This window comes from Micromonospora sp. NBC_01638 (assembly GCF_045209745.1).
GTDB lineage: Bacteria > Actinomycetota > Actinomycetes > Mycobacteriales > Micromonosporaceae > Micromonospora.
The window spans coordinates 747,088-804,208 of the sequence record NZ_CP109273.1 but is presented as its reverse complement, the minus strand read 5'-3'; the positions used below and the strand labels follow the sequence as shown (position 1 = coordinate 804,208).

Sequence of the window (57,121 nt, the reverse complement as noted above, 5' to 3'; positions counted from 1 at the left end):
GGCCGAGCCCACCGCGATCACCCGGCTCTTCCCTGCCGCCGGCCGGCGCTGCGGTCGGGCCGCGTTGCCCGACGCCCCCGCCTGGACCGCCGACGACGCGGCCCGGGTGCTGCTGCTCACCAGCCTGCCCGGCGACCACGCGACGTACGCCGAAAGCCTCTACCAGCACGGCGACGCGGCCGAGCGCCGAGCCGTGCTGCGGGCACTGCCGCTGCTGCCGATCGGCGTCGCCGGGGTGCCGTTGCTGCACGACGCGATCCGGACCAACGACACCCGGCTGGTCGCCGCGGCCCTCGGCCCGTACGCCCGGCACCTCGACCCGGCGGCCTGGCGGCAGGCGGTGCTCAAGTGCGTGTTCAGCGGCGTCCCCCTCGCCGCGGTGGCCGACCTGGACGCTCGGGCCGACGGGGAGTTGGCCGCGATGCTGGCCGCGCTCGCCGCCGAGCGGCACGCCGCTGGCCGGGAATTGCCCGCCGACGCCACCGACCTGCTCGACCGGCTCACCGCCGCACTGCCCCGGGAGGCGTGAATGCGCATCTTCGACCCACACATCCACATGACCTCACGCACCACCGACGACTACGAACGGATGGCCGCCGCCGGAGTACGCGCGGTGGTGGAGCCGGCGTTCTGGCTGGGTCAGCCGCGCACCAGCGCCGCCTCGTTCACCGACTACTTCGACTCGCTGATCGGCTGGGAGCCGTTCCGGGCCGGGCAGTTCGGGGTGCGGCACTTCGCCACCGTGGCGCTGAACCCCAAGGAGGCCAACGACCCGCGCTGCCGCCCGGTCCTCGACCTGCTGCCCCGCTACCTGGACAAGGACGCGGTGGTGGCGGTCGGCGAGATCGGGTACGACTCGATGACGCCCGAGGAGGACGAGGCGTTCGCGGCGCAGCTGGCCCTCGCGGTGGCGTACGACCTGCCGGCGCTGGTGCACACCCCGCACCGGGACAAGGCACGCGGCTGCGAGCGAACCCTCGCGGTGGTCGCCGAATCCGGCATCGACGCGGGTCGGGTGGTGGTCGACCACCTCAACGAGGTGACCGTCAAACTGGTCCGGGACAGCGGCTGCTGGCTGGGCTTCTCCATCTACCCGGACACCAAGATGACCCCGCAGCGGATGGTGGAGCTGCTGCGGGAGTACGGCACCGATCGGATGCTGGTCAACTCGGCCGCCGACTGGGGGCGCTCCGACCCGCTGCTGACCCGGGCCACCGGCGAGGCGATGCTGCAGGCCGGGTTCAGCGACGACGACGTCGACAAGGTGCTGTGGCGAAACCCGGTGGAGTTCTACGGGCAGTCCGGGCGGCTCGACCTCAGCGACCTGGACGTCGCCGCCGCCGTGGACCCGCAGACCGGCAACTCGATCCTGCGCGGCGGCAGCTGATGCGGCTGCGACATGCCGGCGGCGACACCGTCCACCTCGGCTACTGCACCAACGTGCACCCTGCCGAGGACCTCGCCGGCATCCTCGAACAACTGGACACCTACGCCGTGCCGGTCCGCGAGGCGCTCGGCAGTGACCTGCTCGGGCTCGGGCTGTGGCTGGCCGCCCCGGTCGCCGCCGAGCTGGCCGCCGACCCGACGCTGCGTCGCCGGTTGCGCTCCGAGCTGGACGCGCGCGGGCTGGAGGTGGTCACCCTCAACGGCTTCCCGTACGCGGCCTTCCAGGCACCGGTGGTCAAGCACGACGTGTACCACCCCGACTGGACCACCGAGCAGCGATTGACGTACACCCTGGATCTGGCCCGGGTGCTCGCCGACCTGCTGCCCGACAACGCCGCCCGGGGCTCGATCTCCACGCTGCCGCTGGCCTGGCGGCAGCCGTGGGACACCGATCGGGCCGACGCGGCCCGACGTCGGCTGGACCAGCTGGCCGCCGGTCTGGCCGCCGTGCAGCGGGACACCGGCCGTGTGGTGCGGGTCGGCTTCGAACCGGAGCCCGGCTGCGTGGTGGAGAGCACCGGCCAGGCGGCGGCGCTGCTGTCCGGCATGGACACCGAGCGGTTGGGTGTCTGTCTCGACCTGGCCCACCTGGCCTGTGCCTGGGAGGAGCCGGCCGAGGCACTGGAACGACTGCGGGTGGCCGGGCTGCCCGTGGTGAAGGTGCAGGTCTCCGCCGCCGTCGAGGCGGCCGACCCGGAGGGCGGGGCCGACGCGTTGCGCCGCTGGGTCGAGCCACGCTTCCTGCACCAGACCCGGGGCGCCGGTTGCGCCGGCCTGGCCGACCCGGCCGACCCGGCGTACGCGGCCGACGACCTGGACGCGGCACTGGATCGGGAGCTGCCGGGCCCGTGGCGGGTGCACTATCACGTGCCCCTGCACGCCCCACCCGAGGAGCCGCTCGGCTCCACCCTGCCGGTGCTGCGCGCCGCGCTGGCCGCGCTCTTCGCCGGTCCGGCGGCCGGCTGTGACCATCTCGACGTGGAGACGTACACCTGGGGGGTGCTGCCGGCCGCACGGCGGCCCGGCACCGACGCGGAGTTGGCCGCCGGCATCGCCGCCGAGCTGGCCTTCGCCCGCGACGAACTTGTCGGCCTGGGGCTGACTCCGGAGCGAACCGTGACCGTGGGAGTGACGCGATGAGCCGGCAACTGGTGGTGCTCGATGTGGTGGGGCTGACCCCGCGACTGCTGGCGCACATGCCCCGGCTGCGCGGCGTCGCCGACGGCGGCTTCCGGGCCGAGCTGGGCACCGTGCTGCCCGCGGTGACCTGCTCGGTGCAGTCCACCTTCCTCACCGGCGAGCCGCCCAGCGGGCACGGCATCGTCGGCAACGGGTGGTATTTCCGGGAGCTGGGTGAGGTGCTGCTGTGGCGGCAGCACAACGCGCTGGTCGGCGGGGAGAAGCTCTGGCAGGCGGCCCGCCGGGCCGAGCCGGGCTACACCGTCGCGAACGTCTGCTGGTGGTACGCGATGGGCGCCGACGTCGACTGGACGGTCACCCCACGCCCCGTCTACTACGCGGACGGCCGCAAGGAGCCGGACTGCTACACCGACCCGCCGGAGCTGCACGACGCGCTGACCGGGCGGCTGGGCACCTTCCCGCTGTTCACCTACTGGGGGCCGACGGCGGGGCTGCCGTCGTCGCGGTGGATCTGCCAGGCGGCCGAGCAGATCCTGGCCGATGTGTCACCCGACCTGACCTTGGTCTACGTGCCGCACCTGGACTACGACCTGCAACGGTACGGCCCGTCGTCGGCCCAGGCCGCCGCCGCGGCGGCCGAGCTGGACGCGGTGCTCGGGCCGCTGCTGGACGCGGCTCGAGCACGGGACGCCACAGTGGTGGTGCTGTCGGAGTACGGCATCACCGACGTGTCCCGGCCGGTGGACGTCAACCGGTTGCTGCGCGCCGAGGGGCTGCTGCGGGTGCACACCCAGGCGGGCATGGAATACCTCGACCCGTGGACGTCGAGGGCGTTCGCGGTCGCCGACCATCAGGTCGCCCACGTCTATGTCAAGGACCCGGCGGACGTGCCGGCGGTGGCGAAGCTCTGCGCCAGCCTGCCCGGGGTGGCCGAGGTGCTCGACGCCGATGGCAAGGCCGCGCACGGGCTGGACCATCCACGTGCCGGTGAGTTGGTGTTGGTGGCTGAGCCGGACGCCTGGTTCACGTACTACTACTGGCTGGACGACGCTGTTGCGCCGGACTTCGCCCGGCTCGTGGAAATTCATCGGAAGCCAGGTTATGACCCGGCCGAGTTGTTCTTCGACCCGGCGGCGCCGGGTGCGGCGAAGCGCCGGGCCGGGGTGGCGCTGGCCCGCAAGAAGCTCGGTATGCGCTACCTCATGAGCGCGGTCGGCCTGGACGCCGGTGCGCAGGCCGTGCGGGGCTCGCACGGGCGGCTGCCGGACGACCCGGCGGACGCCCCGGTGCTGCTCTGCTCCGACCCGACGGCTGCCCGGGACAAGATCGCGGCCACCGAGGTCAAGGCGCTGCTGCTGGAGTTGGCCGGGCTGGGCGCCGGCGGTTCGGACGGTTCGGGGGAGAGGACATGACGGTCACCGTCGCGCCCACCGACGCGAGCGGGCTGCGGGCGCGCTTCGACGCCGAGCTGGCCGGGTTCCTCGACCGGCAGGGCCCGGACTGGCCGGACGGCGCGCCGCGCGGCGTGTTCACCGCGCTGCACCGGTTCGTGCTGGCCGGTGGGAAGCGGTTACGCCCGCTCTTCTGCTACTGGGGCTGGCGCGGGACGGGGGCGGCCGACTGCACCCCGGTCGTGGTGGCCGCGGCGGCCCTGGAGCTGTTCCACGCGTTCGCGCTGATCCACGACGACATCCTGGACGGCAGCGACCGCCGTCGGGGTGAGCCGTCGGTGCACCGGCTCTTCGCCGATCTGCACGCCCGCTCGTCGTGGCGCGGTGACCCGGAGGCGTACGGCCGCAACACCGCGCTGCTCTGCGGGGATCTCTGCGCCGCCTGGTCGGATCAGATGTTCCACGAGTGTGGGCTGAGCACCGAACAGGTGCACCGGGGATACGGCGTGTTCGCGCTGATGCGTACCGAGGTGATCGCTGGTGAGTACCTGGACCTGGTCTCGGGCGTGGGTGACGGCTCGGTGGCCAGCGCGCTCACCGTGATCCGGATGAAGGCTGCCCGGTACACGGTCACCCGGCCGCTGCAGATCGGCGCGGCCCTGGCCGGCGCGGGGCCGGAGCTGCTCGCCGCGCTGGGCGAGTTCGGTGACCCGTTGGGCGACGCGTTCCAGCTCCGCGACGACGTGCTGGGTGTCTTCGGGGACCCGGCGGTCACCGGCAAGTCGGTCCTGGACGACCTGCGGGAGGGCAAGCCCACGGTGATGATGGCGCTGGCCCGCAGCGCCGCCGACCGGTCGCAGACCATCCGGCTGCGGGAGCTGTTCGGCAACCCGGCGCTGGACGACGACGGCGCGGCAGAGCTGCGCGAGATCATCGAGGCGACCGGCGCGCGGGAGCGGATCGAGCAGATGATCCGGGTTCGGACCGAGGCGGCGCTCGCCGCCTTGCAGAGCGCGATGGTGGCCGACGAGGCTCGCGCGGCGCTGGTTGCGCTGGCCGCACAGACGATCGACCGCCGCGCCTGACCGGCGACTTTCGATCAGATCGACAAAAGTTGATGCTGTGTCGCCGGAAGGTATGGACACATGGACATGTGCGACTTAGTGTCGTGACCAACACGACAATGTTTCGTCGAGGTGAACCGGCGGCGCGGTAACCCATCGACCCCCACCCCCCACCGCTACGGCATCCGGCGCGACGGCGCGCGCCCGCCTGGCAGTCACTCGTCAGGAAGGGGCAGCACAGATGTCTATGAAGGACGCTCCGAAACATCGATCCCGACGTTGGTTCTCCGCCGGATCGGCAGCGCTGCTGGTGGTCGCGGCCGGCACGGTCGCACTCGCCGCCGGCCCGACCCCCGCGCAGGCGCACACGATCAACGCGACCGACTTCCAGCAGGTCGAGCTCGCCCGCGGCGTGACCGACATGGGTGAGCCGATGTCGCTGGCGGTGCTACCGGACCGCTCGGTCCTGCACACCGCTCGCAACGGCACCCTGCGCCGCACCGACGCCAACGGCACGACCTCCGTGATCGGCACCCTGGCGGTCTACAACCACGACGAGGAAGGCCTGCAGGGCGTCGGGGTCGACCCGGGCTTCGCCACCAACCGGCAGATCTTCCTGTACTACGCCCCGCCGCTGTCCACCCCCGCCGGCGACGCGCCGGCCACCGGCACCGACTTCTCGGCCTGGAACGGCGTCAACCGGCTCTCCCGGTTCACCCTCAACACCGACTTCACGATCAACCAGGCGAGCAAGGTCGACGTGCTCGACGTGCCGGCCAACCGCGGCCTGTGCTGCCACGTCGGTGGGGACATCGACTTCGACGCCGCCGGCAACCTCTTCCTCTCCACCGGCGACGACACCAACCCGTTCGAATCGGCTGGCTACTCGCCGCTGGACGAGCGGACCAACCGCAACCCGGGGTACGACGCGCAGCGCAGCGCCGGCAACACCAACGACCTGCGGGGCAAGATCCTGCGGATCAAGGTGAACTCCAACGGCACGTACTCCATCCCGGCCGGCAACCTCTTCGCGCCGGGCACGGCCAAGACGCGGCCGGAGATCTACGCGATGGGATTCCGCAACCCGTTCCGGATCAGCGTGGACAAGGCCACCGGGGTCGTCTACGTCGGTGACTACGGGCCGGACGCCGGCACCACCAGCTCCACCCGTGGGCCGTCGGGTCAGGTCGAGTTCAACCGGGTCGCCGCGCCGGGCAACTACGGCTGGCCGTACTGCACCGGCACCAACACCTCCACCGAGACGTACAACGAGTGGGACTTCGCCACCAACACCAGCGGTGCGAAGTACAACTGCACCGGCGGTCCGACCAACAACTCGTTCCGCAACACCGGTCTGACCACCCTGCCGCCCGCCCAGCCGGCCTGGATCCGGTACGCCGGCGACGCCGGCTCCCCCACCGAGTTCGGCGGCGGTTCCGAGTCCCCGATGGGTGGCCCGGTCTACCGGTACAACGCCTCGTCGACCTCCACCACCAAGTTCCCGCAGTCCTTCGACGGGCAGTTCTTCGCCACCGAGTTCGGCCGAGGCTGGATCAAGCCGATCCATGTCAACTCCGACGGCTCCCGGGGCGCCATCGACGCCTTCCCCTGGGTCGGTAAGCAGGTGATGGACTCGGCGTTCGGCCCGGACGGCGCGTACTACGTGCTCGACTACGGCACCGGCTACTTCAACGGTGACGCCAACTCGGCGCTCTACCGCTTCGACTACGTCGGTGGCGGCAACCGGGCGCCGACCGCGGCGGCCAGCGCCAACCGGACCTCCGGTGCCGCCCCGCTCGCGGTGACCTTCTCCTCGGCCGGCTCGTCCGACCCCGAGGGGGGCGCGCTGACGTACTCGTGGGCCTTCGGTGACGGGACCACCTCGACCGCAGCCAACCCGTCGAAGACCTACACCGCCAACGGGAGCTACACCGCCACGCTGACGGTGCGGGACCCGCAGGGCGCCACCGGCAGCAGCAGCGTGCGGATCAGCGTCGGCAACACCGCGCCCACGGTGACCATCAACAACCCCGGCAACGGCCAGCTGTTCAGCTTCGGTGACACGGTGCCGTTCAGCATCACCGTGACCGACCCGGAGGACGGCACGATCGACTGCGCGAAGGTCAAGATGACCTACGTGCTCGGCCACGACCAGCACGGCCACCAGATCACCTCGAAGACCGGCTGCTCCGGCTCGATCACCATCCCGGTCGACGGTGAGCACGACGACGCGGCGAACATTTTCGCGATCTTCGACGCCGAGTACACCGACGCCGGTGGGCTGACCACGCACACCCAGCACACGCTGCCACCGCGGCACCGGCAGGCCGAGTTCTACGGCACCTCGTCCGGGATCAACGTGTTCAGCAAGACCACGGCCGAGGGCGGCAAGACCGTCGGCGACATCAACAATGGTGACTGGATCGCGTTCCAGCCGTACCGGCTGGGCAACGTGACCTCGTTCAACGCCCGGGTCTCCTCGGCGGGTGCCGGTGGCACCCTCCAGGTCCGGGCCGGCTCGGCCACCGGCACGGTGCTCGGCTCGGCCACGGTCCCCGTGACCGGCAGCTGGGAGACCTTCGCCACGGTGACCGGGACGATCACCAGCCCGCCGACCGGCACGACCACGCTCTACCTGACCTTCGCCGGGTCGGGCACCGGTGCGCTCTACGACCTGGACGCGTTCACCTTCGTCGTCGGGACCCCCACCGGCGGGGGTGGCCCGATCAAGGGTCTCGGCGGTAAGTGCCTGGACGTGCGCGGTGGCGCCACCGCCGACGGCACGCAGATCCAGATCTACACCTGCAACGCCAGCGCGGCACAGAACTGGACGGTCACCCCGAACTCCACGATCAAGTCGTTGGGCAAGTGCCTGGACGTCTCGGGTGCTGGCTCCGCCGACGGCACCAAGATCCAGCTCTGGACCTGCAACGGGACCGGGGCGCAGAACTGGGCCGCACAGGCCGACGGCACGGTACGCAACGCGGCGTCCAGCAAGTGCCTCGACGTTTCCGGCAACAGCTCCGCCGACAGCACGGTGGTCCACCTCTGGACCTGCACCGCAGCCGCGAACCAAAAGTGGATCCTGCCCTGAGCCTGAACCGCCTTGAGGAGAGCGATATGCGCAGACTCCTGCGACCCGTCCTCGGTGCGGCCATGACGGCCCTCGCCGTCATCGCCTGCACCACCCCGGCCAGCCCGGCCAGCGCCGCCGACGCCCCGTACGACGTCCTGGTCTTCTCCAAGACCGCCGGCTTCCGACACGACGCGATCCCGGTCGGCATCCAGACCATCCGCGACCTGGGCGCGGCGAACAACTTCACCGTCACCGCCACGGAGGACGCCGCCGCGTTCACCACCGGCAACCTCGCCCAGTACGAGGCGGTCGTCTTCCTCAACACCACCGGCGACGTGCTCAACGCCAGCCAGCAGACCGCTTTCGAGTCCTACATCGGCTCGGGTCGCGGGTACGTGGGCGTGCACGCGGCCTCCGACACCGAGTACGACTGGCCGTTCTACGGCAACCTGGTGGGCGCGTGGTTCGCCTCGCACCCGGCGATCCAGCAGGCCAACATCAAGGTGGAGGACCGGGGGCACGCGGCGACCGGGCACCTGCCGCAGACCTGGACCCGCACCGACGAGTGGTACAACTACCGGACCAACGCCCGGTCGACCGCCCACGTGCTGGCCACGCTGAACGAGTCGTCGTACTCCGGTGGCGGGATGGGCGCCGACCACCCGCTGAGCTGGTGCAAGAGTTACAGCGGCGGCCGGTCCTTCTACACGGGCGCCGGGCACACCCAGGCGTCGTACGCGGAGCCGGCGTTCCGGGCCCACCTGCTCGGCGGCATCCGGTACGCCTCCGGTCGGAGCAAGGCCGACTGCCGGCCCGAGACCGGCTACACCTCGCTGTTCAACGGTTCGACCGCTGGTTGGTCGCAGGCCGGCCCGGGCAGTTTCACCAACTCCGACGCCACCCTGACCTCGGTTGGTGGCATGGGGCTGTTCTGGTACAACGCGAAGCAGTTCACCAACTATTCGCTGAAGCTGGACTGGAAGCTGGCCGGGGACGACAATTCCGGCATTTTCATCGGCTTCCCGCCGTCCAGTGACCCGTGGTCCGCGGTGGACAACGGCTACGAGATCCAGATCGACGCCACCGACGCCGCCGACCGCACGACCGGTTCGGTCTACACCTTTAAGTCCGCCGACATCGCGGCCCGCGACGCGGCGTTGAACGCGGCGGGGGAGTGGAACACCTACGAGCTGCTGGTCGAGGGCGAGCGGCTGCAGATCTTCCTCAACGGGGTGAAGATCAACGACTTCACCAACACCAATCCGGTACGGTCGCTGGCCGGCCACATCGGCATCCAGAACCACGGCACCGGCGACGACGCCTCGTTCCGCAACATCCGGATCAAGGAGTTGGGCACCACGCCGCCGCCGACCGGGAACACCACGATCCAGGCCGAGGCGTTCAGTTCGGCAAACGGGGTCACCCCGTTCACCAAGGCGGGCGCCAACGGCGGGCAGACCATTGGCTACATCGATCCGGGTGACTGGGCCGCGTACAACGGCGTGGACCTGACCGGGGTCACCTCGTTCACGTCCCGGGTCGTCTCCGGCGGAGCGGGTGGCACCATCCAGGTGCGTACCGGCTCGGCCACCGGCCCGGTGCTCGGCTCGGTCGCGGTGCCCAACACCGGCAGCTGGACGACGTTCGCCAACGTCACCACCACGCTGTCCAACGTCCCGTCCGGCGCCCAGAACCTCTACCTCACCTTCACCGGTAGCGGCACGGGGCTCTTCGACGTGGACGACTTCACCCTGGTCAAGGGGGGCGGTGGCACGCCCGGGGTCGGCCCGATCAAGGGTCTCGCCGGCAAGTGCCTGGACGTGCGCGGCGGCGGCACCGCCGATGGCACCCAGATCCAGCTCTACACCTGCAACAGCAGTACGGCGCAGACCTGGACCGTGACGCCGAACTCGACGATCAAGGCGCTCGGCAAGTGCCTGGACGTCTCGGGTGGTGGCTCCGCCGACGGCACCAAGATCCAGCTCTGGACCTGCAACGGCAGCGGGGCGCAGAACTGGGCGGCCCAGTCCGATGGCAGCCTGCGCAACCCGTCGTCGGGCAAGTGCCTGGACGTCTCCGGCAACAACTCGGCCGACAGCACCGTCGTGCACCTCTGGACCTGCCTTGGTGCGGCCAACCAGAAGTGGACCCTGCCCTGACCGACTGAGCCTGGAGGGGTCGCCGCTCACGGCCGGCGGCCCCGCCAGGCCGTCGTGCTCGGCTGAAGCGGCGCAGGAGGCAGGTGCACTCGTGAGCGTGATGTCTGTGGGGCATAAATATGACTCACAGGCATCACGCTCACCTCAATCAGTCGCCCCCGCCCTCCGGCGCGCGGGCCGGCGGCGCGGCACCCCGAGATCAATTGTCCGGGCGAGTGCGTCGCACGGACGCCGCGGACCTGCGCACAGCCGGCTGCCGTACCTTGGCCAGCATGGGGCAGTTCGCGCGGTGGCGCGGGATGGTGCGGGCGCAGGTGCACCGACTGCGCGGTGCGCTGCGCCGGGCCGAGGAGCCTGACCCGTTGACCGGGCCAGCACCCAGCCTGAACCGCCTCGACGCGCTGGTCGAGGGCTTTGGCGCCGGTCAGCCGGTGCGCTGGGCCCTGGCCGGAGCGCCCCGACCGCTGCCCGAAGCGGTGGACGTGGCGGCGTACCGGATCATTGAGGAGTCACTGGCCGACGCGCGCCGGCACGCCCCGGGCGCGCCGGTCGCGGTCCGCCTGCGCTACGACACCACCGGCATCACCATCGAGGTACGCGACGAGGGCATCGCCGGGCTGCCCGACGGGGCCGTCCGGGGTGCCGGGCAGGAGCTGCTCGCGGTGCGTGGGCGTGCCGAGCGCCTCGGCGGCACGTTTTCCGCCGGCCCGCGCGCCGGTGGCGGCTTCACCGTGCGGGCCGTTCTGCCCGCGCCCGAGGAGCTGGCCGAATGATGATCCGGCTACGGGGCTTCCGCGATGGGGTGCTGCGGAAATAGGGTGGGGGCGGCGACCGTGCTGGTGGCCGGTGACCCGGTGGGAGGCGCAACCCGCCGGGCCCAGGTGTGTTCCGCACCCACCGGTGACTGCCCCGGTGCCGCGTACGTCCGGTCACCCTCGCCCTGGTCCGCACAAGGAATCCCCATCACAACAGGGGAGAAGAACAATGGCGCGACCCATCACGCTCTTCACCGGCCAGTGGGCCGACCTGCCGTTCGAGGAGGTCTGCCGGCTCGCCTCCGAGTGGGGCTACGACGGTCTGGAGATCGCCTGCTGGGGCGACCACTTCGAGGTCGACAAGGCGCTCGCCGACGACTCGTACGTCGAGCGCAAGCGCGAGACCCTCGCGAAGCACAACCTTGAGGTCTTCACGATCTCCAACCACCTGGTTGGTCAGGCGGTGTGCGACCACCCGATCGACGAGCGGCACCAGGACATCCTGCCGGCTCGGATCTGGGGCGACGGGGAGCCCGAGGGGGTCCGCCAGCGGGCCGCCGAGGAGATCAAGGACACCGCGCGGGCGGCGGCGAAGCTCGGGGTGAAGACGGTCGTCGGCTTCACCGGTTCGTCGATCTGGCACACCCTGGCGATGTTCCCGCCGGTGTCGCCGTCGATGATCGAGCGCGGCTACCAGGACTTCGCCGACCGGTGGAACCCGATCCTCGACGTGTTCGACGAGGTGGGGGTGCGGTTCGCGCACGAGGTGCACCCGAGTGAGATCGCGTACGACTACTGGACGACGAAGCGGACGCTGGAGGCGATCGGCAACCGGCCCGCGTTCGGGCTGAACTGGGACCCGTCGCACTTCGTCTGGCAGGAGCTGGACCCGGTGAACTTCATCTTCGACTTCGCCGACCGGATCTACCACGTGGACTGCAAGGACGCCAAGGTCCGCACCGGAGATGGCCGGCGTGGCCGGCTCGCCTCGCACCTGCCCTGGGCCGACCTGCGCCGCGGGTGGGACTTCGTCTCCACCGGGCACGGCGACGTGCCCTGGGAGGACTGCTTCCGCGCGTTGAACGCGATCGGCTACACCGGCCCGATCTCGGTCGAGTGGGAGGACGCCGGGATGGACCGGCTGATCGGTGCCCCGGAGGCGCTGCAGTTCGTCCGCCGGCTCGCCTTCGACGCTCCGACCGCCGCCTTCGACGCGGCGTTCAGCAGCAAGGACTGACCGGACCCCGGACAGACCACGGGCCGGTCGCCCTGCGGCGACCGGCCCGTCGACGTGCGATTGGTCAGAGCGTGCTGGCGTTCGTGCCCGAGCCGGACGGCTTGGTGCGGGGGGTGGTGGACGACGGCGACCCGGAGGTCGTGCCGACCGTGCTGGTGCTCGTCTTGGCGCCCACGGTGGCGGGGGTGCCGGCGAACGCGTCGTCGGCGGCGGTCAGCTCCTGCTTGCCGGTGCTGCCGTTGCCGTTGCCGGTGCCCAGCTTCTCGCCCAGTTTGGTCTGGCCGAGCTTGTCCTTACCCTCGCTGTAGAACTTGTTGGCCTGGGCCTGCGCGACCCCGGCCGCCTCCTGCACGGTCGGGTGGTCGAGCACCTTGCGGCCCCGAACAACGAGCTCCTCGTACTTTTCCCGGCCGGCACGGGCGCCCAGGACGAATCCCGCAGCCAGCCCGCCAAGAAACATGATCTTTCCGCGCATGGCGGCTCCTTCCGTACCTGACGCGCGATCACCTCCGCCGAGTTGCCCCGTCGGAAGGCGACCAATCCGCGCCTGCGTCCTCTGTCCGCAGCTAACTACCCATCCTGCTCTCCGCTCAAGCATGCTTGTGTCCGGATGGCGATTTACCCCGATTATCAATGCATCGCGGTCCTGACCTGGGGGTCTTGATCATCCGCCGGTGGGGTGGAACCCACTGGACCACCACCGGGGAATGTCCTGTACTCTTGTCCCGTCGCACGGCATCGGTGAGATCCGGAGTCGCGCGGTGCACGGTCCCCTGTAGCTCAATTGGCAGAGCAGCCGGCTGTTAACCGGCAGGTTATTGGTTCGAGTCCAATCGGGGGAGCTTCTCCACCCAACGCCCGTCGGCAGTACGCCGACGGGCGTTTTCGTGTCTGGGGCCCGGTTTCGCACTCCCTCGACCTGCTCGCCCGGCAGGATGGTCGATGTCGACCCAGGATCCTGCTGCGTCGATTGATGCGTCGATCCATGAGGTGAGTGCGGATGTCCGGACGAGGCGGCAGGGCCACGCTGATCGCGGTGGCGGTCGTGCTGGCCTGGCTGGTCATCGGCGGCGTGGCCGGGCCGTACGCCGGGCGCCTCAGCGAGGTGGCCACCAACGACAACGCCGCCTTCCTGCCCACCCACGCCGAGGCGACCCGCGCCCAGGACCTCGCCGGCGAGTTCGTCGACCGGCAGACCACCCCGGCTCTCGTCGTCTACGAGCGGCCCTCCGGGATCACCGACGCGGACCGGCAGCGGGTGAGCGCCGACGCCGCCCGGTTCGCCCAACTACCCGGAGTGGTCACCCCGCTGCCCCCGCCCATCCCCAGCGAGGACGGCCAGGCACTCCAGGTCGTCGTGCCGGTGGACGACGCCGAGGGGGAAAAGATCGGCACGGTCGTCAAACAGCTCCGTGACATCACCGGCGGTGACCGGGACGGGCTCACCGTGGACGTCTCCGGCCCTGCCGGCCTGCTCGCCGACCTGATCGAGGTCTTCTCCGCCATCGACGGGCCACTGCTGCTGGTCACCCTGGTCGTGGTGCTGATCATCCTGCTGGTCGTCTACCGCAGCCCGGTGCTGTGGATCTTTCCGCTGCTCGCCGCCGGGATGTCGTACGCCCTCGCCTCGGTCTTCGTCTACCTGCTCGCCGACGCGGACGTGGTCAAGCTCAACGGGCAGGCCCAGGGCATCCTCACCGTGCTGGTCTTCGGCGCGGGCACCGACTACGCGTTGCTGATGATCGCCCGCTACCGGGAGGAGCTGCACCGCCACGACCGCCCCTGGGACGCCATGCGCACCGCGTGGAAGGGCGCCGCACCGGCCATCATCGCCTCCGGCGGCACGGTCATCGTCAGCCTGCTCTGCCTGCTGCTGTCCAGCCTCAACTCCAACCGGGCGCTCGGCCCGGTCGCCGCCATCGGGATCGCCGCGACCCTGCTGGTGATGCTCACCTTCCTGCCCGCGCTGCTGGTGCTCGGCGGTCGGTGGGCGTTCTGGCCCCGACGGCCCCCCGAGGATCAGGCCGACCCACGAGCCGAGCACGGCATCTGGAGCCGCATCGCCGGCTTCGTGGCCCGGCACGCCCGACCGATCTGGTTGAGCACCGCGGTCGTACTGGCCATCCTCACGCTCGGCCTCACCCAGCTCGGCGCCACCACCCTCGGCCAGTCCGACCTGTTCACCCAACGCACCGACTCGGTCGACGGCCAGAAGGTGATCTCCCGGCACTACCCGGCCGGCACGGGCAGCCCGGCCACCATCTTCACCACCGAGCAGACCGCCCGGCAGGTCGCCCAGGTGGCACAGGGCGTACCCGGCGTCGCCGAGGTTCGCCCGCTCACCGCGGGCCCGCAGACCGGCCCACCCAAACCGAACGCCACACCGAGAGTCGTCGACGGGCGGGTGCAACTGGAGGCGACCCTGGCCGACCCGCCCGACAGCGACGGTGCCGAGCGGACCATCCGCGAGCTGCGGGTGGCCGTACACCGGGTGCCCGGCGCGGACGCGGTGGTCGGCGGCTTCACCGCGATCAACGTGGACACCTCCGACGCCGCGAAGCGCGACCAGAACGTCATCATCCCGGTGGTGCTGGTGGTCATCGCGGTCATCCTGGCCCTGCTGCTGCGGGCACTGCTCGCCCCGGTGCTCCTGATCGCCACCGTGGTGCTCAGCTTCGGGGCCACCCTCGGCCTCTGCGCGCTGCTGTTCCGCGACGTCTTCGACTTCCCCGGCGTGGACTCGTCGTTCCCGCTGTTCGCGTTCGTCTTCCTGGTCGCGCTCGGCATCGACTACAACATCTTCCTGATGAGCCGGGTCCGCGAGGAGTCGGTCAAGCGCGGCGCCCGCGCCGGTGTGCTCGCCGGCCTCGCCGTCACCGGCGGGGTGATCACCTCCGCCGGCATCGTGCTCGCCGCGACCTTCTCCGCCCTCGCCGTCCTGCCACTGGTGGTGCTGGTCGAGTTGGGTACCGCGGTCGCGATCGGGGTACTGATCGACACGATCATCGTCCGGTCGCTGCTGGTGCCCGCACTGGCGTACGACATCGGGCCGAAGATCTGGTGGCCGGGCCGGTTGTCCCGGGCGAACGGTGAGCGGGAGGCGCGCCACGCCGGCTGAGACCGACGTGGTCATCGTCGGCTGCACCACCCTGCCCACGTCCCGGCTGCTCGCCGCGCCGGAGACCAGCGCCGAGACGGCGCTGCGCCGGGCGGGCCTCTCCGACGCCATCATCGAGGAACTGCTGCGACCGTTCCTGTCCGGTGTGTTCATCGATCGGGAGCTGTCCACCTCCAGCCACGTACTGGCGATGGTGTTGCGCTCCTTCGCCCGCGGCCGGATCGGCCTGCCCGCCGAGGGGATGGCCGGGCTGCCCCGGGCCATCGCCGACCCGCTGCCGGCCGACCTGCTCGACCTGGACACCCCGGTCGCGGAGGTCACCCCCGGCCGGGTCCGCACCCAGGCCGGCGACATCCACTGCCGGGCCGTCGTGGTCGCCGTCGACCCGCCCGCCGCGTCCGCGCTGCTGCCGGCCCTGGCGACGGTACGCATGCACAGCTACACCACCTACTACCACAGCGCGCCCGAGCCGCCGCTGACCGAGCCGATCCTGCTCGTCGACGGCGACCGGCGGGAGATCGTCGCCAACACGGTGGTGCTCAGCAACGCCGCCCCGACCTACGCGCCCGCCGGACGGCACCTGGTCGCCACCTCCGTGGTCGGCGCGACCGCCCCGCCGGAGCCGACCGTACGGGCCGAGTTGACCCGGCTGTACGGCCGATCCACCGCAGACTGGACCCACCTCACCACCGTGGCCGTCCCGAACGCGCTGCCCGCCGCGCCGCCACCACAGGGGCGGCTGCGTAAGCCGGTCGCGCTGGGGGAGAGGCTGTTCGTGGCCGGTGACCACCGGGACAGCCCATCGATCCAGGGCGCCCTCGCCAGCGGCTGGCGCGCCGCCGGAGCCGTGCTGGACGAGCTGCGGACGGCGTCGACCGGCTGAGAATGACCGAAAAAGCGGGACGCCGCCGCCGTAGTTGATCACCTATGATCCCCGCCATGCCCGCCCCTCTCCTGGCACCCAACTTCGACGCCGGTGCCGCGTACCCCGAGGTCAACGACCTGCGTAAGGCGCTGGACGCCGCCGATTGGCCCGCCGTTCGCGCGCTGGTCGCCGACCGCGACCCGGACGGCCGAACGCTGCTGGTCCGGGTCGCCGGCGATCAGGTCGGGATCGAGGCGTTCCTCCAGCGGGCGTACGACGACAACCCCGAGGATCCACACGCCGGCACCCTGCTCGGCGCCTACCTGATTCGAGCCGGCTGGCGGATCCGCAGCGCCTACCGCGCCCAGCACGTCAGCCGCGAGCAGTTCGCCAAGTTCCACGACCACCTGCGCCGCTCCGAGCAGGTGCTCATCGACGTCACCGCCCGGCACCCGGACGATGCGGCCGCCTGGACCCAACGGATCACCAACAACCGCGGCCTCGAACTGGGACAGGCCGAGGCGCGCCGCCGCTACGACCGCCTCGCCCAGCACCATCCGCACCACGCTCCCGCGCAGTCGAGCCTGCTCCAACAGCTCTGCCCGAAGTGGAGCGGCGACTGGGACCGTGCGTTCGGCTTCGCCCGGGAGTGCGCCGAGGCCGCGCCGGACGGCGCACCGAACGCGGTCCTGATCGCCGAGGCGCACCTCGAACGCTGGCTCGAGTTCGACACCGAACGGGAGCGTGCCGCGTACCTGCGCAGCACGCCGGTGGTGGACGAGATCGTGCAGGCTGGACAGCGGTCCGTGCTGCACCCCGCCTTCGTCGACCGGCCGGGCTGGGTCTCAGTTCGCTCGGCGTTCGCGCTGATGTTCAGCCTGACCGAGCAGTGGACCGCCGCCGCCAGCCAGTTCACCGCCCTCGGCAACCTGGGCACCGACTACCCCTGGGACTACGTCGACGGGGCCGCAGGCTTCACGAAGTACCGCACCAAGGCGTACGCGAAGGGTGGTCAGTCATGATCCAGCACCTGGACGTGGACGGGGTGCCCACAGTGCTCGCCGCCACCGGCGGGCCAATGCGCGCCGGGTTGACCTTCCGGGTCGGCACCGCCGACGAGACGCTCGCCCGGTCCGGCATCACCCACCTGCTCGAGCACCTCGCGCTCGCGCCGCTCGGCCTGGCCGACTACCACGTCAACGGCGCGACCGCCCAGGCGTTCACCACGTTCCACACCCAAGGCTCCGAGACGGACATCGCAGCCTTCCTCACCGCCGTCTGCGGGCACCTTTCCGACCTGCCGGCAGCGAGGCTGGACGTCGAGAAGGAGATCCTGCGGACCGAGTGGAGTAGCCGGGGCGCCGCCGCGATCGACGACATCCCGCTGTGGCGACACGGTGCCCGGGACTACGGGCTGACCAGCTACCCGGAGTGGGGTCTGGGCGCACTGACTGCCGACGACCTGCGCGAGTGGGCCGCCCGATGGTTCACCCGGGAGAACGCGGTGCTCTGGCTCGCCGGTGACCGGGTGCCAGCCGGGCTGCGGCTGCCCCTGCCCGCCGGGACCCGCCAACCCGTACCGATTGCGTCGTCGGCGCTGCCGCAGACACCCGCGTACTTCGTGAATGGCTCTCGGGCCGTGGTGCTCGACTCGGTGGTGCGGCGCCGCGCCGCGGCCACCGTCTTCGCCGGGGTGCTGGAGCGGGAGCTGTACCGCTCGCTGCGCCAAGAGGCGGGCCTGTCCTACACCACCACCACGGGGTACGAGCCGCGCGGCGACGGGTACGCCACGCTGCGGGCACTTGCCGACGCGCTGCCGGAGAAGCAGGACGCGGTGCTCGGCGGCTTCGTCGACGTACTGGCCAAGATGCGGGTTGGGCGGATCGAGCAGGCGGACCTGGACGCCACCATCGCCAAGCGGGAAGACTTCCTCGGCATCGCCGAGGTCGACGCGGCACGGCTGCCGTCATACGCGCTCAACGTCCTGACCGGGGAGCCGAACCTCACCGTCGACGAGCACCGGGCCGAGTTGAAGGCCGTCAACCTCGCCGACCTGCACGAGGTAGCCGGGGAGATGACCGCGTCGGCGCTGCTGATGGTGCCCGGCGGTCTCACCGCCGACTGGGCCGGCTTCGTTGCCGCGCCCACCCACTCGACCGAGATCCTGCAGGGCACGACCTACTCGTCAAAGGAAGGGAACGCCGCGCTGCGGATCGGCGTGGACGGAGTGACCCTCCTGCGGACCGACAACCCGCTGACCGTTCGGTACGACGACTGCTCCGCCATGCTGGTCTGGCCGGACGGCGCGCGGCAGCTCGTCGGCTTGGACGCCATCGCGCTGTACATCGAGCCCACCCTGTTCAACCTGCACCCGGCGGCTATCCCGGCCATCGACGCCAAGGTGCCCCGCGACCGGCAGATCGCCATGCCGGCCCGCGCCCCAGAAGCGATCCCACAGCCAAGGGCCGTCGTACGGCAACCCACGGAACGGGCCAACAGCACATGGTGGGAGCTCCCGGCGATGGTGCTCAGCGGGATGGGTGTCCTCCTGGTGGGTGCGTTCAGCGTGCTGCTGACCCTCGCCATGCTCCTCACCGAGACCGAGCCGGGCGAGGAACAGCTCTGGGGCGCCGTCGTGGTGCTCTGGCTGCTCACTGTTATTCTCACGTTGCCCATCGTGAAGCTGCGGCGACGGCGGCGGGGTCGATGAGGTGGGGCCGGATCGCTGCTGGCCTGTGATCCACCGGGCGGGATAAGATCCGGCGCGGTGTCAGGGGCGGTAGCTCAGCCGGTTAGAGCAGGGGACTCATAATCCCTCGGTCGCGGGTTCGAGTCCCGCCCGCCCCACCACGCAATTCCCCTGGTCAGCCATGCTGGCGAGGAGATCCGCCCCCAGTGGGAACTCGCAGACGGTGCGCCAAGGGCTTAGGCCTGGTGTTCCGGCGATGAGGCGAACCATGCCGACGGCCGCGTTGATCGGCAGCTGCGCGGAGACGGTTTCCGCGGCGTGGCTCAGGGTGGGTTTGGGGGCGTCCTGACCGATGGTCAGGTGCGGCACCACCTCGGTGTGTGCCCCGGCATATGGGGGGGTTTCGGGAAACCGCTGCCACACCGCCGCAGTGAGATTCCGGAACGGACGGTCTGGCTGCGGTGCAAGCCATACGACCGTCTCGCCGAACCAGCCGATGTGAGTCAGCGCAACGTCGAACCGCGGTATGCCGGCAATGGTCTTGCGCAGCACGGTCAGGGCCTCGTCGTTGATCTGCTGCGGAGGCAGAAACGGGTAGAGGACGGTCACGTGCGCCGGCACGCCCCATGAGGCGGCCGGGTCGAGAGATTCCCGAAACCGACCTACCGCCTCCTCGGCCTCGGGTATCGGCACGATGAGCGCCGTCTGTGTCGGTTCCATCCCGGCAGTTTCCCGATCAAGGCCGGTGCTGGCTACGGAGTTTCGCCACCGATGCTGGGTAGGGGCAGCATGTGGACAGACTCGATTAACTGCCGACCCTATGGAGCTGACGGTCACGCGGGCCATCAATGGGCCAGTAGCCACGAGACTCAGCAGCCGAAGACCGCGTGTGAGTCGCAGTTCATGACGACCTCGCAGTCACAGAAACCGCCGAACTCATCGAGGCCCCGGCGAAGGAACTCCCAATCGATTCCCTGCTCGCGCGCCCACCGCTCACTGAATCGCCGGGTGTGATCACAGCCCTCGGCTGCTACGTGACCATCCACGAAGTCCACCAGAGCGGTGAGCCGGTCACGGTCGATCGGCATGAGTGACGTGCAGACCTCGCGCTCCGCGTTCTTGTACGCATCGCGCAGTTGCTTACGGCGCGCCTTCTCGGCAGGTGAAGCCATATGCCGATGCTCGCACGCGACCGGGGAGCCGGCTCCCCGGCGCCGGCAAGCCGCGTACTCGCACCCGGGCGGGTGGGCAGCGAACGCCAGGCGCAGTCCGCATCCAGTCCGCAAGACGCTGACGAACACCCCACGATCGTGCGAGATGCCGCGAAGCGTTCGCGCTGATCAGCCACCGTCGGCACAGGTCGGCTGACCTCGGCATTGTGATCTCACAATCCCTCGGTCGCGGGTTCGAGTCCCGCCCGCCCCACCACGTGCCGCGGCCGGCGATCTGCGCCGCGATCGGCTCGATCAGCCCGTGCGGCTCTGCCGCCGCTGCGAGTTCGCCCACCTGGACGTGCGTCAGGAACACCTCCTCGGCCCGTCCCACCCGTGGCAACCGGACGCCTGCCGAGACGTTTCGTGCGAGCCGGCCGTCACCAACCGCCAGCGCCAACAGCAAACGGATCTACGGACACGGTTTCCGGTAGCGGCCAGCTGCGCCCGGGCGACTTGGCAGCGGACGGCCAGCTAGTTCTGAGGATGAAGGATGCCAAAGCAAGCCTCGAGTTGAACACTCAGCGCAGATGGCGGGGGGAGGTGAGCCTGTGGCAGTGGGCCGACGATCCGGGTACCGGGGAACGCGAGACCTTCGTCCAGAAGTCTGCCTGCTAGCTGCGGACGGTCCGCATCTAGTCCGCAACGAACCCGCCCGCTCGCGACCTCCCTACGATCGGGCGGCCCCTGCGAGCCGCCTCCGACGACGCGGCCCCGGATGTCCGCTCACCCGGTCGTTGGGCGTCGGTTGTGCGAAAGCTCATCTCGGGTAAGTCCAATGGTGGCGGTCAGGCGGGTCACGTCGGCCGCACCGGGTCCGGCGCGGAGCACAGCGGTCAGCGCTGCCCGGGCAACGGGGCGGATTCGAGTCTCCGAAGGGGCGATGCGGTCGGCGGCGACCAGCGCCCGGCCGGCGGCGCGGGCGTCGCCGAGGTCCAGATAGGCGTGAGTGATGTCGATCAGGTGGGCCGCCCGGTGTTCGGCGGGGAGCAGGTGCCAGGCGTTACCGCTGGCGGCTCGTCGGTGGGTGGTCACGGCCAGTTGGTGGTCGCCAGACCACGTCGCGATCAGGACGCGGGCGAGGTCGACCGGTACGGGACCGAATCCAATGCCGTCGCAGTCGTGGTGATGCTCGCCGTCGGCGAGGCGAGCCGCGCGCTTGGTGAGTTCGCCCGCAGCGCTGGCGTCTGCGCTGACGGCGGCGGCGAGCGCCGCTTCAATCAACAGGGTCCCCGTTACGCCCGGTCCGCCTGACCGGCGGACGTGGGACGGTGCCAGGTCCAGCTGGTGTACGGCGTTGACAGCGGCCGTCATCGCCAACCGGCCTCGCTGCAGGGCTCGCAGCGCCTGCGCGAGAGAGATCGCCGCAAGGCCGGCACGCCAGGGGTCACCGGAGGCGGCGCTCATCGCCCGATCGGCGGCCAGCCAGGCGAGGTCGGCCTCGCCGAGCTTGACCAGCACCTGGGCGGCGAGCCGGTACACCCGCACCAATAGGTTGGCGGTGTCTCCCGACTGCGTGTGGCAGAGCTGGCGACTGTCGCCGAGCAGGTCGGGCAGCAGTCGCAGCACCTGGGGGTGGTGACCGTTGCGGTACGCCGTCCATGCGTACCCCGCCTGGGCGTCGAGCTGGGCCAACGACGGCGCTGGCCGGCTGTCGTTGCCGGAGCCGGGTATGTCGTAGCGGGCCAGCGCCGCGCGGAGTCGTTCCACGTCGCCGCCGGTGTCGGCGACCGGCTCGCGCGGGGCCTTGCCCGCGAGCAGGACGTCCGGGGCGACGCCGAGGGCTGCGGCGACCGTCTCGATCACCGAGAGTCGGTCGAGGGTGCGCACCCCTCGCTCGACCTTGTCCACCCAGCTCTTCGACTTGCGGATCCGGTCGGCGAAGACCTGCTGACTCATTCCCCGGCGTGCCCGCAGTTCCGCCATCCGCCGTCCGATTGGCGGCTCGTTGCCGTTGAGGCGGCCGGGCCTGGTCATCACTCCCGCTCCGGCGACGGCTGGATGGCATCGGTGGACTCCCCGCAGCGCGGGCACCACCGCGACTTGACCCGGAATGCGAGGAGTCCGAACAGGAACCCCGGCACCAGGCCGCCGAACACGATCGACACGACTTCGGAAACCATGCGCACGCTCGCTTTCTGACGACGCCGGAGGCCGGGAGGTTGCCGCGCTGGCGCGACTCTTGGCCGGCCACGCACACTCTGGTGGTGCTCCGTGGCTGACAGTCATCAGATTTACGCCCGTGACACCGCGCTCCCGGCGACTGGGTCGGGAGCTACGCAAGCTCCGCGAAGCGAAGGGACTGACCGGTGAGGGGGCGGCGGAAATCGTCGCCTGCTCGCCATCTCGAATTAGTCGGATCGAGTCGGGCGAGATCAGACCTCGTGTCGGTGACGTCATGGAGTTGCTGGTCGCGTACGGCGTCAAGATTGACGAGGAGCCCGGGACCTCGCTGCTCGATCAGGCGCGCGGTCTGCGTGAGGACGGCTGGTGGCAGCGTCTCGGTGGCAAGTACGCCACCTACATCGCGTACGAGACCGAGGCCGTGGAACTCAAGAACTTCGAGCCGATGCTCGTGCCCGGTCTACTGCAGACCGAGAGCTACGCCCGCGAGGTCAACGTCATCGGCCGGGAGACCGACCCGGAAACCATCGACCAGCGGGTTGCCGCCCGGATGACCCGGCAGGAAGTGCTACGCCGGCAACCGACTCCGCTGCGGATGCACGCCATCCTCTCCGAGGCATCACTGCGCACCGAGGTCGGCGGCTCCGATGTCCTGCGTGAGCAGCTCGACCACCTGGTCACGCTGAGCCGGCTGCCGAACGTGACGGTCCAGGTGCTGCGCTTCGAAGCCGGCGCTCACCTGGCGATTAGCAGCGGATTCGCCCTACTCAGCTTCGAGCAGGACGAGCCGCCACTGGGCTACATCGAAACCCTGGCTGGCGAGCTGTTTCTTGAGTCGAGCCGCGACCTGGCGCGGCTGTCGGCGGCGTACGACAATCTAAAGACGCTGGCGCGGTCGCCCGCCGAGTCAATCAAGTTCATCAAGGAGCTGAGCGCGCATGGAACGTAACGCCTGGCGTAAGTCGAGCCGTTCCGGCAACAACGGCCAGTGCGTGGAGGTGCGCGACCGGGACGCTCAGGTCGACGTCCGCGACTCCAAGGCACCCAACACCGGGATGCTGAGCTTCGAGCCGGTCGCCTGGGAGGCTTTCATCAGCGGCATCAAGCTGCCTCACTGACCTGGTGTGGCGCCGCCACCCGGCCTGAAGGCCAGGTATCAACTTCCTCATCACCAAGGCTGAAGGGGCAGAGGTGCTGTAGACCCGCCCACCCCACCATCGCCTTCACGGCTCAGTGGGCCGCACAGTTTGCGTCGCCCCTGGGCTGGTACGCCGATGGAGGACATCGCGTCCACGTAGCGTCGATACGCCTGTGCCGCCTCGCCGTGCCGGCCCGCAGCCGCCAGCGCCCGGACGAACTCGCCGCGCACGCCACCCGGCCTGGCCGTGGATCGTGTCCATTGCGCGACGAATAGATCGAGTTTGCTGGGCTCGGGAGGTTAGCCTGATTCGGTGATTTCGATGGCTGCCACGGGCGTGCACGTCAGGCTGCTCGGACCGGTGGAGGTGGTTGTTGCCGGCAGTCCGCAGGCGGTGAACGGGTTGCGCCGCAAGGCGGTACTGGCGACGTTGGCGCTGCACGCGGGCCGGGTCGTGAGCGTCGACCGGCTTATCGATGTGGTCTGGGGCGAGCGTCCACCGGCCACCGCGGCGAACACGCTGCAGCGCCACGTCTCCTATCTACGCGGGGTGCTCGGCGAACCCGGATCGATCGTGGCGCGCCGGCCCGGCTATGTGCTCGACACCGGGCCGGAGTCCACGGATGTGCAGGCCGCCGAGCGCCTCCTCGACCTGGCCCGGCGGTCGGCGGACCGGACTGAGCAGGTGGCCCACCTGACGGCTGCGGTGGCACTGTGGCGTGGACCGCCGCTGGCCGACGTGGCCGGATCTTCCTGGCTTGAGGAGCAGGCGGAGCACCTGGCACGCCTGCGGTTGGAGGCCGAACGAGCGCTCGCCGAGTCCCGGCTGTCCGTCGGCGAGCACACTCGGCTCGTCCCCGGGTTGGAACGGCTCGTCCGGCAGCACCCCTTCGACGAGCAACTGCACGCGCATCTGATGCTTGCCCTGTACCGCGACGGCCGACAGGGCGAAGCGGTCGCCACGTACCGGCGGCTGCGCGACGCCCTCCGTGAAAACCTCGGCATCGACCCGAGTCCGCGGCTACGGGATCTGGAGAGCGCCATCCTGCGCCAGGACGCCGCGATCGCCGCACCCGCACCGGTCGCGGCGCCACAGGTGCTGGTGGCGGCGCAGCTGCCTCCCCCCGTACCGACGTTTACCGGGCGCGACGCGGAGCTCGTCGCCCTGGACGCGCTCGTCGACCGGGGCGGCGCCGTGGTGGTATCCGGAACCGCGGGCGTCGGCAAGACCGCGCTTGCCGTGCATTGGGCGCACCGCGCAGCCGGGCGCTTCCCCGACGGGCAGCTCTACGTCAACCTGCGCGGCTTCGACCCGGCGGCCACACCGACCGAACCGGCACGCGTGCTGCACGGGTTCCTGGAGGCGCTCGGCGTTCCGGCGGCACGGATGCCGAGCGAACCGGACATGATGGTGAGCCTGTACCGCACGGCGGTGGCTGGCAAGCGTCTGCTGGTGGTGTTGGACAACGCGCGCGACGCAGAACAGGTCCGGCCGCTGCTGCCCGGCTCACCCGACTGCCTCGCGATCGTCACCAGCCGGGACCCGCTCATCCCGCTGGTCGTCACCGAAAGCGCCCAACCGGTGATCCTCGATCTGCTGAGCCCTGGCGAAGCCCGCGACATGCTGGTCCGCCGGCTCGGGGCGCGCCAGGTCGCCGCCGAGCCCGTCGCCGCCGACGAAATCGCCGACCGGTGCGCGCGGCTGCCCATCGCCCTGGCCATCGTCGCGGCCAGAGCCGCCACCAACCGGCACTTCTCGCTGGCCGCGGTCGCCGGTGAGCTGGGCGATCTGGACGCCTTCCACGGAGGCGACGAGGCCACCGACGTCCGGGCGGTCTTCTCCTGGTCGTGCCGGACGCTCAGCCCACCTGCGGCCCGGCTGTTCCGGCTGTTGAGCCTGCATCCCGGCCCGGACGTCTCCGCCCCGGCCGTGGCCAGCCTGGCCGGCGTCACCCGGCAAACGATCAATCCTCTGCTTGCCGAGTTGACCCGGGCGAACCTCTTCACCGAGCACACGTACGGGCGCTACGCGTTCCACGACCTGCTGCGCGCGTACGCCGCCAGCCTCGCCGCCGAGGCTGAGTCACCGGCCGACCGTCGTGACGCAGTCCACCGGCTGCTCGACCACTGCTTGCACACCGCACACGCCGCTGATCTCGCACTGCACCCGCACTTCAGCGAGATCAGCCTCTCGACACCGCCGGCGGGCGTGACGCCGGAAAGCCCCAAGAGCCGGTCGGCCGCCACGGCGTGGTTCGCCGCCGAGGTCCCCGTCCTGCTCGCCGCGGTGCCGCTTGCGGCCCGGTCCGGGTTCGAGGGACACGCCTGGCGGCTCGCCTGGACCATGGCCGGCTTCCTGCACCGGCAAGGGCACTGGCAGGACTGGCTCGGCACGCAACGCATCGCTCTGGCCGCCGCGTCCTACATCGGGGATCAGGCGGGGCAGGCACACGCGCACCGCAGTCTCGGTCTCGCCTGCTCCCGGCTCCGCCGGTACGACGAGGCCGACGACCACCTGCGGCGCGCGCTCGACCTGTTCACTGACGTCGGCGACGACGCCGGGCGGGCACACACCTGCCTGAACCTTGGTCAGCTGGCGGAGCGACGGGGGCAGCAGCACCAGGCACTCCACCATTCCCGGCGGGCACTGACCCTGTTCCGGCGGACTGGAAACCAGGCGGGGCAGGGGTACACCCTCAACGCGGTCGGTTGGCAGGAAGCGCTGCTCGGCAACTACCACCGTGCCCTGGAGTCGTGCGGCGAGGCGCTGAGAATGTTGCAGAAGGTGGACGACGTCCAAGGGCAGGCCGATACGTGGGACAGCCTCGGCCATGCCCATCACCAGCTCGGAGACGACCGGCGAGCGATTGCCTGCTACGAGCGCGCACTCGAACTCTTCACGCAGGTCAACGACCGGTACGCCGAAGCGAGCACGTACGTCAATCTCGGCGGCAGCCACCGGGCCCTCGCCGACCTCGGTGCCACCCGTGCCGCGTGGTGCCGAGCCCTGACGATCCTCGACGAGCTCGGCGATGCCGACGCCGACTCGATCCGCGCCGACCTCGAACAGCTCGACGCCATTCGACGCCGCTGACGCACCCGCTTTCAGCGCGGTTTCCGGGCCGCTTCAGCGCGGCCAGCCACTCTTCGGGCACCAGTTTCCTTCGCTAGGAATGGAGCGTTCGATGAGTCGCTTGGTACGCCGCCTCGCGGTGATCGGGGTGGTCAGCGGGACGGTGCTGGCCATGTCGTCCGCAGCCGTGGCCCAGACCGACAAGCCGCCGAAAAAGGGCACCGACTGTGTGGTCCAGTATGTCGACGACCGCGGCGGGATCGTCCGCACCGAGACCGAGCCTGAGGGCCGGGTGTACGGCCAGTTCCGCTGTGTCGGCGGGCAGTGGATGTTTGCCTGGGACCCGTTCGGAGCGGACGACGTGATCGCGGCCGACGAGATCTGGATCAATCCGTCCGGTGCCGTTTCGGTCCGGCGGTTCACCGGTCCCGCGCTCGGTAACGATCTCACGCTGGGCGAGATCGCCGCCATCGCCCAAGCCGTCACCGGCAGCGAGAAGGTGCTGATCGACCGCGCGATCGTGGCGGTCGACGACGGCAAGGAGCGGACTCCGGAGCAGATTGAGGCGCTGCTGGCCGGTAAGGACACCACCGGTGTGCGGGTGCTGGACACCGTCGAGAAGCCGGATCCCGCCAGGTCGACGAAGGACGTCATCGACGAGGCCGGCGGCACACCCGAGTCGACCGTCGTCTACTTCAGCATCTGGGGCGCGATCAAGTCGGTGTTCGCGTGGGTCTCGGACACGGTCAAGGAGGTCGGTGAGTGGATCGACCGGCACTGCCACTGGGGGCCCTCGCCCAACGGCCTGGGCGTAGTGATCGTGTGTCGCTGGTAGCCCGTTCGATCCCGTCGACAGCGATCACCGAGACAGCGAGATGAGGACAGGATGACAGCTATGTGGAACATCACCAGGCGTGCCACTATCGTCACCGCGGCACTGATCGTCGGGCTGGCAGCTTCGTACACTCCGTCACAAGCCGCCGAGGGCGAGGCCCGGACGACGGTCACCGACCAGCCCGGTGCTCCGGGGATGATGCTTCAGCGGTTCGAGGACCTGACCGGCCAGTCCGTCGGCGACCTGGACAAGGTGCTGGCCGTCGACGCCGGAGGCCGGAATCTCACCGTCGACCAGCTCGAGGCGCTCGTCGCCGGCGAAGAGGTCGACGGCGTCAAGGTCGTGGGCACGATGCCGGGCGGCCGGGGCATCCTCGATACGACCATGGCCGACCTCGCCGACGGCGTGTACGACGGCAAGGGTGACAGCGAGACAGCGACCTCCTCCCTGCTCTTCGCCACGTCCGTACCCGGCGGCCGGGAGTGGTGCCTGACCATGTGCATCGCCGCGGGCAAGTCGGTCCGGGAGTGCATGCTGTCGCGCCAGAGGGCCGACCAGATCCGCACTCTCGACTTCGCCAGCGGCACCACAGTGGGCGGGATGAAGGCGGCCTTCGAGAAGGCCAACGGCGTCGCCGTCGACGGACCGGACGCCGTGGAGACGCTGATCGGTGACGGCGAGCCCTCGGCGGAGGAGGTCGAGAAGCTCCTCGCCGGCGAGGACATCAGCTCGCTGCGCCGGGTGGCGACGCTGGAAGGACCGGACCTCGGGTGGGCGTTGGCCGACGTCGCCGAGAAGTCGGGCATACCGTATGCGAAGACCAAGGCCCACATCTTCACCCTCAGGCTTCCCATCCTCGGGAAGATCCTGGTGGTCTGCATCTCGCAGGATGACGGGAAGACCTGGAAATGCTCGGCCCGCCAATGGAACGGGTTCTAGAGGCCGGTGCCCCGCCTGCGCGATCTTGCACTTTCTGCTCCGACTTAAGGGGCAGTTCGCGCAAAACGGCGACCGAATCTGCAAGATCGCGGGGTTGGCCCGGGGCCCGGGGGTGTTCTCGCGGGTAGGCATCCAGCCGCCGACGATCCCGCTCCGCATCGACGTTCCTGGTCGACGCGGAGCGGGATTCCCTCGCTGCCGAATCGGGATGCGAGGCGACCGTTGAGCGAGTACCAATGCCGGTATGGCTGAGTTGCGACGCCCGCCTGTCAACGCCCGTCAATCCTTCCTGGTCGCCATGGCCGAGTTGCGTGAGGAGGGGCGAGGAGGCGCAGCCGACATGACCGGGATTGGCCAAGAGATGCGCGCCTTCGGCCAGTCGTGGTCGTCGGCTGACGGCTTTGCGGCCTATGTTCGCTGGCTACGGGACCAGGCGCGCGAGGATGCGCCGCGACCGGAGGGCTACGTGCCAGCCACGAATCTGTGGTGGGTCAACGGTGACGACTACCTTGGGCGCATCGCCATCCGGCACCGGTTGACCCCGGAACTGTGCGAGAGGGGTGGGCACATCGGGTACGACGTTCGTCCGTCAGCGCGTCGCCGTGGGCATGCCAGCGCGATGCTGCGTCTGGCGCTGCCGGTCGCTCGCAGCCTGGGCATCGCGTCCGCCCTGTTGACGTGTGACATCCAGAACGTGGCATCCCGCAAGGTGATCGAGCGCAATGGTGGGGTTCTGGAAGATCAACGCGGGGACAAGTTCCGGTACTGGATACCGACCGGCTGAAGCAGCGCCGGCGGGGTACCTGCTCAAGGGACACGCTGTCTGGCGAGCCGAGCGCGAGGCTGAGGCCGACGGGCCTTCTACGGGTCAGTAGCCGGAGCGACCGGCATCGCGAAATGCCCCCACGATGCTGACGGTCGGTCACGCTGTGCCCGACAGGGCAGCCTGACCGCCCGCATCATGAGCCCGATCCGCAGTCCGTCGAGGGGCAGGGCCTCAGCTACGTCGGCTTCGGCCCGGTGGCGCGGCTATGTGTGGGGCTCGCACATGGGCAGAGCAATCTCCTGCCAGGCGCTTCCGACGAGAGCGACCGGGTAGCGGACCTCCCTGACCTGCTTGTCATCGGTCTCGACGGAGAACCGCACCGACAACGGCTCCGGCTGGAACGCGATCGAGCACTCGAACTGCAGGTCGACGATGATCTGACCGGTGCCCCCTGGCCGTACCAGCCGGGGTTGGCCCACATCGCGTACCTGGACGCCCGGCCCCTCCGCGCGAACCGCACGAATCGTGATCGGCGTGGGGCCTGCGTTGATCAGTGTCAACTGCCCGTTCAACTGGACGGATCCCAAGGCGTACGAACCTCCCGAATTGACTGAGGCAGGTAGGGCCACGAGGGTGACGACCGCGGACCGCTCCCGCTGCTCACGAGAGTCGCGCAGCTCGCCGACACCGAGGCCGCCAAGCACCACACCGACCACGAAGACAGCGACGAGGCGCAGGGTCGTCTTCTGTCTGCTCGCGACGTTCCCCTGGGTGGTGCCGCTCCGATCGACCGGCTTGTGCTCGTCGTCGCCCAGATCGATCACTGCATGCTCCGATGCCATTGCGACAGCCTAGGGTTGGCGCGCGCTTCGTCAGGGAGTGGCCGCGAGGCTCTCCGTTCGGATCGCGGCGATGCGGTGGACGGCGAAGCCGGCCGTCCACACGGTGACCTGGGCCGGGATCACCCGGGCGTCGGTGGTGACCGCTTCGAGGCCGGTGAGGCCGCCGCCGACGACGAGCACGGTCCCGCAGGCCGCGAGCTGGTCGAGGCGGTCGCGCAACCGCAGCGCCGAGGGCCTGCCGGCGATGTCGTACGCGTGCTCGACGGCGCCGGGAACGCTGTGGTCCGCGGACGCGCGAGCACCTTCGTCAGCCACGCCTCGGGCGTCTCGACGCGCTCCCGGTCGGCGGCCTGCCAACGCAGGAACGTGTCCTGGGCGGCGTCCTCGGCGTCGCTCGCCGAGCCCAGCAGGCGATAGGCGATCGCCTCCAGGCGAGCCCTGGAGAGCTCGAACAGCTCGACCTCATCCAGACTGAGCGGCCTGGTTCGACAGTATCCACGCCGACGGGCGAACGGTTCAGAGCTGGCTAGTGCTCGAGTGGGAAACCCGGCTCGGGTCCCGTCGACCCACGTAGATGATCAGCCCCACCAGCAGCAGCACGAGCGACAGCGGTACCAGCAGGGGAGCGAGGGCCCGCCAGATCGGCCACACCGGCTCAGCCAACCCATTCAGGATCAGGTCCTGCCAGGTGATGGCGACGCCCGGAAGGAGAACGATCGTCACCAGCGTGCCAACCAACCGGGGTACGGGTGGACGTTGCCGTCCCGCCATCCAGAACAGCGCCGCCCCAGCCGTGGCACCAAGGACGGTGGCAGCGAGCGTGATGGCGACGTATCCGTCGGGCGCGGTTGGCTCGAACCTCAGTATCGCCCTGCGGTCCACCTGGGTGAGCGTGGCCGTCAGCCCGTCCCGCTCGGCCCGCCAGCCATCGCATGGCGTGCCCGATACCCGGTGGCTGCCCTGCCACCCCAGCGATGTGGCGTTGCGTCGTACCGAATCGGAGTGCGCGCAGTCGGCAGTGTCGCGGTAGTGGAATTCCGCGTACGCGGAGCCGAAGTCGTCGGGGGCCAGAAAGCCGTAGAGGTAGTTACGGCCGATTCTCGACTCGATTGGTTCGGTGCCGGGAACCAGCTCTGCCGCCATGCTCTGCGCTCGGTTGGAGCGCAACGGCGCTGTGCCGCGGCCGCCGTACCAGGAGCCGAGGCTCAGGCCGACCGTGCCGACCAGCGCTGCGCCGAGCAGCATCATCGCGACCTGCCGTAGTCGATGCCTCACCGACGGACCCCTTCCCTGGTGCGGGGGAGCGTAGCCCGAGCGAACCAGCTCTGGTTGCCCCGCGACTGGGGCGGGTCAGGCGGGGGACAGCGGCGATTCTGGTTCAGCTCACGGGGACGTAGCCACTTTCGGAGTGGACCAGCAGCCGGAAGCCCATCGGTACCCGCTGGTGACGAGGCAGGCCGAGCACCGCGTAGTCGACCGCGAGGTCATCGAAGAACAACCCATCCCCGGGGGCCATCTCCGCGTCCGGGATCGTGATCGCGACGAAGACCGGCAGCTGGGTGCCCGCCGGCACTGTGGTCGACCGGAACGGCGTCGCCGTAGCTGGGTCGAACAGGGCGGCGGTGGCCTCCTCGGCATGATTGACCGCCAGGCGTGCGATCGTGAATACGTGCTGGTCCGCTGGACCGTCACCGACCGCGATGCCGGTGATCGTGACCGGCCACGGACCGGGATTGCGGATGGTAGCGCCGAACGTGATCTGCCGTCCGGGATCGAAGGCGAACCGCACCTCCGTCGTCGGCCCTTCGGTACGGGACTCCGCGTCGGCCCCGTGCCACCACGAGTTGCCGTGGTCGAGGCGATGGCGGGTGGTGATCGACAGGTACCCAGCACACAGTGCGACAGCCAGCGTCGCGGCAACCAGGAGCCGGCGACGGCGCGTCACCGAGAACCCTGCGCAGGGACGCACAGCGGCGTCATCGTCATGAGGCGCACGCTACAGCGCAGCGCTGCCTGCCCGTACTGGCCGTCAGCTGATCACTCGATGACCAGTAGTTCAACGCTGTTGCGTTAGGGCGGGGTCGGCGAGGCAAGGGCTTGGTCACTGGGCATCCCTGCGGTGGTGAGGGTGTTCGGGTGCTCCTTTGCTCTGCTTCAGCGGAGGCAACACCCGGTGTCCGGATATCGGACGCGCGGTGTTGCCTGGGTTGAAGCAGAGCAAAGGAGGCGATGCGTGGGTGCCGGCGCCTCGTCCGACGTTCGGGTCAGGCACTCGGCGTCAGGAGCGGTCTTCGGAGGGGTTGCCACCACGACCGCCGCCCTAACGCAACGGTGTTGACCAGTAGTTGTCGAGGGCGGGTGGTCGTACCCTTGCTGCGGTGACGTCCGACCCCCTGCGCCGCGCTCTCACCGCGTCGGGAGACCCGCCGCTACGGCCCGCCTCGCGATTGAACGAGCTGCGCGGCGACGTCGTGCACGACATCGGCAAGGTCCGGCACCCGGAGGAGCTGTCCGGTCCCGGCTCCGCCCATGAGCCCGCCGGCTACGACCTGCTGCTACGTCAGCGGGTCGTGGGACCCCGTCCTGCCATTCAGTGGGCGTGCCGGAGTGTCAGCGGGCGACCGGACACAGTGGCCACGGCCGTCAGGCAGATCAGGACCGCGGCGATGAGCGGTGGGCGGGCGCCGAGGTGGACAGCCGCGGAGCCGACGGGGATCGCCAGCACGAGAGGTCCGAACATCGCGGTGTTGGCCGTCGCGGAGACCCGGCCCAGCAGCGCCACCGGTGTGTGCGTCTGCACAGCGGTCACCGCCGCGACCAGGGTCCAGGGCAGGCCGACGCCGGCGACCACCGCGCCGACCACCGTGGCCGGCACCCACGGCAGGCAACGTGCCAGGCAGCCGACCGCGAACAGCACCGTGCCGGCGGCGCCGACAGCAACGGGACCCTGTCGGGCGATGAGCCGGCCCACGATCAGGCCACCGATGATGGAGCCGGCGCCCTGCGCGCTGGCCAGCACACCCAGAAACGTCGTCGGTAGGCGCAGGTCCGTGACGACGATCGCGTAGATCGCCGCGGTCGTGAAACCGGACATGGCAATCGACACGGCCGCGAGCACGACCGGCACGCCCGTCACTCGCTGTCCGAACAGGACAGCGGATCCTCGGTCTCCAGCGTGAATCCGTGCCGCTCGTACAACCGCCGGGCCGGACTGCCCTGCAACACGTTCAGCCGGACCAGGGTGCCATCGCGGTCGCAATGCTCCAGCAGCCCACGCAGCACGGCCGTACCGATGCCGCTGCCCTGCAGGTGCGGGGCCAGGTAGAAGTGCTCCAGCCAGTGGGCGTCCGCGGCGGGCCGCAGCGCCACGCAGCCGGCGAACGTGCCACCCACCTCGACAACCCAGGTGTACGCCGGTGCGAACCCGTCCCGCAGACGCTGCCGCACCCGTTGCTCGTCGTACCGTCCGAGCCGTTCCAGATCGGCCCGCAGCACCACGGCCCGCAACTCGGCCACCGCCTCGACGTCCGCCATCGAAGCGGGTCGAATCTTCCAATCCGCCATGATCACCAAGCTATCGCTGTCAGCCGGCTCTAGCGGAGGCGCAGCCCGGCGACGAGGAGTCCGACCATGCGGCGCGCGTCGTAGCGGGGTTCAGCCGCGCCGATGCAGAGGTTGCCGACGCCGCGCAGCAAATCGAAGGCACTCACGTCGGCCCGAATCTCGCCCGCCGCGGCGGCGGCGGCGAGCAGTTGGGCGCACGCGGGCACGAGGCGGTCCAGAAAGTAGGCGTGCAGAGTCTCGAAGGCGGCGTTGTCGGACTGTAGCGCCTCGGCGAGGCCGTGTTTGGTGACCAGGAAGTCGACGAAGAGGTTGATCCATTGCGCCAGGGCGGCGTGCGGTGTGCCGCTGGTGGCCAGCAGTGTCGGGCCGGCCTCCGCGCACGCCTCGACCTGGTGTCGGTAGACGGCGACGATGAGGTCGGCGCGCGTCGGGAAGTGGCGGTAGATCGTTCCGACACCGACGCCGGCCCTGGCGGCGATGTCACGCACGGGCGCGTCCACGCCGGAGGTGATGAAAGTCGAGGCGGCGGCGTCCAGCAGTGTCGCCTCGTTGCGCCGAGCGTCAGCCCGCTTCCGCGGGGCCGGCTGCCCTGATCCGCTGTCGATGTCGTTACCCCCTTCACTCGGCTTGGCAAACGGAACACTGTTCCGTATATTCGTTAGCGGAACAACGTTCCACTTGCCCAGTTTGCCAGAGCAGATGGGCCAGAGCCAAGCCACGCTTCCGTCTCATGGAGGAACAGCCATGCAGTACCGCACCTTGGGTCGCACCGGCATACAGGTCAGCACTCTCGTACTCGGCGCGATGAACTTCGGCAAACTCGGGCACACCACCCAGGATGAGGTGACGGCGATCGTCGACGCCGCGTTGGAGGGCGGGATCAACCTGATCGACACCGCCGACGTGTACAGCCAGGGCGAGTCGGAAGAAATGGTCGGCAAGGCCATCGCCGGCCGCCGCGACGACGTCGTGCTGGCCACGAAGGCGGGCCTGCCCATGGGCGACGAGCGCGCTCACCGGGGCAGCTCGCGCCGCTGGCTGGTCACGGAGTTGGACAACAGCCTTCGCCGCCTCGGCGTCGACCACGTCGACCTCTACCAGATCCACCGCTGGGACCCGACCACCAGCGACGAGGAGACCCTGTCGGCGCTGACCGATCTGCAGCGAGCGGGAAAGATCCGCTACTTCGGCTCGTCGACCTTCCCCGCGTACCGTCTCGTGCAGGCCGAGTGGGCCGCGCGGGAGCACCACCTCAGCCGTTACGTCACGGAGCAGCCCAGCTACTCGATCCTGCAGCGCGGGATCGAGGCCCACGTCCTGCCCGTGACCGAGCAGTACGGCCTCGGCGTGCTCGCGTGGAGCCCGCTGGCCTCCGGCTGGCTGTCCGGCGCGGTCCGCGCGGGCCGGGAGATCACCACCAGCCGCTCGGCGACCCTGCCCGAGCGCTTCGACACCACCATCCCGGCCAATCGGGCCAGGCGCGATGCCGTCGAGCGACTGGCCACCGTCGCCGACGAGGCCGGCCTCACCATGATCCAGCTCGCGCTCGGGTTCGTCACCGCGCACCCCGCCGTGACCAGCGCGATCATCGGTCCCCGCACCATCGACCACCTGCACACCCAGCTCGCCGCCGCGGACACCGTGCTCTCCACCGACGTGCTCGATGCGATCGACGCGATCGTCGCACCTGGCGTCGACCTTGCCGCACACGAGAAGTTCGACACCCCGCCCGCTCTGCTCGACGCGGCACGGCGACGTCGCTGAGTCGAAGGCAGGCCGAGAGGGAAATCTCTGCCCGCGTACGTCGGCACGGTCATCGAGGTCGACCCCTCACCGACGTTCACCACCTGTGACGCGTTTCTGCGCTGCGATAGTCGGCGCCGCGGGTCGCCTAGGATGAGGCTCATGAGCGCTGAGGCCGTTGGCATGCACATGCCCGCCGTTGTGACGCTCGACGACGTGGCGGCGATGAACGCCGCCGATCCGAACGGTCACCGCTACGAGACCAGCCCCGAGGGGGTCCTGTCGGTCATGCCGCCACCCGATTCGGAACACGCCATGATCGCTAGTCGACTCTTCGCCTGGTTGATCATGGCCGGATGGCCCGCCGAACAGGTGCTTCAGGCGGCCGGTCTGCGCATTTCCGGACCGGACGGTGACGGTGGCCGCATTCCCGACCTCAGTGTGTGGCGGAAGCCGCCAACCCGCAGCGTCTGGGCCGCGGTCGCTGACGTCGTACTCGTCGTGGAGATCGTCTCGCCGGGGTCGGAGGCGATGGACTCGGTGACCAAGGTCCGCGAGTACGCGTCGGCGGGAATCCCGCAGTACTGGGTGGTCGACCGGGACGGCGCGCAGACAGTCACTCTGCACCGGCTGGGCGGGGACGGCGCCTACGAGGCGCGGGCACGGATGCCGCTGGCCTGGCTGCTCCAGACCGCCCCCGCCGACCACCTCACGTGAACGCCAACGGGGCACCGGCGCGCTGACCTCGACGATCCTCGCTCACAGTGGTCCCGTTCGCGTGACCGGCGTTGACCGCTCGGAGGGGTTCGTGGGCGACCGCGCGTACCCGTGTCACCGACGCCCGGGCGACCTTCCAGGTCGGTGACGCCCGCGCTCTGCCGCTGCGGGCGTTTCATGTTTCCGCAGGTCAGTAGGGGCCCCTGTCGCATACCGGACAGGACGGTGGAGCCTCGGGTGGCGCACTGTTGGGGCAGGTACCGACACCGCTGGGGGCGCCCGCAGCGGTTCCGTTCCTCGCCGGGACAAGGACGTCATCGTCGCCGACGCCGCCTCATCGCCGACGCCGCCTCATCGCCGACGCCGCCTCATCGCCGACGCCGCCTCATCGCCGACGCCGCCTCATCGCCGACGCCGCCTCATCGCCGACGCCGCCTCATCGCCGACGCCGCCTCATCGCCGACGCCGCCTCGTGGCCGCGTCGCCTGCGCCGGTGTTCCACCCATCCCTTTCGGACCCCGTGCACCCGCCGGCCCGGCGTCGCTCACCCGCCCCGCCCGGACCCGACGACCCGACCAGAGAGGGCCTGTCATGGCCACTCCCACCGCGAGCGCAGCACTGAACGCATCCGTCTTCGCATCAGGTGACCAGATGCTGCTGACCATCACCTACTCAGACGCCGAGACCAAGCCCCTGACCGTCACCATCGTGGTCACCGACGCGCAGGGCAACAGCAGCGCGCCGGCCACGGCCAACGTGGTCATCGATCCGCTCACCGTGATCGTCACCGACAACTCCGGGCGTACCTGGACCCGAGTGTCCGACAACGGCTCCGTGGCCGTGTATCGGTCGGTGGCGTGATGCCCCAGGTCACCGTCCAGATCCGCGACGTCGCCGGAAACACCGCGACGGCCACCGCCGACTACAGCCTGAGCCAGCCGGTGCTCGGTGGCTACTACCTGTCCGGCGGCGCCGACCCGACGGCCGACATGGCCGGCGGCAACTTCCGCTCGCTCAACCAGTACCGCAGCTTCGCCGACGGCTACATCTTTCCCGGTTACAACCGGCCCTGGCTGATCACCCTCGGGAAAGCCGGGGTGCAGATGAACATGGTCCTGGAGTTGAAGCACTACGGCGCCCCGGACGCCGGGCCGCAGACTTTCACCGTGGACGGCGTCACCTACACCGTGCCGGCGCCGTCGATGACCATTCAGCAGCGCCCCGGCACCACCTGGCCCAAGGCGTACGGGTACAACCAGGTGGTCAGCGGCCAGTGCGACGGGTTGTTCGCCCGCGCGCTGTCGCAATACCGGACACTCGGCTTCGGGGTGAACATCCAGCTCGCCTCCGAGTTGGACACCGACCACGAGTTCGGCACCACCGAGGCCGGTGCCGCGTATACCTGGGCCGGGTCCGACTGGCGGGCGGTGCAGGCCATCAACTACATCCTGACCTGGTTCAAGGCGCGGGCGCTGCCCGCCGGCACGACCTTCTCGGTGGGGCTGGGTGGCTTCGACCGGGCCTGCTTCCAGCGCACCCACCCGGAGTCGCTGATGGCCCGACTCGATTTCCTCCAGTGGAACGCGTACGCCACCGACGCCAGCCACACCGCGCTGGCCCGCTTTCGTCGGACCAAGGACTGGGCGGTGGCGGACCTCGGCCCGGTGGCGCTGTCCCGGCCCGTGATCATCGGGGAGTGGGGGGTGCGGGTGGCCGAGATTCCGGACCAGCCGGCCTGGATCGCCACTGTGCCGGCGGCCATCGCCCAGCTCAACGCCGAGCGTGGGCCACGGATCGTGCGAACCAACTACTTCAACTCCGGGTGGGGCACCCTGACGCCGAAGGCGGCCGGGTTGGCCGCACTTCGCGCCGCGTACATCATCCGGCCGTACGTCTGACGGGTCCCCGGCTGGGCGTCGTCGGGGCTTCGCGTGGTCAGCTCTCGCCGAGCAGTTCGGGCGCGGCACGGCCCATCGGCTACCTATGCTCGGATCATGGAACTGCGGATCTTCACCGAACCCCAGCAGGGCGCCACCTACGACCAGTTGCTCGCCGTAGCCCGGTGCGCCGAGGACGCTGGCTACGGCGCGTTCTTCCGGTCAGACCACTACCTGATGATGGGTGACGTGACCGGCGAACCCGGTCCCACCGACGCGTGGACCACCCTCGCCGGCCTGGCCCGGGACACCAGCAGCATCCGGCTCGGCACGTTGATGACCGCCGCCACCTTCCGGCTGCCCGGCCCGCTGGCGATCACCGTGGCGCAGGTCGACCAGATGAGCGGCGGCCGGGTGGAGCTGGGCATCGGCACCGGCTGGTACGCCGAGGAGCACACCGCGTACGGCATCCCGTTCCCACCTCTGGCCGAGCGGTTCGACCGGCTGGAGGAGCAGCTCGCGGTCATCACCGGGCTCTGGTCCACGCCGCCGGGGGAGCGGTTCGAGCACGCCGGTCGGTACTACCCGGTCAGCGATTCGCCCGCACTGCCCAAGCCCGTGCAGCAGCCCCACCCGCCGATCCTGCTCGGCGGAATGGGACCGAAGCGGACCCCTCGGCTGGCCGCCCGTTACGCCGACGAGTTCAACCTGCCGTTCGCCGCGGTGCCGGACACGGCGGCGCAGTTCGACCGGGTCCGCGCGGCCTGCGTCGAGATCGGCCGGGACCCGACCGGGATGGTCTGGTCCAACGCCCTGGTGCTCTGCTGTGGGCGGGACGATGCCGAGGTGGCCCGCCGGGCCGCCGCCATCGGCCGCGAACCAGACGAGTTGCGGGCCAACGGCCTGGCCGGGACCCCCGGGGAGGTCCTGGACACCATCGGCCGGTACGCGGAGGTCGGCAGCCAGCGGATCTACCTCCAGGTGCTGGACCTCAGCGACCTGGAGCACCTAGAGCTGGTCGCCACCGAGGTGATGGCGAAGCTCTGAGCAGGCGCGCCGCCGCCGCGTGTGGCTCCGCCGGTCAGGCGCGGTGAGCGCCGGTGGCCGTTCGGACCGCGTTCGGGTCGCGCAGCACGGTGTCCAGTTGCCCGTCCCCGTCACTGTCCACGTAGGTGATGTCCGGGATCCCGTCACCGTCCACGTCGATCTGGACGACGTCGGCGACGCCGTCGCCGTCGAGGTCGGTGACCACCTCCACCGAGCCGTCCAGGTGCCGGGTCACGATCGACTGCGCTCCGGGTGCGCGCGGCGGCGGGCCGGGTGCCGGCACCGGCGTCGGGGCCGGAGCGGGCGCCGGTGTGGGTCGGGGCCCGGGCGTGGGCGCCGGGTGGCTCGGCAACCCGCCGGCCGGCGGGGCGCTGGCCGGCTCGACCCCGGTGGGGTCCAGCTCCTCCTCGGAGGGGAAGACGTCGCCCCGTAGGGCGGGATCACGGTAGCTGCTCATGAGCGTAGGGTTCCCCGACGATGACGAGAACAACCGTGCCCGATCGACCGGTGTCCTCGGTGCCCGTTCTGGCGCAGGATGTCGACACCGACGCCACGGTCATGAACGGGGGTCCGAGCGTGGAATTGCGCCGGAGTCGGGGCGCCCGGGTGCTCGCCCTGGCCTGCGTACTCGGTGGGGTGGTGTTGCTGGCGCTGCCGCGCGACGGCGCCCTGCTACGGACGATCATCGCGGTGGGCGCTGTCGCGCTCGGCGTTGTGGCACTGGTCAGCGCGCTGCGACCGTTCCGGTTCGAGATCAGCGCGGAAGGGCTCAGCATCCGACGGCCCGGCCTGCGCCGGGTGATCCGGTGGGCCGAGATCGACGCGCTGGTCCTCGACGAGCCGCCCCGACGCGACGGCCATCCGCAACGGCCGAGGCTGCTGCTGGTGCCCGTGCCGGGTGTGACGCTTGAGCCGCTGACCGCCCGCCATCCGCTCGACGGCCGCCCCGCCATCGAGTTGCTCGTCCTCGACCAGGTCCGCGAACAGCCCGAGCAGGTCTCCGCCGCGCTCGCCCGCCACGCCGGAGGCCGTTTCGTCGATCTGCCCGCTCAGCGCCGCGCCGCCTTCGCCGACCCGGACCTGCCCACCGGTCTGCGCGGCTACCAGCTGGACCGGATCGACCAGATGATCCGGCGCGGCCAGGACGCCCTGGTGTCCGGGGACGCGCAGACCCGGCAGGCGGTTCGGGGGGAGATCGAACGTGCCTGCGCGGCTGGCCTGCCGGTCGCCCAGCGTGGCTACGGTCGGCTCCAGACGGATACGGTTCTGGACGCCCTCGTCGCCGCGTTGGCCGACCACCAGTCCACCGATCGGGAGACCGCCACATGATCGCGCAGGGGCAGAACGCCACCTCGGCCACCGCGGCCGACGTTCCGCGTCGCAACTGGGCCGGCAACGTTCGGTACACCGCGCAGGCGTTCCACCGACCCACCTCCGTCGACGAGCTGCGCCGACTTGTCACTGGCAGCACCCGGATCCGGGCGGTGGGCAGCGGGCACTCCTTCAACCGCTTCGGTGACACCGACGGCGACCTGGTCAGCCTCGCCGGCCTGCCCCCGGCGGTCGACGTGGACCACGAGCGTCGGCAGGTCACCGTGACCGGCGCGATGCGCTACGGCGACGTCGCCCGACAACTGCACACCCAGGGGTACGCGCTGGCCAACCTCGCCTCGCTGCCGCACATCTCGGTGGCCGGCGCGGTGGCCACCGCCACCCACGGCTCCGGCCAGACCCACGGCAACCTGGCCACCGCCGTCGCCGGCCTGGAGTTGGTCACCGCTGACGGCGATCTGCTGCGGGTCGACCGCGACGCCGACGGCGACACGTTCGCCGGCCTGGTGGTCGGGCTCGGCGCGCTCGGCCTCGTCACCCGGGTCACCCTGGACGTGGTGCCGGCCTTCGAGCTGCGCCAGTACGTGCGACTCGACCTGCACCGGGAGGCGCTGGACGAGGCGCTCGGCTCGGCGTACAGCGTGAGTGTCTTCACCGACTGGCGTACGCCTCGGCTGCGTGAGGTGTGGCGCAAGCAGGTGACGGACCAGCCGCCGCCCCCGGCGGACTGGCTCGGCACCACCGCCGCCGACGAGCCACGGCACCCGGTGCTCGGGATGCCGGCGGAGAACTGCACCCCGCAGCTCGGCGAGCCGGGTCCGTGGCACGAGCGTCTGCCGCACTTCAAGCTCGGCTTCACCCCGAGCAGCGGCGAGGAGTTGCAGTCCGAATACCACCTGGGGCGTACGGCGGCAGTCGAGGCGCTGGCCGCGCTGGACGACATGGCGCACCTGATCGCCCCGGTCCTGCTGGTGTGCGAGCTGCGTACGGTGGCGGCGGACGAGCTGTGGCTCAGCCCGAACCACCGGCGGGACAGCTTCGTGTTGCACTTCACCTGGATCGACGACACCGCAGCCGTGCTGCCGGTGGTGGCCGAGGTGGAGGAGCGCCTGGCACCGTTCGCACCCCGCCCGCACTGGGGCAAGGTCTTCGTCACCGACCCGGCCAAGCTGGCGGCCCGCTACCCCCGTTACGCCGACTTCGCCGCCCTGCTGACCCACCTGGACCCGACCGGCAAGTTCCGCACCAACCTCCTGGACCACTACTTCCCCCGCTGACCCCGACCCCGACCCCGACCCTGACCGACCCTCCGGGTGATCATGAAGTTAGCGGTGTCGGTGTCGGCGTGTCGTGCCGCTAACTTCATGATCAACGAGAGTCGGCCGGGGTGCGGAGGGTGCTGCGTTGGACGGCGCGGCTGATGTCGCTGGGGGAGATGATGCCGGTCAGTTGGCCGTCGTCCGTCACCACCAGGGCGCGGCCGTCGGCGCACTGACTGAGCCGGGGGAGCAGGTCGTTGAGCTGTTCTCCCGGCTGCGCGAGGACCAGTTCGTCGGCCCGGCAGGCCACCTCCGCCAGCGTCGTCGACGCCCGCCGCTCGGCCGGTACGCCCCGCACCCGGTCGACGGTGACCAGGCCGGTCGGTCGGCCCTCCTCAGTCAGTGGCAGCGCCGAATGCCGGTAGGCGAAAAGGTAGTGGTCGACGAAGTCGGCGACCGTCATTTCCGCCGAGGCGGTCTGCGGCTGCGGGGTCATCACGTCGCCCACCCGGATCCCGCGCAGCGCGTTGCCCGTACGTGCCTGCCGCTCCTCGACCCCGGCGGCGCCGATCAGGAACCAGCCGATCAGCACCAGCCACAACCCGCCGAAGCCCACCCCGGACAGGAACTGCCAGAGTCCGAGACCGATCAACAGCGCGCCGAGCACCCAGCCGGCCCGGGCGGCGACCACCGACGCCCGGGTCCGGTCGCCGGTGGCCTTCCACACCACGGCGCGCAGCAGCCGGCCGCCGTCCAGCGGCGCGGCCGGCAGCACGTTGAAGACCGCTAGCAGCACGTTGATGCCGGCCAGCCAGGCCACCGCACCGAGCAGCAACCCGCCCTGCCCGGCCAGCGCCAGCAGTGCGGCGATGGCACCGAAGAACGCCCCGATCAGCAGGCTGACCAGGGGGCCGACGCCCGCGATCCGCAGCTCCGCGCCCGGGTCGCGCGGCTCGCCCCGCAACTCGGCCACCCCGCCGAAGAGCCAGAGCGTGATGCTTCCGACCGTCAGCCCGTTGCGCTTGGCCACCACCGCATGTGACACCTCGTGGGCGAGCAGGCCCACGAAGAAGACCACCGCCGCGGCCAGCCCGGCCAGGGTGTACGCCACCGGGGAACGGCCGGGGTAGGAGCGGGGAAACTGGTTGGCGGCCAGCGCCCAGGCGATCAGCGCGAAGATGACCAGAACACTCCAGTTGACGCCGACCGGCACCCCCGCGACCCGGCCAAGCCGGAAACTCGCCCTCATCCACGGCTCATACCCGCAGGTGGCGTTTCTATGCCGGTCGGCGAGGCGGCGTATCAGTCGGCGTGATCGGTCGGCCGTGCCGAGCGAACATCGGTCGGACGTGTTCGGCTGGATGCGCTAAGTGCGCAAGCGGCGGTTGCCGCTGATCAGTCGCCGAAACGGTAAAGTGCCCAGACTGAGCCGGAACATTGACGGCCAGGGCGGGAAGGGTCGGCGCATGCGGGAGGATTCACCGCGCTGGGAGCAGATCAACTCCAGCTCGTACATCTGGGAGCAGGACGGGCTGCGCGAGTTGGCCGGCTACCTGCCCGACGCCGACCCGTACCACGTTTGGACGAACGTCGAGTTCGTCGGCGCCGACGGCTCGATCAACGAGGTCGACGCCCTGGTGTTGACCCCGAGCGGGCTCTACGTGTTGGAGTTGAAGCACTGGCAGGGGGAGATCCGCGGTGACGGCACCCAGTGGCTGCGGCGGGCGCCGAATTCTCGGCTGATCCCCGAGGACAACCCGTACATCCTGGCCAATCGGAAGGCGAAGCGGCTGGCCAGCCTGATCCGCTATTACGCCAAGCAACACGGACGGCAGCGCGAGACGCCCTATGTCGGGGCTGCCGTGTTCCTTCACGCGAGAGCAATGCGGGCCAGCCTCGACGCGATCGGCAGCCAGCACATCTACGGGCTGGAGGGACACGACTCCGGCCTGCCCGGCCTGAAGAAGCTGCTGCTCGCCCTGCCGCGAAATCCGGACCATCTGGTGGACGAGGCGCGTGGCCGAGACATCGTCGAGCTGGTGCGCGGCGCGAAGATCCGCCCGTCGGTGGCGGACCGTAAGGTCGGCCAGCTGTTGTTGCACCCGAAGCCGTTCGCTGAGGGTCTCGGCTGGCAGGACTTCCTCGCGGGGCACGCGCTGGACACCTCGCTGGTGCGGCGGGTGCGGTTCTACCTGACCAGCCGGGCGGCCGAGCATGAGGTGCCGGTTATCCGCAAGGCGGCGGAGCGGGAGTTCCGCCTCTTGCAGGGCATCCACCATCCGGGGGTGGCCCGCGCACACGACCTGGTTGAGCATTCGTGGGGCCCGGCGGTCATCTTCGACCACCAGCAGGACTGGGTACGCCTCGACCAGTGGCTGCTGCGACACGGCGACGGGTTGACCCTGGCCCAGCGATTGCAGCTGGTACAGGATCTCGCCGAGATCATCAACTACGCGCACTCTCGCCGGCTGGCTCACCGGGCGCTCTCGCCCCGGGCGATCTACGTGGGTGACCCGGACGGCCCTCGCCCGACGCTGGTGGTCACCGACTGGCAGACCGGCGGCCGGTTGGCCGGAGCTACCCAGCTCACCAGGCTCGGCCCGTCGAGCGATCCGGCCAGCCTAGAGCTGTTCTTCGACGACGAGGTCCGCCGTTACCAGGCACCGGAGGCCGAGAACGCCACCCGGCTGCCGGGCCATCAGCTTGACGTGTTCGCGCTGGGCGCGTTGGCGTACCGGATCTTTTCCGGGGCGGTGCCGGCCGCCACGCCCGAGGAGCTGGTCAGTGCGGTCCGCGACAGTGGGCTGCACCTCGACGCGGTGGTCGACGGCATGCCGCACACGCTGGTCACCCTGGTCTACGACGCGACCCGGGGCGATCCGGCGCAACGGCTGCCCAGCGTTTCCCGGTTCCACAAGGATCTGGAGAAGGTCTGGGATGAACTCACCGCGCCGGAGCCGGAGCCGGTGACCGATCCGCTCTCCGCTCACCGGGGGGACCAGCTCGACGGCGGCCTGGAGGTGAAGGACCGGCTCGGCTCCGGTGCCACCGCCGTCGCCCTGCTGGTCGTCCGGGACGGGGAGTCCCGCGAGCTGGTGTTGAAGGTGGCTCGCGACGAGCAGCACGAGGAGCGGTTGACCGCGGAGGCGCGTACCCTCGGCAAGCTGAAGCACCCTCAGGTGGCCGCGCTGGTCAAGGGCCCGGTGCGGGTCGGCGGCCGAACCGCCCTGCTGATGGAGAGTGCCGGGTCGCGCACCCTCGCCGAGGAGCTGCGTGGCGGCCGGCTGGCGCTGGACCTGCTGGAACGCTACGGGCGGGACCTCCTCGACATCGTCAACTACCTCGACGGGCAGGGCGTCTGGCACCGGGACCTGAAGCCGGCCAACCTGGCAGCTCGGCCCCGCCCGAAGGACAAGCAGCCACACCTGTGCGTCTTCGACTTCTCGCTCTCATCCGCCCCCGCCGACCAACTCGCAGCGGGCACCGTCGGTTACCTCGACTCGTTCCTCGGCCCACCGCGCAGGCTGCGCTACGACGCGGCGGCGGAGCGGTTCGCGGCGGCCGTCGTCCTCTACGAGATGGCGACGGGCACGCTGCCGCGGTGGGGCGACAACGCCAACCCGGCCGCGGTCAGCGACGAGGTAACCCTCGACCCGGCGGTGTTCGACCCGGCGGTCGCCGACCGGCTGGTGGAGTTCTTCCGTCGGGCGTTGGCTCGGGAAGCCACGGCCCGGTTCGACACGGTCGACGAGATGACCGACGCCTGGCGGGCGATCTTCCAGCAGGTTCCGCAACCGGCGGTGACGCCGGTCGGGCCGGTGCCGGCGGCGGTGGGGCTGACCCGGGAGTCGCCGCTGGAGGTCACCGAGCTGACCGCCCGGGCCCGCTCCGCGCTGCAACGGCTCGGCCTGCACACCGTGGGTGAGCTGCTGGACGCGGAACTGTCGGCACTCACCCGCGCCAAGGGGGTGCCGGACGCCACCCGCAAGGAGATCATCGCCCAGGCGCGCGCCCTGCGGGCGGTACTGCCCGACGACAGCGAGCCTGCGCCCACCGACCAGCAGCCGCTGGCGCAGGGCGTCGAGGCGCTCTGCGCGATCCTGCTGCCCGCCGCGTCGTCGCGCAACCACCGGACGCTGGCCGTGCTGCTCGGGCAGGCGCCCGCCGACGAGGGGACGTTCCTGTGCTGGCCGGCGCAGAGCGAGGCAGCCCGAGCCACCGGCCGGAGCCAGCCACAGATCTCCAAGCTGCTCAACGCCCAGGCCAGAACGTGGCTGGGCGAGCCGGCGCTGGAGGCGGTGCGTAACGAGGTCGTGGCGCTGCTCGACGCCCGCGGCGCGGTGATGTCCGCCGAGGAACTGGCCCAGGCGTTGATCGCCGCCCGGGGTTCCTACACCGCCGCGCCGAAACGGCTGCCGCAGGCGATCGGGCTCGTGCGCGCCGCCGTGGAGGCCGAGTTGAGCACGGGCGGGGACGCCCGGGTGGCCATCCAGCGGTTCCGCACCTCCAGCACCGTCCTGGTCGGCCGAGAGCCGGACGACCCGGCGTCCGACGTCACCGCCGCCGACTTCCTCGGGTACGTGGTGGAGCTGGGCGGACGCGCCGCCGAGCTGGCCGTTGCCGACCCGTTGCCGACCCGGCAACGCGCCGTGGAGGAGCTGCGACGGCTACCCGTGCCGGCCGGAATGCCAGCGGTGGCCGACCTACGGCTGTTGCAGCTCGCGGCGGTCGGGAGCAACGACCGGGTCGACGTCAACGCGCAGGGGCAGCTCTACCCGGTGGGGATGCCGGCGGAGTGGGCGCTGCGGCTGTCGGTGGGCAGCCTGATCGGCCAGCGGCTCGGCGAGCAACAGATCCGGGACCGGGTGCAGAGCCGGTTCCCCCGAGCCGAGCGGCTGCCCGGCCGCCCGGGCCTCAACGACCTGCTCGCTGCCGCCCAGGTGCCGCTGACCTGGCACTCGCGAGATCACGTCTACGGGCCGGCGACGACCATGCCATCGGTGACCGGTACTCGGCTGGCCACCACCCACGCGCCGCTGCTCGGGCTCTCCGCGGCCGACGAGCTGAGGGAGAAGCTCAGTTCCGCGATCGACCGGCAGGCCTTCCTCGCGCTGCTGGCGCCGTGGCGTCGGCTCGCCCCGGCCCGGCGGGCGCTGCTGGCCCGGCTGCCGGTGACCGAGGTGGATGTCACGGCGATCCTGCTGGAACGGCTGCGGTCACTCGGCTTCCCGTGGGAGGCGATCGTGGCGGCCGACAACGGCTCGCCGCTGGACGCCGACTTCCGCAGCCTGGTCGACCTGGTCCGGCACCAGGTCGTACCCGCCATCAGCGCGGCGATCGCCGCCGCCGACGGGCCGGTCCTGCTCACCGAGGCGGCGCCGCTGGCCCGCTACGGGCAGCTCGGGCTGCTTCAGGAATTGGCTGACCCGACCCGGCCCCGGCCGGCGGCCCGGCTGCTGCTGGTCCCGGCGCGGCGCCCCGAGCCGGCGGTGCTGGACGGGGTGCAGTTGCCGCTGACCTCGCCAGCGAGCCAGTCGCTCTGGCTCGCCGACGACTGGATCGAGGCGGCCGGTGCGGCGCGTGACCGCGTGGCGTGACCGGCGGGAACCTCAGACGGCGGTGTAGCCTCCGTCGACCGGCACCACTGCTCCGTGCATGAAGCTCCCGGCGTCACTGGCCAGAAACAGGACCGCCGCAGCGATCTCGTGCGGCTCGCCCAGGCGGCGTGCCGCCGTACCGGCCGCGACACCGGCGAAGCCCGACTTTGCCGTGTCCGGGAGGGCGTCGAGCATGGGGGTCGTCACGACGCCGGGGGCGATTGCGTTGCACCGGATGCCCTTGGGGCCGAACTCGACGGCCAGCGCCTTGCTGAGCCCCACGGCTGCGTGTTTCGAGGCGGTGTAGGCAGGTCCACCGCCGCCACCCACCAGACCGGCGGCAGATGTGATGGCGATGATGGCACCGCTGCCGCGCTCGACCATGCCGGGCAGGAGTTGCCGGGACAGCCAATAGTGGGCGCTGACGTTGACGGCGAACGTCTGTTCCCACTGCGGGGTGGCGATGTCGAAGAGGCTGGCTCCTGCGTCGTGCAGCCCCGCGTTGTTTACCAGGATGTCGATGCTGCCGAAGCGGTCCAGAGCGTTCTTCACCGCCGCCTGGACGGTTGGTTCGCCGGAGAGGTCAGTGGCGATGGTGTGCAACGTGGGGCCCTGGCCCCCGAGATCCGTCGTCATCTGGGCAAGCTTCGTCTCGTCGCGGTCCACTGCGACGACTTGAGCGCCCTCCTTGAGGAAGATCTCGACCACCGCCCGACCGATACCGGATGCTCCGCCGGTCACGAGAGCGTTCTTACCAGCCAGTTTCGTCATCGGGTATCCCTTCCTGCTGTCGTTCTGACGCCGAGAGGGCTGCGGTAAACGCTAGTGCTTCAACGGCACGTGGCGTCGGTGTTCGCCGAAGCCACTACCCACGTCGCACCCCAGACCTCGACCGGCGGCCCGGCTGCTGCTGGTGCCGGCCCGTCGGCCTGACCCGGCGGTGCTGGACGGGGTGCAGTTGCCGCTGACCGCACCGGCCAGCCAGTCACTGTGGCTCGCCGACGACTGGATCGAGTCGTCGGGCCGGGCGGCATCGCCGACGGGTTGATCGGGAGACGCTCGGTGCGGTGACGGTTCGCCTGCCGGGTGGCGGCTATCGTTGCTGAGCGCCGGGAGCGGTAAGCCAGCGAAGGGATCGAACGTGGCAAAACTCGCCCTGAGTCCGGTCGAGGCCGCGCTCTACGAACTTGTCGGCTCCCGTTCTTTCGTACGCGCTCGGCAGTTGCTCGAGCGCGGGGAGCTGCTGGACGTGCAGTGGGATCCGACGACCGGTCAGGGGCACGGTCGGCTCGACGGCAGCGCAGCCGGCGAGGTGGCGGCGACGGTGCGGTCGGACGCCGACGGCATGGTCGAGGCGTTGGATGGTTCGTGTACGTGTGGGCAGTCCGGCTGCGCCCACCCTGCCGCGCTGGTGCTTGCGACGCTCGCGACGGCCAAACCCCGGAAACCCCGCCCGCCGCGGTCTGAGCCGAGTTGGGCGCGGGCGCTCTCCTCGTTGGTCCGGGACGTCGCCCTGCCGCCGGTTGTGCCGGAGTCGGAGCCGCCGGGGCTCGGCCTGCAGTTCGACGTCGTCTCTCAGGGCACGGACGACGCGGCGGGTTTCCATGTCGAGCTGCGGCCAGTGCTGCCGGGCCGCAATGGCTGGGTGCGGTCCGGGATCAGCTGGTCGACAGTGAGCTACGCCTACTTCGGCCGGTCGACGCGGATCGAGCGGCACCGCCGACTGCTCGTCGAGATCGCCCGACTGGCGAGTACCACCGACGGCTTCGACCACTACTACGACGGCCATCGGCGGACGGTCGCGCTGCACGAGTTCGCCAGCCGGCGAATCTGGGACGTGCTGGCTGAGGCGGAGGAGGCCGGCCTACCGCTGGTGCAGGCCGGCAAACGCGCCGGGCCGGTCGTGCTGGGCCGTCCGGCCCGACTGTCGGTGCAGGTCGGTCGGGTCGATGGGGAGCTGGTGCTGGCGCCGACATTGTCGGCCGGTGGCGCGCCGATCCCCGTGTCGCGCGTACTCCTCGTCGGCGAACCGGCGCATGGCCTTGCCGGCGTGGGGGAGCTGAGCGGGACTGACGCCCGATCCGGCGTAGCGGCACTCTGGTTGGCGCCGCTGGCCGGGACGTTGCTGCCGGGGATGGTGCGGGCGCTCGCTGGGCCGGCGATCCGGGTTCCGGCCGCCGAGGAGCAGCAGTTCTTCGACCGCTTCTACCCGGAGCTGCTCCGCCAGGTGGAGGTGTTCGCCGCCGATCCGGCCGTTCAGCTTCCGACGGTAGGGCCGGTCACGCTGACCGCGACGGTGAGCCCCGAGCCCGAGCACCGTCTCCGGGTGGGCTGGGAGTGGCATCGGGTCGTCGGTGGCCGACGCCATCCCGAGCCGCTGCGGGACGGGGTGGCCGCCGTCGCGGATGAGCGCCGGGCGGAGCTGCTGCGGCGGGTCGTCGACCTGGTCGCCAAGCCGGTGCCCGAGCTCCTGGAGCCGTCGTCGACCGGCCCCCGGCTGGCAGCCTCGGTGAGCCTCGACGGTGACGCCCTGATCCGGTTCGTCAGTGACGTCGTGCCGCGACTGGCCGAGCTCGACGGTGTAGAGCTGGTCACTCCCTCGGACGGGGCGCTCGATGACTACCAGGAGACGTACGCTGCGCCCACCATCACCTTCGCCGACGGCGGTGAGCCCGGCGAGCATGACTGGTTCGACCTGTCGGTACGGGTCACCGTCGGTGGGGAGCAGGTCGACTTCGCCGAGCTCTTCGCGGCGTTGGCGCAGGAACAGCAATACCTCATCCTGCCCAGCGGCACCTACGTCGCGCTCGAACGACCGGAGTTCCAGCAGCTGCGAGACCTGATCGCCGAGTCCCGGGCACTGGCCGACGCGCCGCCCGGGGTGCTGCGGGTCGGCCGGTTCCAGGCCGGGCTCTGGGACGAGCTGGCCGAGCTGGGTGAGGTCATCGGCCAGGCCGGGGCCTGGCAACGGTCGGTACGCGCGCTCAGCGAGGCGGCGCCCACCGTCGAGCACCAGATCCCAGCAGGGGTACGAGCGCAGCTTCGCCCGTACCAGCGGGACGGGTTCCGTTGGCTCGCCACGTTGCACGATCACGGCCTGGGCGGTGTCCTCGCCGACGACATGGGGCTCGGCAAGACCCTGCAGACGCTGGCGCTGATCTGCCACGCGCGCGCCGAGGCGCCGTTCCTGGTGGTCGCCCCGGCCAGCGTCGTCGCCAACTGGGCGAGCGAGGCGGCCCGTTTCACGCCGGAGCTGGACGTCCGGGCGGTCACCCAGACCGTGGCACGGCGCGGCGTGCCCCTGGCTGAGGCGGTCGCCGGTGCGGACGTCGTGGTCACCTCGTACACGCTGTTCCGGCTGGAGTACGACGACTATCGCGCCCTCGACTGGGCCGGGCTGATCCTCGACGAGGCGCAGTTCGTCAAGAATTCGCAGTCCCAGGCGCACCGCTGCGCGAAGCTGCTGCCGGCCCCGTTCAAGCTGGCGATCACCGGCACGCCGATGGAGAACCACCTCGGCGAGCTGTGGGCGCTCTGCTCGATCACCGCACCCGGGCTGTTGCCCCGCGCCGAGCGGTTCACCGAGTATTACCGCAACCCGATCGAGAAGGAGCGGGACGCGGAGCGGCTCGCCCAGCTGCGCCGCCGGATCCGGCCGCTGATGCTGCGCCGGCGCAAGGCGGACGTGGCGGCCGACCTGCCGGCCAAGCAGGAGCAGGTCATCGAGGTTGAGCTGGACCGCCGGCACCGCCGGGTCTATCAGGCGTACCTGCAGCGGGAGCGGCAGAAGGTCCTCGGTCTCCTCGGTGACCTGGAGAAGAATCGGTTCGAGATCTTTCGGTCGTTGACGCTGCTCCGACAGGCGAGCCTGGACGTGGCGCTGGTCGACCCGACGCACCAGAACGTGCCGGCGACGAAGCTGGACGTGCTGACCGAACGGATCGTCAGTCTGGTCGCCGAGGGGCATTGCAGCCTGGTGTTCAGCCAGTTCACCCGCTTCCTCGGCGCGGCCCGGCAGCGCCTGGAGGCGGCCGGGGTCATGTGCAGTTACCTGGACGGGACCACCCGGGACCGGGCTGCCGTCATCGACGGCTTCAAGAGCGGCGACAACCCGGTCTTCCTGATCAGCCTCAAGGCCGGTGGCTTCGGCCTCAACCTCACCGAGGCCGACTACTGCCTGCTGCTCGACCCGTGGTGGAACCCGGCCGCGGAAAACCAGGCGGTCGACCGGACGCACCGCATCGGCCAAACCCGCAACGTCATGGTCTACCGGCTGGTTGCCAAGGACACCATCGAGGAGAAGGTGATGGCGTTGCAGGCCCGGAAGGCGGAGCTCTTCAGCAGCGTCCTGGACGGCGGTGAGTTCGCCTCCGCGCAGTTCACCGCCGCCGACATCAAGAGCCTGCTGGAGTGAGCGGCACTGCCCAACATGCGCTCAGTCGGCGGTGCCGGCGGGAACGACCCAGGCGGTGGGCTGCCCGGTGATCGCGGTGATCAGGTCGAAGTCGCCGTCGTAGTGCAGGACGGTGACTCCGTGTCGCTCGGCGGTGGCGGCGATCAGCAGGTCCGCCATGGACAGCGCCCGGTGGTTGCCCTTGTGTAGGGCCTGCACCTGGACGTCAACCGCCCGGTCCCAGACCTCGTCGGGCATCGCCAGCCAGCGGAAGCCGCTCAACAGCCAGCGGGCGCGCTGCGCGTCCTTGGCGGTGCGTGCGCTGTGGATGACCTCGACCTCGACCGCTCCGCACACCGCGAGCAGCCCTCGATCGGACAGTTCGCCGAGCACCGGAGCCACACTGCGCTTGGGCCAGCGGGCGAGGGCAGACTTGTCCAACAGAAAATGCTCGTGACTCACGCTGCGTCCGGCTCGGCCGTCTCGACGGGACCCGTCAAATCGGGCAGCCCTCCGCTCTTGAGCCAGTCGGCGAACTGTCGCCGCTTCTCCCGGTCGACGACAGCCTTGAGTGCGGCGTTGACGGTTGCCTTCTTCGTCGTGGTGCCAAGGATCTTGCCGGCCTCGGCGAGTAGTTCGTCATCGACATCAAGGATCGTCCGGCTCACGGGTGCCTCCTCTGGTGGGCGATCATCGCCGATGATATCAATCCGGTAGGTATTTGATATCAGGCTCGCTGAGTCGCCAAGCTGACGTCTGAATGTGGACGCGGCTCACCCGTCGGGATAGTTGCGAGGGTGGCGAGGCTGACCGATGAGGGCGATGACCCGTACCTGGACTTCTACCGCAGCGAGAACTACCTGCTGACCGAGGCGGATGGGCTGACACGGCTGGAGGTGCCGGAGGATGCGGAAGCTGGGCGGGCACCAACCCGGGTCTGCGGTGCCGCCGCGCCAGCACACCCACACCAGCGAGCCGATCACCGAGGGAAGGGACGCTGACGGTCCATTTGCCCAGGATGGCCATTCGGAGGGCACCTGCGTCGTCACTGACCCGGCACCGTTGGTGAACTGCCGCCATGAACTCGGTGACCCGGTGCGACTCGCCGCCTTCATGCAGGTTCTGCGGGTTTGGCAATCCGGCGGCCTGGAAGACCCGTGCGTAGGAGACTGTCTGCCCACGGTCCTCGGCGCCGTTACTGATCACGAAGTCGATCGCCGCATCGACTACCGATCAGGTCGAGATTCTTCTGCCATCCTGGACGGCTTCCGGGCATTCGCTGCACGGATTCGGGCCTACTGGGTGCTGTAGGTGATAGATCAACTTCGCGGCCAGCAGCGGCGGCACGCACCGTTGCCTCGCTCACGAGCGGCAGCGGCGCTTACGCACTCCACCTTGCGGATGGTGCCGCCCTTCTTCTCCGCTTGGCGGACGCCCTGGCGGTAGCCAGGACAGTCGGCATCTCGATGGAAGGTGCGACCTCCGGTGGTCACGATGCCGAGCGTCCCACCCGGCGGCCAGCGATTTTCGAGCTGGACCTGCACGGCTTGGCATCCTTCGTCTGTTTCCTGCGCCGACCGCTGAGCCCCATGGCCCGATTGTTGCCGTCGCAGTGAGCGCCGTCGAGCCCTCAATCGAGGCGGTCTGCGCAGCCTCCGAACCATCGGAGGCTGCGCGGCCAATCGTCATTGACGGATAGTGCCAGCCTTCGCGGCTCGGACGAACGCCGTCCATGCTGACAGGGCGAAGGCCAGCACGGGGCCGGCCGGGTCCTTGCTGTCGCGCAGCCCGACGATGCCGGTCAGGTTGTCGGCGACCTCGACGCAGTTGCCACCGTTGTTGCTGCGGCTCGATTTGCGCCAGGTGGCACCGGACAGGTCAGGCACGGGTGTACTCCTCTGCAAGCTCGTGGATGAGGCTCTTGGAACGGGACTCGTTGAGGGCGCGGGCGCTCATGTCGGCCCAGATGGTGTTGTAGGTGGCGGTCTCGTGGGGCTTGTCGAGATACATCGAGCCGGTCGCCGCCTCCAGGTACGTCACCGGTGGCTCCACCTCCCTGCCGTTGCTGTCCTGCGGGAACTCCAGGATCGAGAAGGCTCCGGCCATCGCCCCGGCGTGCAGCCCGGCAGAAAAATTCAGCACCTGCACGGTTACGTTCGGTAGCTCTGCGGCCTTCAGGATCTGCTGGAGTTGTGCGCTCATGATCGTGGCGTTGCCGACTGGACGGCGCAGTACGGCCTCGTTGATTATCACGCTGAGTTGCGGAGCGGAGAACCTGGTCAGGAGTGCCTGCCGTTCGACCCGGAGCTGGATGGCCCGCTGCTGCTCGGTGCTGTCGTCGGCATTGATCGAACCGCCAGGCATATTGAAGACCTGCTCGGCATAAGCGCGGGTTTGCAACAGACCGGGAACCAGTTCGGCCTCGTATTGGCGGATGCGGGTCGAGGCGGCTTCGAGCCCGACGTAGAGCTGGAACCAGCGCGGCAGGCCGGAGCCGATGTAGTCGTGCCACCAGTTCTTGTTCTCCCGGGTGGTGGCGGTCAGCGCGAGCAGTAGCTCGCGGTCGTCGGTCGACGCGCCGTACAGGTCGAGCATCTGCTGCACGTCGGCCTGTCGATAACGCACATGCTCAGCACCGCTCTCGATCCGGTGCAGCGTTGCTCGCGCCCTGTCCAACCGCTCCGCAGCCTGCTCCATCGTGAGCCCGGCCGCCTTGCGCAGCGACTCGAACTTACGGCCAATCTGTCGACGCAACATCGTCGATCCGGTGACTGTCTGTGACACTGCCTGCTCCCGCCGGTCGCGATCGGTCGACACTTGCCCGTCCAATTCAACCGCGCTGGTGTCTCTTAATCAATAGACACATCACCGTCAGCAACTCCAGATAGCAACTCGGACATTGCAAGGCAGTGATTGCGACATTGCAATTGGACTATCGCAGTGCTTCACTGCTCCTGCGGCCACTGTGGAGTTAGTGCAGCTCAGCGGCCATGGCTGCCCTGCTGTCGTACTGCCGATCGTGGCTGCGGTGGCAGGTACCCGGGGTGGGTCCGTCGGTGCCGGCGGGCCGACGGACCCACCCACTTCACAGGTCAATCTCGACGGTGAGAGGCAGGTCCTCCTCATGCGCGTCTTCTTCCGGCGTACCCGGCGACGGCAGCGGTCGGTCCACGGGCCGACCAGCTATCGCTCGGCGGCCTACCATCCGTTGCGGCCGTGGCAGGTGCGCGAGCGGCGGTTCTGCCCGACCCCGCTCGGTCGGCGCGGCTTCGAGCCCCGTGAGGCAGGAATTCCTCGACCGGGTCGCCGGTGACCTGGCGATCGTCTACGACGCGCTGGCCCAGAGCCGTCGGGAGACCGAGCGGATCAAGGACACGTTGCGCCAGTGGCAGTCGGCGCAGGCCCGCGCCCGCAACGAGCGGAGCCAGGGCCAATGAGCGAACGTTGGGTCATCCACCTGCCCGTCGTCGCCGGCGACCTACCCACCGCGCAGCGGCTCGCCCGGGTGGTCGCGCACTGGGCGCACGTCCTGCCGCAGCTCGACCCCGCAGGCACCACCGTGTCTGCCGAAGACGATCAGAACGCACGCCACTGGGTCTTCTGCGACCGGACGCTGCCCGAAGGTCGACGCTGCCTGCTGCGGGCCGACCACGACGGAGCCTGCTCCCGGCGGGTGGTGAGACGGCGATGAACGGCGTGCCCGTGATGCCTGCACGGAGTGCGCCGGGCTCGCCTTCCAGGTGCGGCACCCGTGGTGGGTCGTGCTCGGCCGCTCCACCGACAACCCGCCGCCCTCGGATCCGGGTCGCAGCCGGGGTCAGCTCTGCGGACGCGAGCGGGGACCCGCCGGCAGCGGCGAGTCCCCGGTCGTGGGCTGGATCAGGCGAGCGCCTTCAGGTAGTCGGGGTTGGCCTTCAGCCACTCCTCGACGGCCTTCTTCTCGTCGCCCTTGTGCGTGTTGAACATCAGGTCCTCCAGGGACGCGAGCTGCTCGCTGTCCATCTTGAACTGCTGCAGCATCTTCGTGACCTCGGGGAAGTCCTTGCCGAAGCCCTTCCGGGCGAAGGTGTTGATCTGCTCGGCGGCGCCGAGGGTGCCCTTCGGGTCGGCCAGGTCCTTCAGCTCGTACTTGGCGTACGCCCAGTGCGGGTGCCAGAGGGTGACCACGATCGGCTTCTTGTCGGCGATCGCCCCGTCGAGCGCGGCCAGCATGGCCGGGGTGGAGGAGGTCTTCAGCTTCATCTTGCCGTCCAGGCCGTAGCCGGGCAGCACCTTCTCCTGGGTGGCCTTGGTGAGGCCGGCGCCCGGCTCGATGCCGGTGATCTGCCCGCCGAAGTCGCCGGCCTTGGCGGCCAGGTCCTCAAGCGAGTCGACGCCCTCGACGTACTTCGGCACGGCGATGCTCAGGCTGGCGTCGTCGTACCAGACGCCGAGCTTCTCCAGCTTGTCGCCGTGCTTCTCCAGGTAGGAGGCGTGGGTCTGGGGCAGCCAGCCGTCCAGGAAGAGGTCGAGGTCGCCGTTGGCGAGGCCGCCGTAGACCAGGCCGGCCTCCAGGTTCTTGAGCTGAACCTGGTAGCCCTTCTCCTCGAGGATGTTCTTCCACAGGTAGGAGGCGGCGATCGCCTCGTCCCAGGCCATGTAGCCGATGGTGATCTTCTTGCTGTCGCCGGACGCGTCGTCCGACTTCGCGCCACAGGCGGCCGCGCCGAGCGCCAGGGTGGCGGTCATCGCGAGCGCCAGGACGCGCTTCATGGTGGTGAACATGGAGTTTCCTTCCTTTTCGGGGCAGCCGGCAGGCCCGCGTACGCGGGAACAGGGGGGCCGGCGGAGGGCGACGGTCAGGCGGCCTGCCGCGCGAGGCGCTGCGCCCGCGCGGAGGGGAACCGGTCGCCCGCGGAGTCGGTGAGCCGGTCGAGCACCACGGCGAGAACCACGACGGCGATCCCGCCCTCGAAGCCGCTGCCGACCTCGCCCTGGGCAAGCGCGAACGTGATCACGTCGCCGAGGCCGCCGGCGCCGACCATGCCGGCGATGACCACCATGGACAGGGCCAGCATGATGACCTGGTTGACCCCGGTCATGATCGTCGGCAGGGCCAGCGGCAGCTTGGTCCGGAGCAGCACCATCCACGGCGGCGCGCCGAACGACTCGGCGGCCTGGACGATCTCCCTGTCGACCTGGCGCAGGCCGAGCTCGGTCAGGCGTACGCCGGGCGGCATGCTGAACACCAGCGTGGCCAGCACGCCGGGCACGGTGCCGATGCCGAAGAAGAAGATCGCCGGGATCAGGTAGACGAACGCCGGCATGGTCTGCATGAGGTCCAGCACCGGCCGGGCCAGGGCGGACGCCCGCCGGTTCTCGGCGACGAGGATGCCCACCGGGATCGCCAGCAGCAGGGCGAGCACGCTGGCCACGAGCACCTGCGCGAGGGTGGTCATGGTCTCCTCCCAGTACGGCATCCCGGCCACCAGGCCGAGGCCGACCGCACTGCCGAGACCGAACTTCCAGCCGCGCAGCCACCAGCCGAGCCCGGCCAGGACGAGGATGACCGCCACCGCCGGTACGCCGTTGAGCAGGTTGTCCAGCGGCTGGACCAGGGCGTCGACCACGGCCGCGATCGCGTCGAAGAGCGGGCCGAGGGCACCCTTGGCCCAGTCCACGGCGGACTCCACCCAGGTGCCGAGCGGCACCCGGGGCAGCCCGGCGTCGAGTGGCGACGAGGCG

At 70.2% G+C, this 57,121-nt stretch carries 50 protein-coding genes, 2 tRNA genes and 4 pseudogenes (2 of these 56 running past the window's edge); 34 read left to right on the top strand and 22 right to left on the bottom strand.

The annotated features are described in order from the left end of the window. The 9 genes from OG811_RS03605 to OG811_RS03565 all read left to right on the top strand — a co-directional run. A protein-coding gene (locus OG811_RS03605) for an EboA domain-containing protein (RefSeq protein ID WP_406072110.1) crosses the window boundary here: on the top strand, window positions 1-529 show its 3' portion. It extends 80 nt beyond the left edge of the window; 529 of the gene's 609 nt are visible here — the last part of the coding sequence; the start codon falls outside the window, past its left edge; its stop codon occupies window positions 527-529. Next, on the top strand, window positions 530-1,387 hold the full coding sequence (locus tag OG811_RS03600) for a TatD family hydrolase (RefSeq protein ID WP_406072109.1): 858 nt from the start codon (window positions 530-532) through the stop codon (window positions 1,385-1,387). Continuing rightward, the gene (gene eboE / locus OG811_RS03595; protein WP_406072108.1) at window positions 1,387-2,586 is read left to right on the top strand and encodes a metabolite traffic protein EboE; all 1,200 of its coding nucleotides are present in this window, start codon (window positions 1,387-1,389) and stop codon (window positions 2,584-2,586) included. Before OG811_RS03600 ends, eboE begins: the two co-directional genes overlap by 1 nt. Beyond that, window positions 2,583-3,998 (top strand): alkaline phosphatase family protein, encoded by a 1,416-nt coding sequence (locus OG811_RS03590; RefSeq protein ID WP_406072106.1) that lies wholly within the window; start codon window positions 2,583-2,585, stop codon window positions 3,996-3,998. Before eboE ends, OG811_RS03590 begins: the two co-directional genes overlap by 4 nt. Beyond that, window positions 3,995-5,062 (top strand): polyprenyl synthetase family protein, encoded by a 1,068-nt coding sequence (locus OG811_RS03585; protein WP_406072104.1) that lies wholly within the window; start codon window positions 3,995-3,997, stop codon window positions 5,060-5,062. Before OG811_RS03590 ends, OG811_RS03585 begins: the two co-directional genes overlap by 4 nt. 220 nt (window positions 5,063-5,282) lie before the next feature. Then, a complete protein-coding gene (locus tag OG811_RS03580) occupies window positions 5,283-8,135 on the top strand; it encodes a PQQ-dependent sugar dehydrogenase (protein WP_406072102.1) in 2,853 nt (950 codons plus the stop codon). Between the two features lie 26 nt (window positions 8,136-8,161). Then, window positions 8,162-10,276: a ThuA domain-containing protein gene (locus OG811_RS03575; protein WP_406072100.1), complete on the top strand. Its 2,115-nt coding sequence runs from the start codon at window positions 8,162-8,164 to the stop codon at window positions 10,274-10,276. Window positions 10,277-10,548: 272 nt separating this feature from the next. Beyond that, on the top strand, window positions 10,549-11,049 hold the full coding sequence (locus OG811_RS03570; RefSeq protein ID WP_406072099.1) for a sensor histidine kinase: 501 nt from the start codon (window positions 10,549-10,551) through the stop codon (window positions 11,047-11,049). Between the two features lie 211 nt (window positions 11,050-11,260). Continuing rightward, window positions 11,261-12,268, top strand: a complete 1,008-nt coding sequence (locus OG811_RS03565) for a sugar phosphate isomerase/epimerase family protein (protein WP_406072097.1) — start codon at window positions 11,261-11,263, stop codon at window positions 12,266-12,268. 64 nt (window positions 12,269-12,332) lie between these two features. On the opposite strand, the gene OG811_RS03560 is transcribed toward OG811_RS03565, so the two are convergent. Beyond that, on the bottom strand, window positions 12,333-12,743 hold the full coding sequence (locus tag OG811_RS03560; protein WP_406072095.1) for a hypothetical protein: 411 nt from the start codon (window positions 12,741-12,743) through the stop codon (window positions 12,333-12,335). 294 nt (window positions 12,744-13,037) lie between these two features. Here OG811_RS03560 and OG811_RS03555 point away from each other — a divergent pair. The 6 genes and pseudogenes from OG811_RS03555 to OG811_RS03530 all read left to right on the top strand — a co-directional run bounded on the left by OG811_RS03555 (window position 13,038) and on the right by OG811_RS03530 (window position 19,101). After that, window positions 13,038-13,110: transfer RNA gene (locus OG811_RS03555), tRNA-Asn, on the top strand. 158 nt (window positions 13,111-13,268) lie between these two features. After that, entirely contained in the window at window positions 13,269-15,386 is a 2,118-nt protein-coding gene (locus tag OG811_RS03550) for an MMPL family transporter (protein WP_406072094.1), read from the top strand. 28 nt (window positions 15,387-15,414) lie between these two features. Next, window positions 15,415-16,269: pseudogene (locus OG811_RS03545) on the top strand (FAD-dependent oxidoreductase); the annotation flags it as partial. Between the two features lie 56 nt (window positions 16,270-16,325). After that, complete coding sequence (locus OG811_RS03540) at window positions 16,326-17,273, top strand: hypothetical protein (protein ID WP_406072092.1); 948 nt, start codon at window positions 16,326-16,328, stop codon at window positions 17,271-17,273. Further along, complete coding sequence (locus OG811_RS03535) at window positions 17,270-18,961, top strand: M16 family metallopeptidase (protein WP_406072090.1); 1,692 nt, start codon at window positions 17,270-17,272, stop codon at window positions 18,959-18,961. The genes OG811_RS03540 and OG811_RS03535 overlap by 4 nt, the downstream gene beginning before the upstream one ends. 63 nt (window positions 18,962-19,024) lie before the next feature. Then, a tRNA-Ile gene (locus tag OG811_RS03530) sits at window positions 19,025-19,101 on the top strand. Here the strand turns inward: OG811_RS03530 and OG811_RS03525 are convergent. The 4 genes from OG811_RS03525 to OG811_RS03510 form a co-directional block, all read right to left on the bottom strand. Further along, on the bottom strand, window positions 19,058-19,660 hold the full coding sequence (locus tag OG811_RS03525) for a 2'-5' RNA ligase family protein (RefSeq protein ID WP_406075487.1): 603 nt from the start codon (window positions 19,658-19,660) through the stop codon (window positions 19,058-19,060). The genes OG811_RS03530 and OG811_RS03525 overlap by 44 nt on opposite strands. Before the next feature lie 149 nt (window positions 19,661-19,809). Then, window positions 19,810-20,112 (bottom strand): DUF2695 domain-containing protein, encoded by a 303-nt coding sequence (locus OG811_RS03520; protein WP_406072088.1) that lies wholly within the window; start codon window positions 20,110-20,112, stop codon window positions 19,810-19,812. Window positions 20,113-20,877: 765 nt separating this feature from the next. Then, window positions 20,878-22,128 carry a helix-turn-helix domain-containing protein gene (locus tag OG811_RS03515; protein ID WP_406072086.1) on the bottom strand — a complete coding sequence of 417 codons (1,251 nt, stop codon included), beginning with the start codon at window positions 22,126-22,128 and terminating at the stop codon, window positions 20,878-20,880. Beyond that, window positions 22,128-22,274: a hypothetical protein gene (locus OG811_RS03510; protein WP_167454786.1), complete on the bottom strand. Its 147-nt coding sequence runs from the start codon at window positions 22,272-22,274 to the stop codon at window positions 22,128-22,130. Before OG811_RS03510 ends, OG811_RS03515 begins: the two co-directional genes overlap by 1 nt. On the opposite strand from OG811_RS03510, the gene OG811_RS03505 reads away from it, so the two are divergent. The 6 genes from OG811_RS03505 to OG811_RS03480 all read left to right on the top strand — a co-directional run bounded on the left by OG811_RS03505 (window position 22,205) and on the right by OG811_RS03480 (window position 29,044). After that, a complete protein-coding gene (locus OG811_RS03505; protein WP_406072084.1) occupies window positions 22,205-23,224 on the top strand; it encodes a helix-turn-helix domain-containing protein in 1,020 nt (339 codons plus the stop codon). The genes OG811_RS03510 and OG811_RS03505 overlap by 70 nt on opposite strands. Then, window positions 23,214-23,393 (top strand): DUF397 domain-containing protein, encoded by a 180-nt coding sequence (locus tag OG811_RS03500; protein WP_406072082.1) that lies wholly within the window; start codon window positions 23,214-23,216, stop codon window positions 23,391-23,393. The genes OG811_RS03505 and OG811_RS03500 overlap by 11 nt, the downstream gene beginning before the upstream one ends. Window positions 23,394-23,735: 342 nt before the next feature. After that, a complete protein-coding gene (locus OG811_RS03495; RefSeq protein ID WP_406072080.1) occupies window positions 23,736-26,507 on the top strand; it encodes a BTAD domain-containing putative transcriptional regulator in 2,772 nt (923 codons plus the stop codon). Window positions 26,508-26,598: 91 nt separating this feature from the next. Beyond that, window positions 26,599-27,321 carry a hypothetical protein gene (locus OG811_RS03490; RefSeq protein ID WP_406072078.1) on the top strand — a complete coding sequence of 241 codons (723 nt, stop codon included), beginning with the start codon at window positions 26,599-26,601 and terminating at the stop codon, window positions 27,319-27,321. A gap of 51 nt (window positions 27,322-27,372) precedes the next feature. Next, window positions 27,373-28,260, top strand: coding sequence for a hypothetical protein (locus OG811_RS03485; protein ID WP_406072076.1), 888 nt, complete (start codon window positions 27,373-27,375; stop codon window positions 28,258-28,260). 244 nt (window positions 28,261-28,504) lie between these two features. Next, window positions 28,505-29,044 (top strand): GNAT family N-acetyltransferase, encoded by a 540-nt coding sequence (locus OG811_RS03480; protein WP_406072074.1) that lies wholly within the window; start codon window positions 28,505-28,507, stop codon window positions 29,042-29,044. A 245-nt stretch (window positions 29,045-29,289) separates the two neighbouring features. On the opposite strand, the gene OG811_RS03475 is transcribed toward OG811_RS03480, so the two are convergent. The 8 genes and pseudogenes from OG811_RS03475 to OG811_RS03440 all read right to left on the bottom strand — a co-directional run bounded on the left by OG811_RS03475 (window position 29,290) and on the right by OG811_RS03440 (window position 34,037). Continuing rightward, window positions 29,290-29,868: a hypothetical protein gene (locus OG811_RS03475; RefSeq protein WP_406072072.1), complete on the bottom strand. Its 579-nt coding sequence runs from the start codon at window positions 29,866-29,868 to the stop codon at window positions 29,290-29,292. Window positions 29,869-29,904: 36 nt separating this feature from the next. After that, window positions 29,905-30,153: pseudogene (locus tag OG811_RS03470) on the bottom strand (hypothetical protein); the annotation flags it as partial. Window positions 30,154-30,164: 11 nt separating this feature from the next. Then, a pseudogene (locus tag OG811_RS03465) lies at window positions 30,165-30,338 on the bottom strand (sigma factor); the annotation flags it as partial. A 46-nt stretch (window positions 30,339-30,384) separates the two neighbouring features. After that, window positions 30,385-31,143: a hypothetical protein gene (locus OG811_RS03460; RefSeq protein ID WP_406072070.1), complete on the bottom strand. Its 759-nt coding sequence runs from the start codon at window positions 31,141-31,143 to the stop codon at window positions 30,385-30,387. Window positions 31,144-31,246: 103 nt separating this feature from the next. Beyond that, window positions 31,247-31,813, bottom strand: a complete 567-nt coding sequence (locus OG811_RS03455) for a hypothetical protein (protein ID WP_406072068.1) — start codon at window positions 31,811-31,813, stop codon at window positions 31,247-31,249. A gap of 645 nt (window positions 31,814-32,458) precedes the next feature. After that, window positions 32,459-33,004, bottom strand: a complete 546-nt coding sequence (locus tag OG811_RS03450; protein ID WP_406072066.1) for an MFS transporter — start codon at window positions 33,002-33,004, stop codon at window positions 32,459-32,461. Beyond that, on the bottom strand, window positions 33,001-33,432 hold the full coding sequence (locus OG811_RS03445; RefSeq protein WP_406072065.1) for a GNAT family N-acetyltransferase: 432 nt from the start codon (window positions 33,430-33,432) through the stop codon (window positions 33,001-33,003). The genes OG811_RS03450 and OG811_RS03445 overlap by 4 nt, the downstream gene beginning before the upstream one ends. A gap of 29 nt (window positions 33,433-33,461) precedes the next feature. Further along, complete coding sequence (locus tag OG811_RS03440) at window positions 33,462-34,037, bottom strand: TetR/AcrR family transcriptional regulator (protein ID WP_406075485.1); 576 nt, start codon at window positions 34,035-34,037, stop codon at window positions 33,462-33,464. Window positions 34,038-34,176: 139 nt separating this feature from the next. On the opposite strand from OG811_RS03440, the gene OG811_RS03435 reads away from it, so the two are divergent. The 5 genes from OG811_RS03435 to OG811_RS03415 all read left to right on the top strand — a co-directional run bounded on the left by OG811_RS03435 (window position 34,177) and on the right by OG811_RS03415 (window position 38,816). Further along, window positions 34,177-35,196 carry an aldo/keto reductase gene (locus OG811_RS03435; RefSeq protein ID WP_406072063.1) on the top strand — a complete coding sequence of 340 codons (1,020 nt, stop codon included), beginning with the start codon at window positions 34,177-34,179 and terminating at the stop codon, window positions 35,194-35,196. A gap of 141 nt (window positions 35,197-35,337) precedes the next feature. Next, window positions 35,338-35,892, top strand: a complete 555-nt coding sequence (locus OG811_RS03430) for a Uma2 family endonuclease (protein WP_406072061.1) — start codon at window positions 35,338-35,340, stop codon at window positions 35,890-35,892. Window positions 35,893-36,483: 591 nt separating this feature from the next. Next, a complete protein-coding gene (locus OG811_RS03425; protein ID WP_406072059.1) occupies window positions 36,484-36,753 on the top strand; it encodes a hypothetical protein in 270 nt (89 codons plus the stop codon). After that, window positions 36,753-37,790 (top strand): hypothetical protein, encoded by a 1,038-nt coding sequence (locus tag OG811_RS03420; RefSeq protein WP_406072057.1) that lies wholly within the window; start codon window positions 36,753-36,755, stop codon window positions 37,788-37,790. Before OG811_RS03425 ends, OG811_RS03420 begins: the two co-directional genes overlap by 1 nt. A gap of 96 nt (window positions 37,791-37,886) precedes the next feature. Then, a complete protein-coding gene (locus OG811_RS03415; protein WP_406072055.1) occupies window positions 37,887-38,816 on the top strand; it encodes an LLM class F420-dependent oxidoreductase in 930 nt (309 codons plus the stop codon). 34 nt (window positions 38,817-38,850) lie between these two features. On the opposite strand, the gene OG811_RS03410 is transcribed toward OG811_RS03415, so the two are convergent. Then, window positions 38,851-39,273 carry a hypothetical protein gene (locus tag OG811_RS03410; RefSeq protein ID WP_406072054.1) on the bottom strand — a complete coding sequence of 141 codons (423 nt, stop codon included), beginning with the start codon at window positions 39,271-39,273 and terminating at the stop codon, window positions 38,851-38,853. 20 nt (window positions 39,274-39,293) lie between these two features. Here OG811_RS03410 and OG811_RS03405 point away from each other — a divergent pair, with 20 nt between their 5' ends. Next, window positions 39,294-40,145 carry a hypothetical protein gene (locus tag OG811_RS03405; protein WP_406072052.1) on the top strand — a complete coding sequence of 284 codons (852 nt, stop codon included), beginning with the start codon at window positions 39,294-39,296 and terminating at the stop codon, window positions 40,143-40,145. Then, complete coding sequence (locus OG811_RS03400; RefSeq protein ID WP_406072050.1) at window positions 40,142-41,425, top strand: FAD-binding protein; 1,284 nt, start codon at window positions 40,142-40,144, stop codon at window positions 41,423-41,425. Before OG811_RS03405 ends, OG811_RS03400 begins: the two co-directional genes overlap by 4 nt. A gap of 91 nt (window positions 41,426-41,516) precedes the next feature. Here OG811_RS03400 and OG811_RS03395 read toward each other — a convergent pair whose 3' ends face one another. Further along, a complete protein-coding gene (locus OG811_RS03395) occupies window positions 41,517-42,656 on the bottom strand; it encodes a site-2 protease family protein (RefSeq protein ID WP_406072048.1) in 1,140 nt (379 codons plus the stop codon). 217 nt (window positions 42,657-42,873) lie between these two features. Between OG811_RS03395 and pglW the strand changes: the two genes are divergently transcribed. Then, window positions 42,874-47,004 carry a BREX system serine/threonine kinase PglW gene (gene pglW / locus OG811_RS03390; RefSeq protein WP_406072046.1) on the top strand — a complete coding sequence of 1,377 codons (4,131 nt, stop codon included), beginning with the start codon at window positions 42,874-42,876 and terminating at the stop codon, window positions 47,002-47,004. 12 nt (window positions 47,005-47,016) lie between these two features. Here pglW and OG811_RS03385 read toward each other — a convergent pair whose 3' ends face one another. Further along, the gene (locus OG811_RS03385) at window positions 47,017-47,775 is read right to left on the bottom strand and encodes an SDR family NAD(P)-dependent oxidoreductase (RefSeq protein ID WP_406072045.1); all 759 of its coding nucleotides are present in this window, start codon (window positions 47,773-47,775) and stop codon (window positions 47,017-47,019) included. A gap of 142 nt (window positions 47,776-47,917) precedes the next feature. Here OG811_RS03385 and OG811_RS03380 point away from each other — a divergent pair, with 142 nt between their 5' ends. Together OG811_RS03380 and OG811_RS03375 are read left to right on the top strand one after the other, a co-directional pair. Further along, on the top strand, window positions 47,918-48,052 hold the full coding sequence (locus tag OG811_RS03380; RefSeq protein WP_406072043.1) for a hypothetical protein: 135 nt from the start codon (window positions 47,918-47,920) through the stop codon (window positions 48,050-48,052). Window positions 48,053-48,145: 93 nt separating this feature from the next. Next, window positions 48,146-51,418, top strand: a complete 3,273-nt coding sequence (locus OG811_RS03375) for an SNF2-related protein (protein WP_406072041.1) — start codon at window positions 48,146-48,148, stop codon at window positions 51,416-51,418. Window positions 51,419-51,439: 21 nt separating this feature from the next. On the opposite strand, the gene OG811_RS03370 is transcribed toward OG811_RS03375, so the two are convergent. Next, window positions 51,440-51,838, bottom strand: a complete 399-nt coding sequence (locus OG811_RS03370) for a PIN domain nuclease (protein WP_406072040.1) — start codon at window positions 51,836-51,838, stop codon at window positions 51,440-51,442. A 17-nt stretch (window positions 51,839-51,855) separates the two neighbouring features. Then, window positions 51,856-52,065 (bottom strand): type II toxin-antitoxin system VapB family antitoxin, encoded by a 210-nt coding sequence (locus OG811_RS03365; RefSeq protein WP_357951042.1) that lies wholly within the window; start codon window positions 52,063-52,065, stop codon window positions 51,856-51,858. Window positions 52,066-52,303: 238 nt separating this feature from the next. On the opposite strand from OG811_RS03365, the gene OG811_RS03360 reads away from it, so the two are divergent. After that, window positions 52,304-52,708, top strand: coding sequence for a hypothetical protein (locus OG811_RS03360; protein WP_406072038.1), 405 nt, complete (start codon window positions 52,304-52,306; stop codon window positions 52,706-52,708). Window positions 52,709-53,082: 374 nt separating this feature from the next. On the opposite strand, the gene OG811_RS03355 is transcribed toward OG811_RS03360, so the two are convergent. Then, window positions 53,083-53,283 (bottom strand): DUF397 domain-containing protein, encoded by a 201-nt coding sequence (locus tag OG811_RS03355; protein ID WP_406072036.1) that lies wholly within the window; start codon window positions 53,281-53,283, stop codon window positions 53,083-53,085. Next, a complete protein-coding gene (locus tag OG811_RS03350; RefSeq protein ID WP_406075484.1) occupies window positions 53,276-54,154 on the bottom strand; it encodes a helix-turn-helix domain-containing protein in 879 nt (292 codons plus the stop codon). The genes OG811_RS03355 and OG811_RS03350 overlap by 8 nt, the downstream gene beginning before the upstream one ends. A 367-nt stretch (window positions 54,155-54,521) precedes the next feature. On the opposite strand from OG811_RS03350, the pseudogene OG811_RS03345 reads away from it, so the two are divergent. Further along, a pseudogene (locus OG811_RS03345) lies at window positions 54,522-54,842 on the top strand (DivIVA domain-containing protein); the annotation flags it as partial. Then, window positions 54,831-55,088 carry a hypothetical protein gene (locus OG811_RS03340; protein WP_406075482.1) on the top strand — a complete coding sequence of 86 codons (258 nt, stop codon included), beginning with the start codon at window positions 54,831-54,833 and terminating at the stop codon, window positions 55,086-55,088. The pseudogene OG811_RS03345 and the gene OG811_RS03340, both read left to right, overlap by 12 nt. Before the next feature lie 188 nt (window positions 55,089-55,276). Here OG811_RS03340 and OG811_RS03335 read toward each other — a convergent pair whose 3' ends face one another. Then, a complete protein-coding gene (locus tag OG811_RS03335) occupies window positions 55,277-56,161 on the bottom strand; it encodes a glycine betaine ABC transporter substrate-binding protein (protein ID WP_406072034.1) in 885 nt (294 codons plus the stop codon). Window positions 56,162-56,235: 74 nt separating this feature from the next. Further along, window positions 56,236-57,121: the 3' portion of an ABC transporter permease gene (locus tag OG811_RS03330; RefSeq protein ID WP_406072032.1), read on the bottom strand. The gene runs 8 nt beyond the window's last position; the window shows 886 of its 894 coding nt (coding positions 9-894); its start codon lies off the right edge, out of view; the stop codon is at window positions 56,236-56,238.

Bases quoted from the DNA above. Each gene is read 5' to 3' on its own strand.
- OG811_RS03435 (WP_406072063.1), top strand. From the start codon at position 34,177: ATGCAGTACCGCACCTTGGGTCGCACCGGCATACAGGTCAGCACTCTC.
- OG811_RS03570 (WP_406072099.1), top strand. From the start codon at position 10,549: ATGGGGCAGTTCGCGCGGTGGCGCGGGATGGTGCGGGCGCAGGTGCAC.
- OG811_RS03400 (WP_406072050.1), top strand. From the start codon at position 40,142: ATGATCGCGCAGGGGCAGAACGCCACCTCGGCCACCGCGGCCGACGTT.
- OG811_RS03385 (WP_406072045.1), bottom strand. From the start codon at position 47,775: ATGACGAAACTGGCTGGTAAGAACGCTCTCGTGACCGGCGGAGCATCC.
- OG811_RS03425 (WP_406072059.1), top strand. From the start codon at position 36,484: ATGGCCACTCCCACCGCGAGCGCAGCACTGAACGCATCCGTCTTCGCA.
- OG811_RS03445 (WP_406072065.1), bottom strand. From the start codon at position 33,432: ATGGCGGATTGGAAGATTCGACCCGCTTCGATGGCGGACGTCGAGGCG.
- OG811_RS03350 (WP_406075484.1), bottom strand. From the start codon at position 54,154: ATGTTGCGTCGACAGATTGGCCGTAAGTTCGAGTCGCTGCGCAAGGCG.
- OG811_RS03510 (WP_167454786.1), bottom strand. From the start codon at position 22,274: ATGGTTTCCGAAGTCGTGTCGATCGTGTTCGGCGGCCTGGTGCCGGGG.
- OG811_RS03480 (WP_406072074.1), top strand. From the start codon at position 28,505: ATGGCTGAGTTGCGACGCCCGCCTGTCAACGCCCGTCAATCCTTCCTG.
- OG811_RS03420 (WP_406072057.1), top strand. From the start codon at position 36,753: ATGCCCCAGGTCACCGTCCAGATCCGCGACGTCGCCGGAAACACCGCG.
- OG811_RS03540 (WP_406072092.1), top strand. From the start codon at position 16,326: ATGCCCGCCCCTCTCCTGGCACCCAACTTCGACGCCGGTGCCGCGTAC.
- OG811_RS03590 (WP_406072106.1), top strand. From the start codon at position 2,583: ATGAGCCGGCAACTGGTGGTGCTCGATGTGGTGGGGCTGACCCCGCGA.
- OG811_RS03575 (WP_406072100.1), top strand. From the start codon at position 8,162: ATGCGCAGACTCCTGCGACCCGTCCTCGGTGCGGCCATGACGGCCCTC.
- OG811_RS03490 (WP_406072078.1), top strand. From the start codon at position 26,599: ATGAGTCGCTTGGTACGCCGCCTCGCGGTGATCGGGGTGGTCAGCGGG.
- OG811_RS03475 (WP_406072072.1), bottom strand. From the start codon at position 29,868: ATGGCATCGGAGCATGCAGTGATCGATCTGGGCGACGACGAGCACAAG.
- OG811_RS03485 (WP_406072076.1), top strand. From the start codon at position 27,373: ATGACAGCTATGTGGAACATCACCAGGCGTGCCACTATCGTCACCGCG.
- eboE (WP_406072108.1), top strand. From the start codon at position 1,387: ATGCGGCTGCGACATGCCGGCGGCGACACCGTCCACCTCGGCTACTGC.
- OG811_RS03410 (WP_406072054.1), bottom strand. From the start codon at position 39,273: ATGAGCAGCTACCGTGATCCCGCCCTACGGGGCGACGTCTTCCCCTCC.
- OG811_RS03495 (WP_406072080.1), top strand. From the start codon at position 23,736: ATGGCTGCCACGGGCGTGCACGTCAGGCTGCTCGGACCGGTGGAGGTG.
- OG811_RS03550 (WP_406072094.1), top strand. From the start codon at position 13,269: ATGTCCGGACGAGGCGGCAGGGCCACGCTGATCGCGGTGGCGGTCGTG.
- pglW (WP_406072046.1), top strand. From the start codon at position 42,874: ATGCGGGAGGATTCACCGCGCTGGGAGCAGATCAACTCCAGCTCGTAC.
- OG811_RS03520 (WP_406072088.1), bottom strand. From the start codon at position 20,112: ATGGCTTCACCTGCCGAGAAGGCGCGCCGTAAGCAACTGCGCGATGCG.
- OG811_RS03335 (WP_406072034.1), bottom strand. From the start codon at position 56,161: ATGTTCACCACCATGAAGCGCGTCCTGGCGCTCGCGATGACCGCCACC.
- OG811_RS03360 (WP_406072038.1), top strand. From the start codon at position 52,304: ATGCGGAAGCTGGGCGGGCACCAACCCGGGTCTGCGGTGCCGCCGCGC.
- OG811_RS03565 (WP_406072097.1), top strand. From the start codon at position 11,261: ATGGCGCGACCCATCACGCTCTTCACCGGCCAGTGGGCCGACCTGCCG.
- OG811_RS03535 (WP_406072090.1), top strand. From the start codon at position 17,270: ATGATCCAGCACCTGGACGTGGACGGGGTGCCCACAGTGCTCGCCGCC.
- OG811_RS03405 (WP_406072052.1), top strand. From the start codon at position 39,294: ATGACGAGAACAACCGTGCCCGATCGACCGGTGTCCTCGGTGCCCGTT.
- OG811_RS03430 (WP_406072061.1), top strand. From the start codon at position 35,338: ATGAGCGCTGAGGCCGTTGGCATGCACATGCCCGCCGTTGTGACGCTC.
- OG811_RS03585 (WP_406072104.1), top strand. From the start codon at position 3,995: ATGACGGTCACCGTCGCGCCCACCGACGCGAGCGGGCTGCGGGCGCGC.
- OG811_RS03505 (WP_406072084.1), top strand. From the start codon at position 22,205: ATGCGAGGAGTCCGAACAGGAACCCCGGCACCAGGCCGCCGAACACGA.
- OG811_RS03600 (WP_406072109.1), top strand. From the start codon at position 530: ATGCGCATCTTCGACCCACACATCCACATGACCTCACGCACCACCGAC.
- OG811_RS03500 (WP_406072082.1), top strand. From the start codon at position 23,214: ATGGAACGTAACGCCTGGCGTAAGTCGAGCCGTTCCGGCAACAACGGC.
- OG811_RS03415 (WP_406072055.1), top strand. From the start codon at position 37,887: ATGGAACTGCGGATCTTCACCGAACCCCAGCAGGGCGCCACCTACGAC.
- OG811_RS03340 (WP_406075482.1), top strand. From the start codon at position 54,831: ATGAGCGAACGTTGGGTCATCCACCTGCCCGTCGTCGCCGGCGACCTA.
- OG811_RS03580 (WP_406072102.1), top strand. From the start codon at position 5,283: ATGTCTATGAAGGACGCTCCGAAACATCGATCCCGACGTTGGTTCTCC.
- OG811_RS03525 (WP_406075487.1), bottom strand. From the start codon at position 19,660: ATGGAACCGACACAGACGGCGCTCATCGTGCCGATACCCGAGGCCGAG.
- OG811_RS03560 (WP_406072095.1), bottom strand. From the start codon at position 12,743: ATGCGCGGAAAGATCATGTTTCTTGGCGGGCTGGCTGCGGGATTCGTC.
- OG811_RS03395 (WP_406072048.1), bottom strand. From the start codon at position 42,656: ATGAGGGCGAGTTTCCGGCTTGGCCGGGTCGCGGGGGTGCCGGTCGGC.
- OG811_RS03515 (WP_406072086.1), bottom strand. From the start codon at position 22,128: ATGACCAGGCCCGGCCGCCTCAACGGCAACGAGCCGCCAATCGGACGG.